Source organism: Stenotrophomonas maltophilia, assembly GCF_013464915.1.
In the GTDB taxonomy this organism is placed as follows: Bacteria; Pseudomonadota; Gammaproteobacteria; order Xanthomonadales; family Xanthomonadaceae; genus Stenotrophomonas; species Stenotrophomonas maltophilia_AT.
This window is the reverse complement of record NZ_RAVT01000030.1, coordinates 1-56305: the sequence shown is the minus strand read 5'-3', so window position 1 is coordinate 56305 and position 56305 is coordinate 1. Positions and strand designations below refer to the sequence as shown.

The following is a 56305-nucleotide window of genomic DNA, read 5'->3' as shown; positions in this document are numbered from 1 at the left end:
GTCGTGGAGCCAAGGGTAGGTCCAGGCCGGCAGGTGATCCTTCAGCGACAACATCATGGGGGCGACAACGGTGGCAATAACGACCTTCGATGTTACCCGGGGCGTGCCGTGGATTCGACCGCCGGAGCCCAGGCCAGGCACACCAGCTCCTGGTGATGCTGCTGCAGGCAGGCGCGTCCATTGTCGGGACGCAGCTGCAGCGACAGGCCCAGGGTCTGCAGCACGACGCAGGCGGCGATCACCAGCAGGGCGGCACAGGTTGGACTGGACATGGCAGGACTCCCGGACGGCATTTTCTCGAAGGACTATCCATGGATGCAGCAGCCATCCAAAAGGTTGCATGGCATCGATCATCGATCGGCTCTAAACCTTTTCCCGGGTCGCCGCATCCAAGCGATATGCTCGACACCACCATGCCCGCGCCGCCTGCCGCCAACGATGCCGTCGACGAACCCGCCCTGGTGCGGGCGGCGGCCGCGGGCGACACCGCTGCCTACGAACTGCTGTACCGGCGTCACGCACCGCGTGTATTCGCTGTCCTGTGGCGGTTGTGTGGCGGCCAGCAGGCACGTGCCGAGGATGCGCTGCAGGAGGCCTTCCTGCAGGCCTGGAAAGCACTGCCGGGGTTCCGTTTCGAGAGCAGCCTGTCCACCTGGCTGCACCGGCTGGGCGTCAACGCCGCGCTGATGGAGTTGCGCGGCCGGGCTGCCGGGCAGGACCACGACAGCCTCGATGATATCGACGGCGGCCTGCAGGAACTGGCGGTGCATGACCGTTGTGCCGGCACCGAGCGCGATCTTGAGCGCGCACTGTCGACACTGCCACCACGAGCGCGTGCGGTACTGGTGCTGCACGACATCGAAGGCTGGAAGCACCAGGAAATCGCCGAACAACTGCAGATGGCTGTCGGCAGTTCGAAGGCACAGCTGCATCGTGCGCGCGGCCTGTTGCGCGCACGGCTGGGAGACATGACATGAGTACACACGACCACGATTCCGACCACGATCTGGCAGCCCGACTGCGCGCACTGCCACCAGAACGCAGCCTGCCCACCGATGGCTGGGCACGGCTGTCGGCCCAGCTGCCGGCGCGTGAACCCCAGGCAGCACCTGCGCCAACGGACAACGTGGTGGCCCTGCCGGCGCGTTCGCGCCGCCGCTGGTGGTTGCCGGTCGGCGCTGCTCTGGCTGCCAGCCTGGCACTGTATGCGGTGGCGCCGTGGCGGCATGCGCAGCCGGATACGCCGGTGCCGTCCGCCCTGCAGCTGCAGGCCGCGGCGATGACCGAGCAGTACCAGCAGGCCGTGGCCGCGCTGCCCGATGGACGGGCGCCGGAATGGCAGCCAGCCCTGCATGAGCTGGATGAAAGCGCGGCGCAGATCCGTGCCGCCCTGGCGCAGGACCCGCGTGCGCCGCACCTGCTTGGCCAGCTCAAGCGTACCTACACGCTGCGGCTGGAACTGACCCGGCAGGCGGCCTATGCCGCCGAGTCCGGCTTGACGACCTGAGGAGACCTCCATGACCCGAACCCTGATTTCCTGCTGTGTCGCGCTGCTGCTGGCCCCTGCCGTGGCGCTGGCCGACACCCGCATCGACGAACGCCATACCCTGGCCGCGGGCGGTCGCATCGAGCTGAGCAACGTCGCCGGCAAGGTGACCGTGCGTGGCTGGGACCGCAATGACGTGCAGCTGACCGGCACGCTCAGCGACGGCCTGCAGCTGCGCCAGGAGAAAAGCGCCAACCGCGTGCGCTGGGAGATCGAATACCCGCGCCGCATCAACAACGGTGGGGCCACGCTGGTGCTGAACGTGCCGCGCTCGGTGGAACTGTTGCTGAGCACAGTCAGCGCCAGCCAGGACATCAGCGGCATCGACGTGCGACGGCTGCAGGCCGACACGGTCAGCGGCAGCCTGAGCGCGGCGGGCCGCAGTGGCGACAGCAAGCTCAACACGGTCAGTGGCAGCGTCAGCGCACGCCTGCAGACGCCGAAGCTGGATGTGAACACCGTCAGTGGCCGGATCGAGGCCGGCGGCGGCGTGTCCGGCGATATCGGCGCGCAGACGGTGTCCGGACGGGTCGAGGTCGACGCTGGCCGCGTGCAGCGGCTGGCGGTGGAGACCGTCTCGGGCAGCATCGACCTGGCAGCAGCCGGATTGGCACCCGGCGGCCGCATCAATGTCGAATCGGTCAGCGCCTCGGTCACGCTGAGCCTGCCGCGCACGGTGTCGGCACAGCTGTCGGTGAACAGCTTCAGCGGCTCGATCAACAGCGATGCCGGTCAGGTGGAGCGGCCGCGCTATGGGCCGGGCAGCCACCTCGATACGCGGCTTGGCGGTGGCGACGGTGACATCCGCATCCAGTCGCATTCGGGCAGTGTGCGGGTGCGGCTGGACCGCTGAGCACGGTCCGGCAGGCCGCGGCGGCAGCGCCGCCGCGGTCGGAGCTGGGTCAGCTGGCTTTTTTCAGCGCCCAGGTGGTGCCGAGGACTTCGATCTTGCCACCGGCCTTGCGGAACGCTGCCAGGTCCGAAGCGATCGAATCGCTGCTGACCACGGTGCTGGCGGCCGCGCCCTTGCGTTCGCTGCGGATGCTGTTGCTGGCCTTCGCGGGGGTCTTTGCCTTGCGGGGCATGGTTGCTCCTGTCAGGTGGAAGGGGAGGAAAGCGCCCAGGCATCGGCCTGGCGCAGGTAATCCTGCCGCTCGCGGCGGCAGTCATCGCCGCCCATCGAAAACTGGCGGCAGATCGCCGGGCGCTGCGAATAGATCGTGCAGCGCAGGTGATAGGGATCGATCGCCGCGCACCAGCCTTCCTCGTTGCGCGCCATCACGGCACGGCCGTGCGCGTCGCGCGAGAGGAACTGGCCGGGCACCTTGTCGCCGGGCTGCAGCAGCACGGGCAGCCGGCAACAGACCGCGTCACAACGGCGGCAGTCGATGGGTGCAGGTGTTGCGTCAGGTTGTAAGGCCTCAGGGGCCTGGCGGGTGCCCAAAGCGGGTCTCGATGGCGGCTCCGGTAGTACGCGGACCATGAACGAGCCAGGAAGGCATGGCCGCTAGGCCCGCAGGGCGGGCCGGGCTGCACGGTGGACACACCGGCGTGGCCGGTGGAAGGTGCAGCTGGGATCTAGCCGACCAAGAGTAACTTAGACCGCGTAACGTTTTGTTAATCCTGGCTGGCTGCCGCCAGCGCCAGGCCCTGGACCACGCCCAGCGAGGGTTCGCCGTGGACCATGCGGGCGCCCGGGAAGGCCTCGGCCACGGCCTGGCGCAGGTAGCCGGCACGGGACATGCCGCCGGTCAGGAACACCGCGTCCGGGTCGCCACCGATGTCGCTGCGGACCTGGGCCAGCAGTTCGCGGATCTGCTCAAGGTAGCCATGGGCGGCGGCGGCCAGGCCGTCGGCGCTGCTGTCGGCATGCAGATCGCGGGCGATGTAGTCCAGCGTGCTGCGGTGCTCGCTGGCAGCGCTCAGGGCGATCTTGGCGCGTTCGACATCGCGGTACAGGCGGGCGGTATTGCCGGTGTCCTGCAGGGCCTGCAGGCGGTCGCCCCAGGGCGCGTCCACATGGTCGTACTTGTGCAGGCGGAAATCGCGCTGGCGGGTCATGTCCTGCACGGTGGCCGCTTCCACGTAGTGGTGGGCAGGCACGCGGGTGATGCCGCGGCCGAACAGCGGCATGTAGCTGGACAGGCTCAGCGCCAGGTCGATGTCGGTACCGCCGCGGGCGATACCCCAGGCACGGTGGATGCGCGGGGCGTCGTCGCCGCCCACTTCGGCATGCGCGATATCGGTGGTGCCGCCGCCGATGTCGACGATCACCGCCTGGTGCCGCTCGCGGCTTTCGGCGTGGTAGTGCATGGCCGCCGCGGCCGGTTCTTCGAGGAAATCGATCTGGTCGAAGCCGGCCTGGGTGGCGGCCTCGCGCAGGATGTCCAGTGCCTGGTCATTGCCGGCCGCGCCGATCGAGCTGCGGAACTGCACCGGGCGCCCGAGCAGGGCCGAGCGCAGCGGTTGGCCGAGCTGGGCGCTGGCGGTCAGGCGGATGTGTTCGAGGATGTGGGCGGCGATGCCGGTGATGGTCTGCTTCGCACGCGGGTGCAGGTTGTAGCCCAGCATCGACTTCGGGCTCTGCACCAGGTTGCCTTCGTGTTCCTCGAAATACGCTTCCAGCGCTTCGTCGCCGTAGACCGCGTTCTGCAGCAGGTCGCTGGCGCTGCGTTCCTTGCCGGCGCGGGCCTCCATCCATTCACGGCGCAGGGCGCGCAGGGCTTCGCGGCGCAGCGCCTGCGGCGTGCGTTCCTGGCCGGCGGCACGCGCTGCCCGCGCGGCGCTGTCGATCATCTGCTGCAGCTGGTGTTCCTGGCCGTCGTCGAGCTGGAAGTCATCCGGGTCGGGCACCACGCCAGGGAAGTACACGCTGGTGCGGAACTGCTCGGCGTCGCCGAAGCGGATCGGCAGCAGTTTCCCCTCATGCACGATGGCGGCGGCGGAGTTGCTGGTACCGAAGTCGATGCCGAGGCGCATGGGGAGTTCCGGGGGCGATCAGGGGCCGCGCACTCTGCTGCAGTTCGCCGCCGACTGCAAGTTCCCGCCGCTTGGCGGTGTGGAACGAGACAAGGAGGTGGCCGGGCCCCGGCCCGGAACAAGGGGAAAAGGGCCGGGCGGTTACAATGGTCGCTGTTGATTCATTTTGAGGTACTTGCCGATGTCGTCTGTTCCCGCCTGCCCGCAGTGCACCCTGGAAAACACCTATGCCGATGGCGCGCTGTGGATCTGCGCCGATTGCGGTTTCGAATGGACCGCCGGGGAAAGCGCCGGTTCGACCCTGGTCGTGCGTGACAGCAACGGCAATACCCTGCAGGCCGGCGACACCGTCACCGTGATCAAGGATCTGAAGGTGAAGGGGTCTTCGATCCCGCTCAAGCAGGGCACCGTGATCCGCAACATCCGCCTGGTCGAAGATGATGCCGAGCACATCGAAGGCAACTCGGACAAGATCAAGGGCCTGGTCCTGAAGACCTGCTTCCTCAAGAAGGCCTGATCGGTCTCAGCGCCTGGCCTGCTGCTGCGCGCGCCAGCGGGCCAGGCTGTCCAGCTTGGCCTGGTAGCGTGCCTGCTCCGGTGCACCGCCCAGCAGCTGCGCGCGGATCAGTTCACGGTCGGCGTGCTCAAGTTGGCCGGACAGGAAATACACGCGCGCCAGCCCGAAGTGGAACTGGTGCGCGGTGTCATACAGGCGCACGGCCTGCCGGTAATAGCGGATGGCTTCGGCCAGCTTTCCGGCCTGCTCTGCCTGCGTGCCCAGCATGTACTGCGCGAACGGGTCCTCACGCTGCACCGACTTCAAGCGTCGCTCCAGGGCCTTGGCCTGTGTATCCAGCCCAAGCTGCCGGTACAACGCGCTGGCATTGGTCAGCGCCGCATCCTGGCGGCCGTCCAGGCGCAGGGCGCGGTCCAGTGCCTGCCGCGCCGCGTCGGTGTTGCCCTCGCGATTGTCGAGCACGCCCAGGTTGTTCCAGACCGAGGGGAACGCGCGGTCCTGCACCACCGAGGCATCGAAGAAGGCGCGGGCGCCGACGAGGTCGCCTTCGGCCATGCGTTCGGCACCACGATTGTTGTAGAAGTGGGCCAGTGCACGCGCGCGGCTGACCGGCTGCGGGCCGTGGCGGTCGTAGAGCACATTGCGATCGAGGTCGACCGTGGCGTAACGCCCCGCGATCTCCACACCCGCGTTGACGTGGCCCACGCTGTAGACCACGCCGGCGTCCTGGTCCTGGTACCAGGACACGACCTGGCCGACTTCCTGCACGCGGGCCTGGATGCCAGCCTCGCGCGCCAGTGCCACGAACATCAGCGTGAAGGCCAGGCAGTTGGCGCGGCGCTGCTGCCAGACTTCGCCCACGGTGTAGGTCGCGTTCGCGTCGTACTGCAGGTCCAGCCCCTGGCGGCCGAAGATCATTTCCACCAGCGCCTGCAGCCGCTGCTCGCGCGATGAACTGCGGTCCATCACCTGCGCCTGCAGCATCGCGCGCATTGCGGGAGGAATCGCGAAGACCTGTTCCGGCGAGGGAATCTCCGCCGGGGCGATGCTTCCGATGGGCGGGACTGCATCGGTGCGCGGGCGGTCCTGTGCGCAGAGCGGCGCGGCCATCAAGGCGGCCAGGGCCACGACGAAGATGCGGGCGGCAGGGCGGTACATGACAGTTCCCGGCAGCGGCGGGCGCTCCCGCCTGCAGCGAGTGTAGACCCGTCGTCGCCGCGCTGCAGTGACCGTTGGTCGGCGCGTGGCCGGTACGCCGTTTCATCCACAACCGATGTGGACCAGCGCTCGACAAAGCTGTGGACAACCGCGTCCAGGCCTCACCGGGCAAGCGTTGTGAGTGCATGGTGAAAAAACCACCAGCTTGCCGCAGGGCAGCGCAGGCGGGATGATCCGGGTATGGATTTCTCTCCGCTGACGCTGGCTCCGGCGCAGTGGCAGGCGCTGCAGGACAGCTACGCAACGCCGCCACGCGCCTACCACCACTTCGGACACGTACGCGCGGTGCTGCAGCACTGCCAGGACGTGGCTGACGGCCCGGGCTGGCAGCACCCCGCCGAGGTGTACCTGGCCGTGCTCTACCATGATGCGATCTATGTGGCGGGGCGCAAGGACAACGAAGCGCGTTCGGCGGCGCTGGCCCTGCAGGCGATCGCAGGGGCGCCGGAACTGGCCGGCGTCGACGCCGCGCGGGTCGAGCAGTTGATCCTGCTGACCGCCCGTCATGGTGATCTGGGCCCGGACGACGTTGATGCCGAGGCCGCGCTGTTCCTGGACTGCGACATGGCGATCCTGGCCGCGCCCGAGCCGGTGTTCGCCGCTTACGATCGTGGCGTGGCCGAAGAGTACAAGGGGGTCGTGCCGGGCTTCCTGTACCGCGCCGGGCGTCGCCGTTTCCTGCAGGGGCTGCTGCAGGCACCGCGCATCTTCCTCAGTGACTTCTTCCATCAGCGCCTGGATGCGGCCGCGCGGGAAAACCTGCGCCGACAGCTGGCCCGCTGAGCCAGCCCGGTACACTGGGGCCTGCTTCCACCGATTGTCGCTTCCGACTGTGTCCGTCCCTGATCCCGATCCCCGCCCGCTGCCCCCCGAAGAGCCCGGTCCCAACGAGTGCTGTGGCAGCGGCTGTCCGCTGTGCGTGCTGGATCTGTATGCCGATGAGCTGCAGCGCTATCGCAAGGCGCTGGCCGAATGGAAGGCGCGGCATCCGGAGGCAACGCCATGAGCCGTGCACGCCCGGCGGCAGTGCTGGCACTGGTGGCGTTGCTGCTGTTCGTCGCCACCGCGCTGTGGACCCAGTTCGCACGCAGCGATCTGGACTGGGTGCGGGCCACGCTCAGCCTCTACCTGCACGGGCCGTGGGGGTTGGCGCTGCGCGCGGCGTACTGCCTGCTGGCGTTGGCCATCGCGGTGCTTGGCATTGCGCTGTATCGCGGCAGCACCGGCCCGCGGCGCAGTGGGGCGGCGCCGCTGTTGTTCACTGTCTCTGCACTGGGGCTGGCGACGGTCGCCATCGGTGACAGCTGGCTGCCTGAAGCGACCCCGCTGCTTGCACCGTTCATCCATGGGCTGGCGGCCAACACCGCATTCCTGTGTGCCAGCGTGGGCATGCTGCTGCAGGCCTGGTACCTGCGCCGTGAACCGGGCTGGCAATCCGCCGCCGGCCTGCTCTGGGGCTGGGCCTGGCTGGCGTTCGTTCTGCTGTGGCTGCATGTGTTGTGGCGCGCCGGCCCACCGCGCGGGCTGGGCCAGAAGGCCGTGATCGTCGTGATCGTGGGCTGGCTGTTGTACCTGGCGCTGGCGCTGTACCAGCGCAGCCGCCGTACCGCGGCCCACTGAATCCCCAATGGCCTGTGCCGGTACGTGCCGTGCACGCGGCGGCGGCGTATCGTGTGCGCATTCCATCGGGGATGCGATATGAAGCGTGCAGGGCTGGGCAGGGCAATGGGTGTGGTTCTGGCGCTGGCAGCGCTGCCGGCAATGGCGGCGGCCAACGTGCAGCAGTTCAGCCACGGGCGGTTCGAGCAGATTCCGGTGCACATGCCGGCCGGTACGCCGCAGCGGGTGGTGATCTGGTTCCATGAACCCACCGCCGGTGGTGATACCAGCCGCCTTCCGATCGAGGCCCTGCGTGCCGATGGCGCGATGGTCGCCGCCGTGGACATCGCGCACCTGCGCAGCGTGCTCAAGCGCGAGGGTGATCCTACCTGTTCGTTCGGTTCCGGCGACGTCGAGAACTTCTCGCGCTGGTTGCAGGCCTCCCTGCATCTGCCTGGCTACCACCTGCCGCTGGTCGGTGGTGATGGCGAAGGCGCCGAGATGGCTTACACGCTGGCCGCGCAGGCCGACACCCAGGTGTTCGCCGGCCTGCTGACCACCGGCTTCTGCCCGGACCACAGCCACGAGCGCATGGTCTGCGGCGACGGTGTGAAGCACAACAAGCTGCAGCCTGCCGAGTTGAATTTCCCGTGGCTGAGCGCCGCCGGCGACCATGGCTGCAAGGTTGGCGAGGCCAGCCGCTTCGTGCAGCAGGTGGCGATGGCGCGCGAGTTCAAGCGCACCGCACGCGGCGATGCTTCACCGGGCCTGGTGGCGACGGCGCGGGTGATGGGCGCGCAGGTGGGCGTCAGCCTGGCACCGCCCCCGGCCGCGCTGAAGGGCCTGCCCGTAGTGGAGGTGCCCGCTGCCGGCAATGGCGACACGTTGGCCGTGTTCGTTTCCGGCGATGGCGGCTGGGCCGGCCTGGACAAGGACGTGGCATCGTCGCTCAACGAGCATGGCGTGGCCGTGGTCGGCATCGACTCGCTGCGCTACTTCTGGAGCGAGCGCACGCCGAAGGGCTTCGCCACTGACCTGCAGAAGATCATCGACCACTACCGCCAGCAGTGGCATCGCGACAAGGTGATGCTGATCGGTTTCTCGCAGGGCGCCGACGTGCTGCCGGCCACCATCAACCAGCTTGATGCCGGCACCCGGGAGGCGCTGGACCGTATCGTGCTGCTGTCGGTGGGCAAGAAGGCTGACTTCGAGTTCCATGTCAGCAACTGGCTGGGTGGCGGCGGCGACGGCCTGCCGATCGCGCCGGAAGTGGCAAAGCTGCCGGCGGCGAAGACCCTCTGCGTGTATGGCGACAAGGATGACGACGCGCTGTGCCCGGACCTGCCGGCCAACGACGGCGTGCAGAAGGTGAAGCTTCCGGGCGACCACCATTTCGGTGGTGACTACGATCGCTTGGCCGAGGTAATCCTCAAGGGCGGGGCGTAAACCGGCCCATGCCCGGCGGCTGATGGTAGATGCCGACCTTGGTCGGCGCTGGGGCTGGGGACGTCGTGGAAGAAGCGTGTCGACCAAGGTCGACACCTGCCGTGCAGCCGTCAGCACCGGCCCATGCCCGGCGGATCGGGGTGTCAGTTCCGCCGCGGGTCCAGCGAGATCAAACGCGTGGCATCCAGCAGCGCGGCCGGCAGGTGCATGCCGCCCGGTGCGGCCAGGTAGCGCGGCCGCCACTGCGGGTCGAACTTCGACTTGAAGCGGCGCAGGCCACTGAAGCCATAGAAGCGTTCGCCATGCCGCGCCAGCAGGCCGGCCAGCCGGTTCCAGCGCCCGGCCAGGCGATGCTGGGCCAGCCCGGACAGCGGGGCCATGCCCAGCGAGAAGCGCGCATAGCCCTGGGCGCGTCCCCACAGGAACAGCTCGATGAACAGGAAGTCCATCGTGCCCTTCGGTGCCTCGTTGACGTGGCGCATGAGGTCCACCGACAGCTCGGCACCGGCCGGGGCCTGCCACAGGTTGGCGAACGCCACGATCTGGCCCTCGGTTTCGACCAGTGCCACCGGGAAGCGCGCCAGGTAATCCGGATCGTAGCTGCCCAGCGAGAAACCCTTCTCGTCGCCGGCCTTGTCTTCCAGCCACGCGTTGGAGATCGCGTGCAGGCGCGGAAGCAGGCTGGGAACCTCTTCCACCGGTGCCACGCGGAACGACAGGCCCCCGCGCTTGCCGCGGTTCCAGGCCTGGCGCAGGTCGGCGCGTTCGCGGCCTTCCAGGCCGAAGTCGTGCAATGGCACGATCGCTTCCTCGCCCAGCTTGACCAGGCCCAGGCCAAGGTCGAGATAGGTCTGCCAGTAGGTCTCGCCGACCTGGTAGAACACGGGGCGCAGGCCGAGCCGGTCGGCTTCCTCGCGGAAGCGCCAGATCAGCGCGCGCGCGACCTCGGGTGGGCCGACCGGATCGCCCATCGCGATCAGGGATCCGCCGTAGCGCTGCATCATCACGAAGCCCAGCTTGGCTTCGTCGCGCAGCACCGCCTTGTCGGCAGTCAGCACCAGGCAGGCCTGGGTGTCGGTGGCACCGGCCAGCACCGGTGCCAATGACTGCAGCGTGGCCTCGTCGGCGGGCTGCAGTGGGCTGCGCGTGCTGTGCAGCAGGCGCGCCAGGCCGAACATCACCAGCGCGATGGCGACCACCAGCAATGCACGCAGTGCACGCGGCGCGTTGCCGGATATCGCGAACTGCCACCACAGTTCGTTCTGGTATTCGACATGGCTGTAGGTGAAGAACAACAGCCAGGTGACCGCCACCAGCACCAGGCCGAGGTTGCGCAGCCATGGCCACGACCATGCTTCGTCCAGCAGCGCGCCCTGGCGATAGAACTCGCGGCGTGCGGCCCACAGCGCCATCGCCACCAGCAGGGCGGAGACCGCGATCAACGGTTGGCCACCGCGCAGCCACAGTGGCAACGGGGTGATCACGCACACGGCCATCGCCAGCATCCATGCGGCATGGCTGCGCCGGGCCAGGCCCTGGCCGATCAGCAACAGGGCGACGCCGCTGAGGCTGCCGATCAGATGGGACGTCTCCAGGATCGGCAGTGATGCGTTGACCAGGTGGCGGCGCGGCGTGGGCAGCGTGCCGTCGATGACCAGTGCAGCGCCGATGCTGAACACCGCCAGCGCGATGATCTGCGGAAGCCACGGCCGCAATGCATTCCAGCCGGCACGGGTCGCCCCGGCACTGGCCTGCAGCGGTTGCCGCATCGCGGGCGCCAGCGCGAGCAGGGTGGCCAGCAGCAGCGGCAGCACGTAGTAGGTGACGCGGTAGATCAACGCCGCAGCCAGCACCGCCGCCGGTGCGACCTGTGGCAGCAGCTTCAACAGGCTCCATTCGAACACGCCGAGGCCGGCGGGCACGGTCGAAACCAGGCCGGCCAGCACCGCGACCAGGTACAGGCCAACGAAGCCGGGCAGGCCGGTCGGCGTCGAGTCCGGCAGCAGCACATAGAACGCGGCGCTGGCCAGCACCAGCTCGATCACGCTGAGCACGGTGACGCCGATCATGGTGCGCCGGTCGGGCAGCCACAGCGCATGGCCGAATACGCTGAACTGACGCCCATCGCGGCCGACCAGCAGCAGGGTGGCCGCATAGGCCAGCAGTGCGACGATACCGACCACGCGCACCGCATCCGGGTCCAGCGGCAGTGCAAGTGCCGCTGCCGCCGGCTCCATGCACAGCGCCACGCTGATCAGCAGCCAGGCACCGAACACGAAGCCGAGCGTGCTCATCAGCACGACCTGGCCGATCTGCGCCAGGTCGAGGCCGGCGGTGCGGTAGCCGCGCAGGCGCACCGCACCGCCGGTGAGCGCGGCAAAGCCCACGGTCTGGCCGAGCGTGTGTGCCAGGAACGCCGTAATGCCGATGCGCGCCGGATGCACGCGGATGCCGCTGCGGCGCAGGCCGATGGCATCAAAACCGATCAGGCAGGCATAGCTGGCCAGGCCCAGCACGACAGTAAGCGCGATCTGCGTGCCACTGAGCTGGTGGAAGGCATGGCGGATGGCGCGGTAGCCGTTCTCATCGAACTCGTTGGCCAGGCCGTGCAGCGCCAGCGCAAGGATCAGCAGCGGGACGACGATGGTGAGGACCCGCTTCCATGCCGGGGTGGAGGGAGTGGTGGCGGGGTCGGTGGTTTCGGTCATCGGCGCAAGCGTGCGTCAGGGAGGGCGAGGGCGGTGTCAATGCAGCCGTGGCGCATCGTGCGCCTGTCGCTGGCATTTGACCAGCGTCGCCGTCGGAAGCCGGTAGTGACCGTGCGTGGACGGCTGCCCTGCACCCATCGTTGACCGGTTTGGGGGACAATGCAGGCCTGATCACCCGCAGGAGCCACGCCCATGATGGAGCGTTACGACGTCGGACCGCGCATGTCCGAAATGACCGTGTACAACAAGGTCGCCTACCTCTCCGGCCAGATTCCGGAAGACACCAGCCAGGACATCACCGGGCAGACCCGGCAGGTGCTGGCCGAGATCGACAAGCTGCTGGCGCTGGTGGCCAGCGATCGCCAGCACGTGCTGCGCGCCGAGGTGTTCCTGGCCGACATCGCCGACTTCGACGGCATGAACAAGGCGTGGGACGAGTGGGTGGTCGAGGGCGCGACCCCGGCCCGTGCAACCTTCGAAGCCAAGCTGGCCCACGCCGAGTGGAAGGTCGAGATCGTGGTGACGGCGGCGGTGCCCTAACGGCAGGCTGGGTCAGGTCTCCACCAGCGGGGAGGGTAGAGTCGACTGTTGGTCGACTATGGCGCGCAGCGCGGGATTTTGCGCCGCCGGAACGAAGAGCAGTCGACTAACAGTCGACTCTACCCCGCCGCTTCAGTGCCGGTTGGTCCGGTGGCTAGGCTGGCATCAGCTCTATGCAGTCCACCGGGCACGGTGGGATGCACAGCTCGCAGCCGGTACACAGGTCGGCGATCACCGTGTGCATGTACCTGGCGCCGCCGACGATGGCGTCCACCGGGCAGGCCTGGATGCACTTGGTGCAGCCGATGCAGTCGGCTTCCACGATCAACGCCACCTGCGGCGCCTTGTGCTCCCCGCGCGAGCGATCAAACGGAATTGCCGGCACGCCCAACACCTGGGCCAGCGCGCGTGCACCGGCATCGCCACCGGGTGGGCAGCGGTCCACGCCTGCCTCGCCACGCGCCATCGCCTGCGCATACGGGCGGCAGCCTTCGTAACCGCATTGCCCGCATTGGGTCTGCGGCAGCAGGCGGTCGAGGCGTTCGGTCAGGGGCGGGATCAGGCTCATGCGTGGCGAAGGCTGCGCGTTGGGTTACTTCAGGGGTTTGCCGCGGAACCAGCGCTCGTGGGCCAGCGCCAGCATCGGCTTGTCTTCGGAACTGTCACCGTAGGCATGGATGCGCACGTAACGCGACAGATCGAACTGGCGACGGATGTGCTCGACCTTGCGCGGGCCACAGTCACCACCGGCGTAACGGCCGGTCAGGCGTCCGTCCTGGCTTTCCAGCCGGTTGCAGATCAACTGCAGGCCCAGCTGCTCGCACCACGGCCGCAGGTAGAGATCCAGCGAGCCGGACACGATCACCACGGTGTGCTGCTGTTCCTTGTGCCAGCGGATCTGCTCCAGCATCTCCGGGCGCACCACGTCGGGCAGGAACTCACGCGAGAAGCCGGCGGCCAGGGTGGCGATGTCGTCACTGTGGCGGTCGCTGAAGGTCAGGCGGGTGACGCGCGCGCGGATGCGTTCGGCCGAGATCAGCTTCAGCTTGTACGCGAGCAGCCACGGGCCAACCTTCCACCACGCCTGCGCCAGTTGTTCAGCGGTGGCCACGCGGCGCAGGAAACGGCCATAGGTATCGCAGGTGGTCACGGTGTGGTCGAAGTCGAACAGCGCCAGTTCCATTCCGTTGCCTCCCATCGCGTTGCTCCGTGGCCGGTGCTGCCGGCGGGCGTGGCCGCAACCACGCCCGCTGCAGGCATCAGCGGACCGGCATGCCCGGCTGCGCGCCGCTGTCGGCGTCCAGCAGCGCCAGCGCGCCGCCGTCGAAACCGGCCGACAGGATCATGCCTTCGCTCAGGCCGAAGCGCATCTTGCGCGGGGCCAGGTTGGCGATGAACACCACGCTGCGGCCGACCAGCTTCTCCGGCTCGCCGTAGCTGGCGCGGATACCGGAGAAGATCTGGCGCTTGCCCAGTTCACCGGCGTCCAGTTCGAAGCGCAGCAGCTTGTCCGAACCGTCCACGAACTCGCAGACCAGCACCTTGCCGATGCGCAGGTCGAGCTTGGCGAAATCGTCGATGCCGATGTAGGCCGGGGCGTCGGCGCTGTTCGCTTCGTCCCTGGCCGGTGCCGGGGCAGCTGGCTTGACCGCTTCGGTCCTGGCGGCGGGGGCGGCAGCGGCGGTCGGCTGCAGGGTGTCCTTGGAGGCGTCGATCATGGCGTCAATCTTCTTCGGGTCGATACGGGTGAACAGCGGGGTGTACTCGGTGATGCGGTGGCCCAGCAGCGGCTGCACCAGCTCGGTCCAGTCGTTCACCGGCGCGGCCAGGAAGGCCTCGGCCTGCGCGGCGGTGGCCGGCAGCACCGGCTTCAGGGCGGTGACCAGCACGCGGAACAGGTTCAGGCCCTGGCTGCACACGGCCTGCAGCTGCGCGTCGGCGCCTTCCTGCTTGGCGATCACCCACGGCTTGACGTCGTCGATGTAGCGGTTGGCTTCGTCGGCCAGGGTCATGGTCAGGCGGATCGCCGCAGCCGGGTCGTTGCGCTCGTAGGCTTCGCGGATCGGCGCCAGGCCATCGACGAAGCGCTGGTACTGCGCCGCATCGGGCAGCTGCGCGGCCAGCTGGCCGTCGAAGCGCTTGCTGATGAAGCCGGCGCAGCGGCTGGCCAGGTTGACGAACTTGCCGACCAGGTCGGCGTTGACGCGGGCGATGAAATCACCCAGGTTCAGGTCGAGATCGTCGACGCCACCGCCGGACTTGGCCGCGTAGTAGTAGCGCAGCGCTTCCGGTTCCAGCCCGGCGTCGAGGAAGGTACGCGCCATCACGAAGGTGCCGCGCGACTTGCTCATCTTGGCGCCGTCCACGGTCAGGTAGCCGTTGACGTGCAGGCGGGTCGGCGCGCGGTGGCCGGTGCCGTGCAGCACGGCCGGCCAGAACAGGCCGTGGAAGTTGACGATGTCCTTGCCGATGAAGTGGTGCAGCTCGGTGGCGGTGCCGGCGCGCAGGTGCGCTTCGAAGTCTTCGCCGAGCTTGCCGCACAGGGTCTGGAAGCTGGACAGGTAGCCGATCGGCGCGTCCAGCCAGACGTAGAAGTACTTGCCCGGCTGGCCGGGAATCTGGAAACCGAAGTACGGTGCATCGCGCGAGATGTCCCACGCGCGCAGGCCACCTTCGGCATTGAGCCACTCACCGAGCTTGGCTTTCACGCCCGGCAGGGCGACGTCGCCAGCCAGCCATTCGCGCAGGAACGCGTCGAAGTGGCCCACCTCGAAGAAGAAGTGCTCCGAATCGCGCATTTCCGGCGTGGCACCGGAGATGACCGAGCGCGGCTCCTTCAGGTCGGTCGGCGCATAGGTGGCGCCGCACACTTCGCAGTTGTCGCCGTACTGGTCGGGGCTGCCGCAGTTCGGGCAGATGCCCTTGACGTAGCGGTCGGGCAGGAACATGCCCTTGGCCGGGTCATAGAACTGTGCCACCGAGCGGCGGCTGATGTGGCCGGCCGCTTCCAGCTTCAGGTAGAACTGCTCGGTCAGCGCCTTGTTGGCCGCCGAATTGGTCGAGTCGTAGTGATCGAAGGCCACGCCGAAGGCGGCGAAGTCACGTTCGTGGCTGGCCTGGATGTTGGCGATGAAGGTTTCCGGGGTGACCCCGGCCTTCTCCGCGGCCAGCATGATCGGCGTGCCGTGGGTGTCGTCGGCGCAGACGAACCAGGCCTTGCCGCCGCTCATTCGCCGCGCACGCACCCAGATGTCGGCCTGGATGTAGCCGACCAGGTGGCCCAGGTGCAGCGGGCCGTTGGCGTAGGGCAGGGCGGTGGTGACGAGCGCGGTACGGGTCATGGTCGCGGGGTGAAGCCGAGGGGAACCGCAGAGTATCGCATGCCCGCAACGAGGTGACCCGGCCAGGGCCGGGTCACGGGGATGAAGCGGGGGCCGGGGCGCTTACTCGCGCTGCCAGGTCTGCGCGCGGCAGATGAAGGCGATGCAGCCGGACACGTCAAGCCTGGTGCCGCCGGGCTGCAGTTCCATCTTCGACTTGTAGGTCTTGCCATTGGCCGGATCGAGGATGGTGCCGCCGGACCACTTGTTGGCGCCGTCGGCCTTCAGGTTCCAGAGGATGGTCATGCCCTTCACCGGCTTGTTCTTGTTGGCGCCTTCACAGCCGTCACAGACCGGGTTCGGGCCCTTGTCCGAGTGCAGGATGTCGACCACCTTGCCGGTCAGGGTGCCGTTGGCGGCCTGGGTGATCTCGACGATCGACTTCACCTTGCCGGTCTTGTCGTCGATGGTCTTCCAGCGGCCGGCGGCGCCATCGGCGGCCTGCGCCGAGAGCGCGGCCAGGCACAGCGGCAATGCCAGCAGCAGGGTCTTGAAGGTCTTGCGCATGGTCCCCTCCCAGGGTTCATTCCGGCACGGTGCCGGTACGGGTCGACTGTATACCCATTCGGCGGGGTATGGGGAAGGGGGGGCTTTGCAGGGCTGCGCCCWGCACCCGCGGTAGTGCCGGCCGCTGGCCGGCAACCTCAACGGCAACGGCAAAAGCGACCATTCCGTGGGATGGCGGGGTGGGGCCGGTTGCGGGGGACGCCGTGAACCCGTCCCTGGGGGCTTGGCCGCGGCATCCATGCCGCGGACACCCCCGCAACCGGACCCACCCCGCCTTCGACAGGTTCCGTGTGCTGTGGGTAGGTGTCGACCTCGGTCGACACGGTAGATCCACGCCATGCGTGGATGACGTTTCCGGTGGCGGCGATGGGGTCAGATCCTTTTCCCGATGGAAAAGGGATCTGACCCCGACGCACAGGGTCAACCGACTTCGTACAGCTCCAGCGGCAGGTCGTCGGGGTCGGCGAAGAAGGTGAAGCGGCGGCCGGTGTATTCGTCCACGCGGATCGGTTCGCACGCGACGCCATGCGTAGCCAGGCGCTGGATGAACGGCTCTAGCGCAGCGACCCGGAACGCGAGGTGGCGCAGGCCCTGGGCTTCGGGGCGGCTGGGCCGAGGGGGCGGCGCGGGGAAGGAGAACAACTCCAGCTGGCCGCCATCGGGCAGCGCGAGGTCCAGCTTCCAGGAGTCGCGCGCGGCGCGGTGGTTCTCGGCCAGTACGCGCAGGCCGAGGATCCGCACGTAGAAATCCTTCGAGCGCGCGTAGTCGCTGCAGATCAGTGCGGCGTGGTGGATGCCCAGCAGGGCGTCGGCATTGCGGGTCATTGCAGGGTGTCCAGCCAGCGCTGGGTGATCTTCAGTGCCAGCGGATAGGGTTCGGGGTCGTTGCGGTTGGTCAGCACGATCACGGTCAGGTGCTTTTCCGGGTGGCGCACGATCACGTTGCGGAAGCCGATGCTCTCGCCGCTGTGCCATTGCACCGGGCCGTTCAGGCGCCAGCCGAAACCGTAATGCGGCACGTCCGGTTCCGATGTGGTCGTGGCCGGGCTGAACATCGCGCGGCGCGAAGCCTTCGACAGCAGGCGGTCGTCATACAGTGCGGCGTCCCAGCGGGCGAGATCGTCCAGCGAGGAATAGATGCCGCCATCGCCGAGCACGGCGCTGGTGGTGCTCTGGTCGGTGCGCTGCCAGCGGCCGTCGATCCAGCTGTAGCCATAGGCACGTGCTGCCACCGTATCGACACCGTCCTGGTGGGCCACGGTGTGGACCATGCCCAGCGGCGCGAAGATGCGCTGCTGCAGGAAGGCGGCGAAGTCCTGGCCGGAAGCGCGGCCGACGATCAGTGCCAGCAGCGCGTAGCCGCTGTTGCTGTAGCGGTACTGCGTGCCGGGCGCGAAGTTCAGGCGGTTCTGGCGCGAGAGCAGGGCCAGCACATCGGCATCGTGTACCTGCCGTGTGTCCGCCGGGTCCATCAGGTCTTCGTAGTCGAGCAGGCCGCTGGTGTGCGACAGCAGCTGGCGGAGGGTAATGGCCGCTGCGGCCTGCGGCAGTTCCGGAAGCCAGCGCCGCGCCGGCTGGTCCAGCCCAAGCCGGCCGTCTTCCACCAGCAGCAGCACCGCCGCAGCGGTGAACTGCTTGCTGACCGAGGCCAGCCGGAAATTGCTGGCTGCGGTGACCGCAGTACCGTCTTCCACCACCGCCAGGCCATAGCCACGACGGAACACCGGTTGCCCGTCGTGCAGCACCAGCATCGCGGCACCCGGAACCTGCCCATCGTAGGCCTGCATCAGGCCGTCGATGCCCGCATCCGGTGGGGTCAGCACCGGTGCGGCGGAGCTCGCCAGTGGCAGCAGGCCCAGCACGGCGGCGAACAGGACGAGGGCAGGGCGCATGGCGGCTCCGGAAGGGTCAGGGGGAAGGCGTGGGCGCAGCGCTGGCCGGCTGCGCCATCCAGCGCTCCATCTTGCGGTCCAGCACGTCCAGCGGCATCGAGCCGTCCTTCAGCAGTTCTGCATGGAACCGGCGCAGATCGAAGGCTGCCCCCTGGCGTGCCTTGGCCTTGTCGCGCAGGGCAACGATGGTGGTCAGGCCGGCGACGTTCGACAGTGCCTGGCCGGGCTGGGCCATGATCCGCTCGACTTCAGCGTTGGCATCATCGCTGCTCATGTCCACCGTCTTCTGCAGGTAGGCCACGGCCTGCTGCTTGCTCCAGCCCTGTGCGTTGACGCCGGTGTCGGCGACGACGCGCGCGGCGCGCAGCAGGCGTGAGTACAGGTAGCCGATACGGTCGTAGGGATCGCTGTAGACGCCCAGGTCTTCACCCAGCGTTTCGGCGTACAGGCCCCAGCCTTCGACGAACGCAAGATCGCCACCGAGGCGACGGAAGCGTGGCAGCTTGGCCAGTTCCTGCTGCAGGCCCAGCTGCACGTGATGGCCGGGAATCGCTTCATGCAGGTACTGCACCGGCACGCTCCAGCGCTTGCGGCTGGGCAGGTCGCGGGTGTTGATGTACAGCACGCCGGGCTGCCCGGCCGGCGACGGCTGGTAGGCGGCAGCGGCGGCGGTCAGCGCACGTTCCGTTTCCACCGCACGCACTTCCAGTGCGGACTTGGGCAGCGTATCGAGCACCTGCGGCAGGCGCGCGTTGACCTGCTGCTGCACCTGCCGGTAGCGGCTGATCAGTGCATTGGCGTCGCTGTACTGGAACTGGCGATCGTTGCGCATGCTGCGCAGCAGCTTGGTCGGCGTGCCGCGCATCTTTGCGTCCTTCATCACCGTGGCGATCTGTGCCTGCAGTTCCTGCACGCGCTGTTCGCCCAGTGCGTGCAGCTGCGCGGCGGTCTGGTCGCTGGCGGTGGTCTGCACGATCAGGTTGGCGTACCAGGCCTGGCCGTCGGGCAGCGCGCCCATGCCACTGCTGGCACGCGTGGCCGGCAGGTACTCGGTGGCGATGAAGCCGCGCAGGGCACGGTAGGCCGGCATGATGCGCAGCTCGATCATGCGCTTGTATTCGGCGCTGATGCGCGCCTTGTCTTCGGCCGCAATGGTGTTCGGCATGGTGCGGATCGGCGACCAGAAGATGCTCTCTTCAGCGGTCGGCTTGATCACTGCATCCAGCTGCGGCAGCACTTTTTCCATCAGGTCGCGCGGTTGCACCACGCCGGCCTTCATGCCCTGGCGCATGTTGTCGATGGCCTGGTCGAACAGTTCGGGAATGCCGAGCGAGCGGCGCGACCAGGTGTCGTAGTCCTGCACCGTGTTGAACGGCTGCGCGCCGGCGCCGGAGCCGAGGATCGCCATGATGCTGCCGATGTTGTAGTACTGGCTGATCGGCATCATCCAGCCTGGGTAGCGCTCGGCAGCCAGCGAGGCGCGCGCGTCACGTACGAAGATCTCGTAGCTGAGCAGGTCCTGGCCCTGCAGGCCGTCGCTGCCGAGTTTTTCGACCTTGCCCAGCCACTGCGTGGTGAAGTCGTGCGACTGCTGGCGCCAGGCGGCGGACAGGATGTTGGGCAGCTGGTCGTTGTAGCGTGGTTCGCCCTGGAAGGTGGCCTGCAGCGGATTCAGCCGCATCGAGGCATCCCAGTACTCGTCGTACAGCCGTTCCAGCTGCACCTGCTTGGGCACCGCGCGTGCGGGTGCGACCGGACGCGGCGCGGCGCGGCGCGCCGAACTGCCACGGGCCGGTGCGGTGGCACGGGCGGGCCTGGTCTTGGGCTTGGCAGCCTGGCGGGTCTGCGCAGCGGCAGGGCGGCTGGCCTTCTTCTTCGCTGCTTCGGCCGGTGGCACGGCACTGAACAGGAACAACGCGGCAATGGCAGCGGCCAGGACGCGGGGGGAATACGGCATCAAGAAGCTTCCGTGGAACACAGACCGTGGAGCTTGCACGATCCGCGCGCGTACGGCCAGCGTGAAGACGCAGTCAGCTTGGTGGCGCTGGGGCTTCAGTCAGCCGCGGCGGCGGCACGCAATGCCGCCGCGCGATCGGCGCCCAGATAGCGGGTGATGGCCCGCCGCATCAGGTACAGCAACGGAATCAGGGCGATCGCAAAGCCCATCTTGTACACGTAGTTGACGCTGGCGACCGCAAGGAACAGCGAGGTCGGCCAGTGCTGCGGGCCCAGCACGAAGGCGATCCAGATCACCACGAAGCTGTCCACCACCTGCGAGACCGCGGTGGAACCGGTCGCGCGCAGCCACACATGGCGTTCGCCGGTGGCCTGGCGGATGCGATGGAACACCGCCACGTCGATCAGCTGGCCCAGCAGGAATGCCACCAGCGAACCGGCGATGGTCCACATGCCCTGGCCGAACACGGCTGCGAATGCGGCCTGGTAATCGGGCACGCCGTGGCCGTCCATCGAGGTGACCCACCAGCTGGCTGGCGCCAGCGAAATGGCGGCGAAAGCGAACAGGAAACCGTAGCCGATCAGCACCACCGCCAGCCACGAGATGAAGCGCACGCCGCGCTTGCCGAAGAACTCGTTGATGGTGTCGGTCATGATGAACACCACCGGCCACAGCAGAGTGCCGGCGGTGAAGCTGAGCGAGCCGGTCTGGCCGAACAGGTTCCAGTTCAGCGGTTCGATGCCGAGGGTATCTTCCAGCGCGAAGATCTTCACGCCGATCAGCTCGGCCAGCACCGCATTGCCGCAGAAGAACGCGGCCAGCACGATGAACAGCAGCACCGCGCGGTCCTGCAGCGGGCGCTCGATCGGCGCTGCGGTCATTCGGTGCGTTCGCCGGCGCGGGTGAAGGGCACGCTGGACGGTGCGACGGCACCGCCGGAAATGATGAAGCTCATCGCCTGGTCGACGGTCCAGTCGGTGGGCGTCAGCAGCTCCACCGGCACGATTTCCAGGTAGCCCGATGTCGGGTTCGGCGTGGTCGGCACATACACCGCGGCCAGCTCGCGGTCGGTGCCGTGTTCCTTGATCACGCGGGTGACCAGGCCGACCGACTTCATGTCGCGGTGCGGGAAGTCGATCAGCACCACGCGCTGGGTGCTGCCCGGTTCGGTCTGCAGCATGTCCAGCAGCTTCTTGGCGCTGTCGTAGATGATGCTGGCCAGCGGGATGCGCTTGATCACCGCGCCGACCCAGCGCAGCAGGCGCTGGCCCAGCACGCGGCGGCTTGCCACGCCCACCGCCAGGATCACCAGCAGGGTGGCCAGCAGGGCGATGGTGTCCTGGATCCACTCGGCGCGGACCCAGCCCAGATAGTGCGGGAAGCTGGTTGCGATCTGTTCGGACAGCGGCACCACCAGCGGGCTGGAGATGCCCGACAGCAGCACGAACACGAACTTGACCACGACCCAGGTCAGCCAGATCGGCAGCAGGGTCAGCAGGCCGGTCAGGAACAGGCGCTGCAGGGAGGGGCGGGGGACCAGGGCGGGGGCTTCGAGCGACATGTGCGCATTGTAGCGGTCACTGCCGGTCGATTACGCTGGGGAATCGACTGCGGCAACGAGCCATGGAAGGGAAGCTGTGTTGAAGATTCTGCGCGGACTGGGATGGACCCTGGCGGGCCTGCTGGTGCTGGCCATCGTGGTGTGGTGTGCCTCACGCATGTGGCCGGTGCCGGAATCGCGGTTGCAGGCGCAGCAACGGCTGGAAGCGCGGCTGCCGGCGAGCGGGCGCAATGGCTATCCGCTGTTGTGGACACTGGCCTTTGACGACCTGGATGCCGGCCAGCGCGAGCAGGCGTTGGCCGAGGATGTGCGGCGCTGGGACGCCGACCCGCACGGTAACAGTGTCACCCGCCCTCATCAGGCCGCCGGCCACGAAGGATTGCGCTCGCGGGCGGCCGCCGGTTGCGGGCCGGCGGCCCGCGATTGCCTTGCCCAGGTGCGCGCCGATCCGCAGCGCTTCGTCGACGCCCATGCGGGCCATCACCAGTTGCATGCGCGGCTGGATGCGCTGGCCGACGCGGACCATTTCGTCTCGCCGTTCCAGCCGAAGCGGGAGGGCATCCTGGTGCCGATGCCGACCTACGGGCTGGTGGTCGATGCCACCAGCGCACGCGCGCTGGCATTCGTACAGGGCGACATCGACGGTGCCCTGCGCGGCAGCTGCCGAGGCGTGCAGCTGGGCCGGCGGCTGGTGCCCGGTGGCAGCTATCTGTTCGACAGCATCATCGGCGCAAGCCTGGTGCAGGCCAATGCGCAGCTGCTGGCCGACATGCTGGTTGAACTGCCTGCCGATCACCCGCTGCCGGCCGAATGCGAACAGGCCATGCAGCCGATGCGGGCCGACGAGCAGAGCCTGTGCCGTGCGATGCAGGGCGAGTATGCGATGAACCAGGTGGCGATCGAGACCTCGGCGCGGGAATTCGGCGGCGTGCTGGTACTGGACCGCAGCAGCACCCTGGCCCGTGCGGCCGGCAATCTCGGTTGGGCCTGTGGCGCGACGGCGACCGCTGCGCTGGAGGCGGACCGTCCGTTGCCGGTACCGGCGCCGCTGCAGCGTGACTTTGGTTGCCTGTCGAACGTCATGGGCTGCCTGTTGACCGACATTGCGGGTCCGGTCTATCCGGCCTATTCGTCGCGCACCCAGGATGCGGCGGCGATGCTGCGCCTGCTGGGCGCACAGCGCTGGCTGCGGCAGCAGCCGGGGGATCCGGTGGATGCGCTGCAGCGGTTGCCGGCGCAGTTCGCCTCGCCGGTGCGGGCGCCACAGCTGTCCGCCGACGGGCGCGCCCTGCAGGTACCGCGTCGCTCGCCCACCCGCAGCAACGACGAAAGCCCATGGCTGTCGGTGCCGCTGGTGGCCACTGGCGCCGCAACCGCCAGCGCCAGCGCCCGCGACTGAGCAGAACCCTAGCCGGCGCCGGCCAGTGGATTGAATGCCCAGCCATCGCCCACGCTTTGCAGCGTCCAGCGCTGGCTGCTGCGCAGTGGCTGCCAGCGCACGCTTTCCTTGTCGTCCTCGATGCTGCCCTCGGTGTGCTTCACCTTGCGCGTGGAAAAATTCACGCTCACCGAGGTGGGCTGTCCTGAATTGCGCATCACCGAGTTCTGGTCGTAGCCGATCAGCGCGAAGGCATCGTCCTGCCAGCGGAAGGTGAAGACGGTGGTACCCATCGACCAGCTTCCCGCGCTGGAGAAGGAGAACAGCGCCACCCTCAACGTGCCGCGCTGGATGCTGACACCGCCATCTTCAAGCGGGTCGCTCATCACCGGGTTGTCCGGGCGCGGGATCAGCTGATGGTCCTGCACCGCCAGCACGTAGCCGGCCGGGCGTGACCACGCCACGGCGAGAATGCGCGGGTTGCTGTCGTAGGGTGACGGGCCGAAGCCATCGTGTTCGATGACATTGCGCGGGTCCTGCTGGCGCAGCACCAGTACCAGGTCCGCGCGGCCATCGCGGTCGAGATCGCCTTCAATGCTGGACTCCAGCGTCCAGCCCTCGGGCACGAAGCCGGCGGCAGTGGCAGCCTGGGCCGGCAGCGCCGGGTACTGCACCGGCGGCAGGTCCAGTGCATGGGCCGCGCACGGCAGGGTGCTCATCAGTGCTGCAAGGGTGCAGGGGCGCATCGGAGCCTCCATGGCAGGGGGCCAGAGGATAGCGCCTGTGCGGTGGATCAACGCGCGTGCGGCTTCAGGCGCAGGTACACCTGCTTGCGGACCTGTGCGACCACCTCGCCGCTTTCATCGACCACGTCGTTGCTGAACCAGCGCAGCACCTTGTCGCCGCTGGCGGCTTCGGCGCGAAGTTCGTCCAGCAGCGCGTCGTCGATGCGGAATGATGTGCGCACGGTGCCGCGGCCGGGCTTGAGGAAGTCGATGGCGCCTGCGCGGTCCCACACGTAGTAGTCGCGGCCGAGGATGTGCAGCAGGCCGAGCATCCAGAACGGATCGGTCATCGCGAACAGGCTGCCACCGAAGTGGGTACCAACATAGTTGCGGTTCCATGGCCGCAGGCGCAGCTCGACATCGATCTGCCGGTAGTCGGGGGTGATGCGGGTGACGTGGATGCCGGTGAACAGGAAGGGCGGCCAGAGGTTGATGCCGAAGCGGAACAGGCGGGCGTTCATGCGGATCCGGGGGGGGCGCTGGGCGAGGTGCCCAGTCTAACCATTCGCATGCGTATGTTGCACCCCGGTGGCGCCGGTCAGGTGCCGCTGTCGATCACATACCCGTCGCGCCCATTGGCTTTGGCCTGGTACAGCGCGGTGTCGGCCCCTTCGACGAAATGATGCGGTTGCAGCTCGCCGTCCGGCACCCGGGTGAACACGCCGATGGTGAGCGTGACCTGGTCGTCGCCGCCATCACCATGTGCCGGCAACGCACGTACGCAGTCGACCAGGTCCTGGATCACAAGCCGCGCGCCTTCGGCCGGGGTATCGGGCAATACAAGCGCGAATTCATCGCCACCGTAGCGCGCGGCCATGTCGCGCGGGCGCCGCGCATGCGCGCCGATCAACCGGGCGACATCCCGCAGCACGCGGTCGCCGACCTGGTGGCCATGGCGGTCGTTGTGGCGCTTGAAGTGGTCGACGTCGATCAGCGCCAGGCTCAGTGGCTTGCCGTTGCGTCGTGCGGCGTCGCATTCCTGCTGCAGCGCCTGTTCGAAGCGCAGGCGATTGCCAAGGCCGGTCAGTGCGTCGCGGTTGGCCTGCCGGTGCCAGGCCGAAATCCGCCAGATCGCCCAGGCCAGCAGTACCAGCAGGACGCCCAGCAGGGCGGTGGCCGGCGCCCACCAGAGGTTGCTGGTGCGCAACAGCAACCAGCTCAGCAGAGGGGCAATCGGCAGCGAACACAGCGCCGCCAGCCACGGCAGGCGCAGGCCGAGCAGGATTACGCACAGCGCCACCAGCACCGCGCTGATGGTGTGCTGCCAGAAGCGGGGCAGCACATCGATCTGCCTGTGCTGCAGCAGCATCGAGGCGATGTTGGCCTGGTACTCGCTGCCGCTCATCCAGAACTCGCGGGTGGTCGGGGTCAGCAGGCGCGGCGCGATGCCGCTGGCGGTCATGCCGACGATGATGCGGCGGCCATGCAGCATCGCCATGTCCACGTGGCCATCGAGTACGTCTGCGTAGGAAACCTGCGGCAGCTGCTCGGGGGGGCCGGCATAGCGCACCCGCACGTAGTCGTTGCGCCGCCATTGATAGGGCGAGCCCACTTCGGGATCAGGGTCGGGCAGGCCGCGCACCGCGCCTGCGGGCAGGCCGGTCAGGGCCAGCCCGAGCGCCGGCCAATGCGCCTTGCCGATGCCTGCATGCAGGTAGATGCCGCGGGCGACGCCGTCACTGTCCACCTCAACATCGGTGTGGCCGATGGCGGCGGCACTGGCCGCAATCTGCGGAACCGGCAGCATTTCCTCGGCCATGCGGTCACCGGCTGCCGGTGCGGCCAGCACCGGCAGCACCACCCGGCCATTGCGCCGGATGGCAGCGGCCAGTGCCTCGTCCTGGCGGCTGTCGCGGCGGTCCGGCTCGGACAGCATCAGGTCCAGCGCGACCCGTTCGGCACCGGCATCGGTCAGGCGGTCCAGCAACCGGGCATGGACCGAGCGCGGCCACGGCCATTGGCCGATGCGCTGCAGGCTGCCTTCGTCGATGGCCACGATCAGCACGCTCGGGTCGGGTCGATAGTCCCAGTTGCCGACCATCGCGTCGTAGGTGGCCTCGTCCTGCCGCCACAGCCATTGGCCCTGGCTGGCGACGATGGTCAGTATCCCGGCCAGCATGGCCAGCAGGATCCGCTTCGGCCACGGCAGCGGCGAGCGCCTCACAACAGCAGCCACAGCAGCAGGGCACCGCCGCCGGCGCCATAGCAGAGGCGACACGGCAGGGCGATCTGCTGGGCCGGCGAGAACTCTCCGGCATGGCCGTCATCGTCGATGTACTGCACGCGCACATGCAGGGTGCCGCGCCACGGCCGCTTGAAGCTGACCTGCGGTTCGGCCACGGTTTCGTCGACCAGGGGTGCCTTGAAGTCGCCGCGGCGGTCGACCTGCACGCGATAGCGCTGGCCTTCGCTGCCGGCCTGCCAGCGCAGGGTCAGTTCACCGTGCGCGGCCTCGGGCGGCTGCAGCGCAGGATCGACCGGTTCGTTGCTGAGCTGCAGCGGCAGGGCCTGGCCATAGCGCCCCTGGTGCCCATTGGCATCGCGGGAGGCGACCCGCCAGAAGTATTGACCTGGCGGCAATGGCTGCGCCAGGCGCAGATCGGTGCCGGTGCTGGTCTGTTCCTGCAGGGGCTGTACGAAGCTGGAATCAGCCGCGATCTGCAGCACGCTGCTGCGCGCACCCGGGGCCTGGCTCCAGCGGAAACGCGGGCGATCGCTGTTGATTGTCTGTCCATGCAGCGGGGCCAGGGTCAGCGGCGGTGGTGGCTGGTCGCTGAGTTCGAAGTCGGCGCTGGCGTCGATGCCTTCGACACCCTGCGCATCGACCGCGCGCAGCAGGACGCGCAGCTGGCCCGGCGGCAGATCGCCGATGGCCAGGCGGGTATCGGGGGTGGTGGCAGCGAACAGCAGGATCTCCGGCGTGGCTGCCTGTACCACTTCAACGCGGTAATGCGCGGCGCCGGTGACCGGAGTCCATGCCAGCAGCGTCGGCAACGGGGCCAGGCGCAGTTCATCGTTGCGCAGATGTGGTGCCGGCAGCAGAGCGGAGACTGCATCCGGTGCGGCGTCGGCGCTGGCGCTGCGGGTGGCCTGTCCCGGCTGGACCATGCGCTGGCCATGGGTGTTGCCGACCTGCACCTTGCCCTGCAGGACCTCGGTAGCCGCGACATCACGACCGTCGCCGGCACTGACCCGGAAGACGGTGCCACGCACGCTGCTGGTGGCGGTGGGCGCATCGATGATGTAGCGCGATGCCGGGCCGCGCGCGGGCGTCACCCGATTGCTGGCGCGGCCCTGCTGCAGGCGCAGGCGGGTGTCGACCATGCCGGTGTGGCCATAGCGGCTGAGCTGGTCCAGGCGCAGGCGCGAGTACTCACGCAGCTGCAGGCGCGACGCATCGGCAAACTCCAGCGTGACGCTGGATTCGCCCTCGGTCTGCACGGTGTCACCGATGTGCAGCTGCTGGCCGGCCTGGATGGCGCGGCTTGCGCTGCCGTCTCCGCCGGACAGTTCGACCTTGCCGCGGACCGAGAGCACCCGCGCCGGCGCCGGTTCGGTACGCAGCCAGCTGATGGGAAAGCGCAGCAGCTGGCCGGGGGGCAGCCGGTAAGGGTTGTCGATGCGGTTGTGCTGCTGGAGCTGTTGCCAGCGCACCGAGGGCTTCAGGTACACGCCACCCAGATCCCACAGGGTGTCGCCGGGACGGACCCGGTAGTTCCAGTCCTGCGCGGCGGCAATGGCCGGCAGCAGAAGGAGGGCACAGAACAGGGCGCCCTGGAAGCGCGTGGCAGACAACAGCGAGCGGACGAAGGTCACAGTTTTGCAATCCCGGCAATGCGGGGGTGCAGCTGCAAGACCCCATGGCCCCGACCTCATCCCCCCGAACGGATCGTGGCGGCCGTACGGCCGCCATCGCGCGCATTATTGCCCGCGTCCAGTGCAGGGATTCTGAACGAACCCGGCTCCCGTTCAGAACAGCAGGGACGCCATCCTGCGGCGGTACTGGCCGACCAGGTCCTCGTCGGAGATCACATTGAAGGCGTCGATCAGCGCCTTGCGCGGCAGGCCTTCCTCGAAACTCCGGTCGATCCGCAGCATTTCCAGGAACTGCGCCAGCGCGGCTTCGTCATGGCCGCCGAGCAGCAACTGCACGCCGCGTAGGTGGCGGGCCTTGAGGTCCTTGCCGTCAGCGGCGATACGCGCGTCCAGCACCTCGGCGGCCGGGGCGTCCTTCAGCGCGGCGGCAAAGGACAGGCGGGCGCGGGCGCGCACGGCGCGGTCGTCGGTGGCCAGGTTGGCGGGCAGGCCGTCGATCAGCGTGCCGGCTTCGTCCACGCCGCCGATCTGCAGCAGGGCCAGGGCCAGGTCGAGCTTCAGCTCGTCCTTGTCCGGCTCGGCGGCGATCTGCGCGCGCAGTACATCCACCTGTGCCTGCGGATCCAACGGCGCTTCGTCCTCGGCGGCGGTGTCACCGACGTCGGCCGGTACGATGCCGTGCTGGGCCAGGAACTCACGCAGCTGGCCTTCCGGGATGGCGCCGGGGAAGCCGTCCACCAGCTGGCCGCCCTTGACCAGGAACACGGTGGGCACCGAGCGGATCTGGAAGGCGGCCGCGATCTGCTGTTCCTTGTCGACATCGACCTTGGCCAGCTCGAAGGCGCCGTTGTATTCGGCGGCCAGCTTTTCCAGCATCGGGCCCAGGGTCTTGCAGGGGCCGCACCACGTGGCCCAGAAGTCGACCAGCACCGGCGTCTGCAGCGACTTCTGCAGGACTTCGGCCTCGAAGGTCGCAGTGGTGGCGTCGAATACGTAGGTCGTCTCGGTCATGGGGGAGGCATCGATTGGCATCTGGAGACCGATTCTATGGTGACGATCGATGCCCGTCTCAACCCGGACTGCGGCAAATGCCCGACAATGCGTCGTTTCCGCCGCCGTTGCTCCCGGAGCCTGCATGACCTCCTCGTCTTCCTTGTTGCGCCTGTCCGGCCTCGCCGCTGCACTGCTGTTCGTGCTGGCGGTGCTGGGCTTCGGCGCCGGCCTGGACGGCTATGCACAGGCCCGCCACCCGGTGGCCCTGCTGGGCGCACACGGCGTGCCGCACGCGCTGGCCTTCAATCTGCTGGGCTTCGTGTTGCCGGGCCTGCTGGCGGGGGTGGTGGCCGAGTGCCTGCGCCGGCGGCTGCCTGTCACGGCCGGCTGGGCACCGCGGGTCGGCAGCCAGATGCTGCTGCTGGCCGGGCTCGCATTCGCTGCGATGGGCCTGCTGCCGCTGGATGTGGACGACCTGCACGGGCCGGCCAGCCAGCTGCATGCCAGCGCCTGGATGATCTGGGTGCTGGGCTTTGTCACTGGCACCCTGCTGCTGGGCATTTTCAACATGCGCCAGGCGCACGGCCGTGTCCAGGGTGGAATGTTGGTGGCCTGCGGGGTGCTTGCGGCAGTGGCCGCCTTCGCCCTGCAGGGCCTGGTGCCGGCACCCCTGGCACAGCGCGTGGCCTTCGCCTGCTGGGCGCTGTGGCTGGTGGTTGCGCTGCCGCTGTCGCGACCGCGCTGAGACAGATCGTGGGCGCCGGCGGCGACAGTCGCGGCCGGTCGGGATTGGAGCCCCATGCCGCACTGCGGTACGCTGTACCGCTTTGCCGCCGCATCCGCGTGTTCCATGACCAGCGCTGAAACCAACGCCTACGACCCGCAGCAGGTTGAATCCGCCGCCCAGCAGTACTGGGACGCCACCCGTGCCTTCGAAGTGGACGAGACTTCGGACAAGCCGAAGTACTACTGCCTGTCGATGCTTCCGTACCCGTCCGGTGCACTGCACATGGGCCACGTGCGCAATTACACGATCGGCGACGTGATCAGCCGCTACAAGCGCATGACCGGCCACAACGTGCTGCAGCCGATGGGCTGGGACGCGTTCGGACTGCCGGCGGAGAACGCGGCGATCAAGAACAAGACCGCACCGGCGGCCTGGACCTACAAGAACATCGAGCACATGCGTGGCCAGTTCAAGGCCATGGGCTATGCGGTCGACTGGTCGCGCGAGTTCGCCACCTGCCGCCCGGACTACTATGTCCACGAGCAGCGCATGTTCACCCGCCTGATGCGCAAGGGCCTGGCCTACCGCCGCAATGCAGTGGTGAACTGGGATCCGGTCGACCAGACCGTGCTGGCCAACGAGCAGGTCATCGACGGCCGTGGCTGGCGTTCCGGCGCGCTGGTCGAGAAGCGCGAGATCCCGCAGTGGTTCCTGCGCATCACCGATTACGCCCAGGAACTGCTGGATGGCCTGGATGAACTGGACGGCTGGCCGGACTCGGTCAAGACCATGCAGCGCAACTGGATCGGCCGCTCCGAGGGACTGGAAATCCAGTTCGACGTGCGTGACATCGACGGCGGCGTGCTGGATCCGCTGCGCGTATTCACCACCCGTCCGGATACCGTGATGGGTGTGACCTTCGTGTCGATCGCCGCCGAACATCCGCTGGCGCTGCACGCAGCGAAGAACAATCCGGAACTGGCTGCGCTGCTGTCGGAAATGAAGCAGGGCGGCGTGTCCGAAGCCGAGCTGGAGACCCAGGAAAAGCGCGGCATGGACACCGGCCTGCGTGCCATCCATCCGGTCACCGGCGAGAAGGTGCCGGTGTGGGTCGCCAACTTCGTGCTGATGGGCTACGGCACCGGTGCGGTGATGGCTGTTCCGGGCCATGACCAGCGCGACAACGAAGTGGCCAACAAGTACGGCCTGCCGATCGTGCAGGTCATCGCCCTGAAGGACCCGCGCAACGACGACGAGCGCACCTGGGACGGTACCCGCTGGCAGGACTGGTACAGCGACAAGAGCCGCCAGACCGAACTGGTCAACTCGGCCGAATTCGATGGGCTGGATTTCCAGGGCGCCTTCGAAGCCCTGGCCGAACGCTTCGAGCGCAAGGCCCAGGGCCAGCGCCGCGTCAACTATCGCCTGCGCGACTGGGGCGTGAGCCGCCAGCGCTACTGGGGCTGCCCGATTCCGGTGATCTACTGCGACAAGTGCGGTGCGGTGCCGGTGCCGGAAGAGCAGCTGCCGGTGGTGCTACCGGAGGACGTGGCGTTCTCGGGGACCGGTTCGCCGATCAAGACCGATCCGGAATGGCGCAAGACCACCTGCCCGGAATGCGGCGGCGCGGCCGAGCGCGAGACCGACACCTTCGACACCTTCATGGAGTCGAGCTGGTACTACGCCCGCTACACCTCGCCGGGCGCCCGTGATGCGGTCGACAAGCGTGGCAACTACTGGCTGCCGGTCGACCAGTACATCGGCGGCATCGAGCACGCGATCCTGCACCTGATGTATTTCCGCTTCTACCACAAGCTGCTGCGCGACGCGCGGATGGTGGACAGCAACGAACCGGCACGCAACCTGCTGTGCCAGGGCATGGTGATCGCCGAGACCTACTACCGCCCGAACCCGGACGGCTCGAAGGACTGGATCAACCCGGCCGATGTGGAAGTGCAGCGCGACGAGCGCGGCCGCATCACCGGCGCCACGCTGATCGCCGACGGCCAGCCGGTGGTGGTCGGTGGCACCGAGAAGATGTCCAAGTCGAAGAACAACGGCGTGGACCCGCAGGCGATGGTCGACAAGTACGGTGCCGACACCGTGCGCCTGTTCTCGATGTTCGCAGCCCCGCCGGAACAGTCGCTGGAGTGGAACGAAGCCGGCGTGGACGGCATGGCCCGCTTCCTGCGCCGCCTGTGGGCCCAGGTGCAGAAACACGCCGCCGACGGTGCCGCCCCGGCGCTGGACGTGGCCGCGCTGGATGCCAACCAGAAGGCGCTGCGCCGCAAGACCCACGAGACCATCGGCAAGGTCGGTGACGACTATGGCCGCCGCCACAGCTTCAACACCGCCATCGCCGCGGTGATGGAACTGATGAACGCGCTGGCCAGGTTCGAGGACGGCAGCGAGCAGGGGCGTGCGGTGCGCCAGGAAGCGCTGCAGGCCATCGTGCTGCTGCTGAACCCGATCACCCCGCATGCCAGCCACGCCCTGTGGCAGGTGCTGGGCCATGGCGAGACGCTGCTGGAAGACCAGCCGTTCCCGCAGGCCGACGCCGGTGCGCTGGTGCGCGACGCGCTGACCCTGGCCGTGCAGGTCAACGGCAAGCTGCGTGGCACCATCGAGGTGGCCGCCGATGCCGCACGCGAGCAGGTCGAAGCACTGGCCCTGGCCGAGCCGAACGCGGCCAAGTTCATGGAAGGCCTGACGGTGCGCAAGATCATCATCGTGCCGGGCAAGATCGTGAACATCGTCGCTGCCTGATGCATCCTGGGCCGGTCACCCTCGCGGTGGCCGGTACCTTCCCGGTGCGGGGCCATGCACTTGATGGCCCTGCATTCACGCGGCTTCGGGCAGGCTGTGTGTTGCCGTGATCGCCCGGCTCCGCCAGACTGTCTCCATGACCCGAATCCTGCTTGCCCTCGTTCTTGTCCTCGGCCTTGCCGGCTGCGGTTTCCATCTGCGCAACAAGCTGATGCTGCCGACCGACACGGCGCCGGTGAAGGTGGTCTCCACCGCGCCTTACAGCGAACTGGTCAAGCTGCTCAATCGCAGCCTGCTGGCATCCGGTGCCAAGCTGGCAGACGAGGACAGCACGGGGCCCAGTACCCAGCTTCAGGTGCTGTCCGAACGCTGGGGTGACCTGCCGATCGCCATCGACTCGCAGGGCCGTGCGCAGGAGTACAGCCTGCGCTATGCGGTGATCTTCATCTTCCGTCGCGAGGATGGCAGCGAGCTGGTGCCGCAGCAGGTGATCGAACTGTCGCGCGACTACGTGTCGCCGCCGACCGACGCCACCGGTACCACCACCGAACGCGAAATCCTGGCCGATGAGCTGCGACGGGAAATGTCCGCGTCGATCATCCGCCGCATCGACAGCGTGGTGCGTGCCGAGATCGAGAAGGGCGGCAGCCTGACGGCGCCGAAGGCCAAGCCGGTTGAAGGCGCGGAGCCGGCCGAGCCGGTTCCCGCAGCCAAGCACTGAGTCGCGACGATGGAACTGCGTCCGGAGCAGCTGGCCAGCCAGGGCGCTGACACCCCGCTGGCGCCGGTCTACCTGATTGCAGGCCCGGAAACCCTGCGCGTGCTTGAAGCGGCCGACGCCATCCGTGCGCGCGCGCGCGCCGCCGGCATCGGCGAGCGGGAAGTATTCGACGCCGATGGCCGTGATTTCGACTGGAACCAGCTCGACGCCAGCTTCAACGCGCCCAGCCTGTTCAGTGCCCGCCGGCTGGTCGAGGTGCGCCTGCCCAGTGGCAAGCCCGGCAAGGACGGGGCCGAGGTGATCAGCCAGTTCTGCGCCAACCCGGCACCGGACGTGGTGCTGATGATTACCGCCAACGAATGGAGCAAGGCCCACCAGGGCAAGTGGGCCGAGGCGGTCAATCGCATCGGCGTGCTGTCGGTGGCCTGGGCGATCAAGCCGCACGAACTGCCGGACTGGATCGAGCGACGCCTGCGTGGCAAGGGCCTGCGTGCCGACCCTGCCGCCGTGCAGCGCCTGGCCGAGCGGGTGGAGGGCAATCTGCTGGCCGCCGCGCAGGAAATCGACAAGCTGGCGCTGCTGGCCGACGGCCAGCCGCTGGACGTGGAACGGATGGAATCGCTGGTGGCCGACGCCGCGCGCTATGACGTCTTCCGGCTGCTGGAAGCCACGTTCTCCGGCCAGCCGCCGGCGGTGCTGCGCATGCTGGCGGGCCTGCGTGGCGAAGGCGAGGCGGTGGCCGCACTGATGCCGATGGTGATCCGCGAGCTGTTGGCTGGTGCCGGCCTGGCCCGGGTACAGGCGCGCGGCGGCAATCTGGCCGCCGAAATGAAATCGCGCGGCATCTGGGAATCACGGCAAGCCCCCTACAAGCGCGCGCTGCAGCGGCACCCCGAGGGCAAGCGCTGGGAGCGTTTCGTGGCCGAGGCCGGACTGGTTGACCGTATCGCCAAGGGGCGCGCCGACGGCGACGCTTGGCTGGCGCTGGAACGCCTGCTGGTAGCCGTGGCCGAACCGCGTGCCGTGCGCCTGCTGGCGCGGGCCTGAGTGATGAGCCTGCGGATCTACTATGGGGGCACCTTCGATCCGGTGCACCTCGGGCACCTCGCCATCGCGCGTGCTGCCCGTGACGAACTGCAGGTCGCTGTACGCATGCTGCCGGCGGCTGATCCGCCGCATCGCGCGGTGCCGGGCGCAACCGCTGACCAGCGCTTCACCATGCTCTCGCTGGCCATCGGCGATGAGCCTGGCCTGCTGCTGGACCATCGTGAACTGGACCGCGCCATACGCTTTCCCGGCCGCCCGTCCTACACCGTCGACACCCTGCGCGAACTGCGCGGCGAGCTGGGCCCCAGCCGGCCATTGGCCTGGCTGGTCGGGGCCGACAGCCTGCTGGGCCTGAGCCGCTGGCATGAATGGGAGGCACTGTTCGGGCTGGCCCATTTCGTGGTGGCCGAGCGCCCGGGCAGTCCCCTGCAGGCCTCGGTGGATGGCGAACTGGGCCGCGCGCTGGAAGGGCGCTGGGCCGACAACGAGCAGGCGCTGTTTGCCAGTCCGGCCGGGCGCATCCTGCGCCTGCATCACCCGCTGCGCGAGGAATCGGCCAGTGCCGTGCGTGCACAGATCGCCGCCGGCGGCCCCTGGCGGGCGTTGCTGCCACCGGCCGTGGCCGACTATGTGGCCGCCCACGGCCTGTACCGCTCCCCTACGCCGTGAATGCCGTCGCCCCGGCTTGCCCGTATAATCGCCCCCACGTTTATCGAGTCGATCCACTTTGAGCAACCAGACCCAGCCCCAGACCATCAAGGTCGATCTGCCCAGCCCGCCGCCGTCCGTGCCGGAACTGCTGGCCAGCGTCCGCCAAGCCACCGAAGACCTGAAGGCCAAGGACCTGGTCGAGATCGATGTGCGCGGCCGGTCCAGCGTTGCCGACTACATGATCGTCGTTTCGGGCACCTCGACCCGCCACGTCAAGTCGATCGCCGACGAAGTCGTGCGCTTCGCCAAGAACATCGACGTGATGCCGCTGGGCGTGGAAGGCGAGCGCGAAGCCGAGTGGGTGCTGGTCGATCTGGGCGACGTGATCGTGCATGTGATGCTGCCGCGCGTGCGTGAGTTCTACGCTCTCGAGCGCCTGTGGACCGTTGGCGACCAGCCGCCGTCCAGCGACGACGAAGTGGCCTGAGCCACGCGTTGATGCATCCCTTCGACGGCGCCGATGGCGCCGTCGACGTTTTGGAGGACCGTTGATGAAAGCCCGCCTGATCGCCACCGGTGAACGCGCCCCCAGCTGGGTGGCGCAGGGCTTCGCCGAGTACCAGAAGCGGCTGTCGCACTGGTTGCCGTTCGAACTGGTGGAAATCGAGCCCGGCCTGCGTGGCAAGGGCCGTGATCCGCGCCGCGCCACTGAAGACGAAGGCAAGCGCGTGATCGCCGCACTGCCGAAGAATGCCTACGTGGTCGCGCTGGATGTGCCGGGCCGCCAGCTCAGTTCCGAGCAGCTGGCACAACGCCTGGAGCATTGGCGCGGGCAGGGCAGGGACCTTGCCTTCCTGATCGGCGGCCCGGAAGGGCATTCGCCGGAAGTCTCCGCGCTGGCCGATGAGAAGTGGTCGATCGGCCCGCTGACGCTGCCGCACATGCTGGTGCGCCTGGTGGTGGCCGAGCAGCTGTATCGGGCTGCCGCAATGATTGCGAATCACCCCTACCATCGCGCGTGAAGAGTGGTTATACTAGCCGTCTGCCCGAATAGCTCAGCCGGTTAGAGCACTTGACTGTTAATCAGGGGGTCGTTGGTTCGAGTCCAACTTCGGGCGCCACATTGAAGAGACCTGCATCGCAAGATGCAGGTCTTTTTTTTGGCTGTGTTGTAGAGCCGAGCCCATGCTCGGCTTCGAGTAAGCAGCCGAGCATCGGCTCGGCTCTACAATCTGCTTCTCCAACCACGGACGTTGATCGTGCGCGCACTCCTGTCCGTCGTCTTTCTGCTGCTTGCACAACCGACGTTCGCTGCAGCGAATGCGGCACCACCGACCTGGCATCCGCCGCAGGGCACCACCGAGCTGCCGTTGTGGCCGCAGGGCACGGTGAAGGCGTCGCCAAAACTGAAAGGCCTCGAGCAGGTTGGCGAAGCAGTTTCCAAGGCCAGCGGAGAACGCTGGACGATGCTGCAGAACGTGGCCGTGCCGACACTCACGGTGTTTCCGCCGAAGGGGCCGGCCAATGGCACCGCAGTGATGGTGGTGCCCGGTGGTGGTTATCGGGTGCTGGCGATGGACCTGGAAGGCAGCGAAATCTGCGATTGGTTGAACGCGCAGGGCATCACCTGCGCGCTGCTGAAATACCGCGTGCCGGCGTCCGGCCCGAACTGGGATCCCGACTGCAACTGTCGCGACAACCCGACGGTGCCGATGGCCTTGCAGGACGCGCAACGTGCAATGGGCCTGCTGCGCGCGCAGGCACAGCGCTGGAACATCGACCCGAAGCGGGTGGGGGTGATCGGTTTTTCGGCGGGTGGTCACGTGGTGGCGGGATTGAGCACGCACGCACGTCGCAGCTACACGGCGGTCGACGAGGCTGACTCACAGCCCAGCCGCCCGGATTTCGCGATGGTGATGTATTCCGGCCATCTGTGGGGCGGGCATGGCAAGGGGCTATCGCTGGTCAGGGGCATCGTCGTGGATGACGCGGTGCCGCCGACGTTCATTGCGCAGGCCACCGATGATCGCACCGATGATGTGCGCGAATCACTCGCCTACTACCACGCGCTGATCGACGCAGGCGTGCCCGTCGAGATGCATCTGTTCGCCCGCGGCGGGCACGCGTTCGGTCTGCGTGTGAAGGATGCACCGGTCACTGCGTGGCCGAGGCTGGCCGAGCGCTGGATGCAGGACATCGGCATGCTGCCGGAACGCCAGCTGTAGAGCCGAGCCATGCTCGGCTTGCCTTGCCTTGCCTTGTAGAGCCTAGCCATGCTCGGCTGCCTGTGCGAAGCCGAGCGTGGGCGCGGCTCTACAGTGCCAGCTCACCTCTGGAGAACGCGACCAGCGTTGCGATGGCCACCGCAAGAATGGCGCCGAACAGCACCCATTCCCATCGTGTAAATACCTGCTCACCGCGTTGGAGCCGGGTCAGTGCGAACACCACCACACCGGGCACATACAGCAGCACCGACAGCAGCAGGTTGTCGAGTCCTCCTGCATACACCAGCCACAACGCGTAGGCACTGGCCAGCAGCGCCACCACGAAATCGCGCCAGCGCACGCCCGGTTCACCCGCATAGGCGTGCCCGCGCCACGCCAGTTGCACGCCGAACGCGGTCGACAGGAAGTAGGGCACCAGGCTCATCGACGCGGCCAGCAGCACCAGGCCGGTGTAGCTGCCGGAATTGACCAGCACCAGCAGCAGGAACAGCTGGATCAGCCCGTTGCTGAGCCAGAGCGCGTTGGCGGGCACGCCTCGCGCGTTCTCGCGGCCCAGGAAGGCCGGCATGGTGCCGTCGCCGGCAGCGGCGTACAGCACTTCGGCACACAGCAGCACCCAGGCCAGCAGCGCGCCGAGTACCGAAATGATCGAGCCGATGATGATCACCGTCGCGCCCCACTCGCCAACGATGGCGCGCAGCACGTAGGCCATCGATGGATTGGGCAACCCGGCCAGTTCGGCCTGCGACAGCACGCCCATCGACAGCAGGCTCACCAGCACCAGCAGCAGCCAGACACCGAGGAAGCCGATCACCGTGGCGCGGCCGACATCGGCGCGACGGGCCGCGCGCCGCGAGTAGATGCTGGCGCCTTCGATGCCGATGAATACCCACACGGTCACCAGCATCATGCCGCGCAGCTGCTGGCCGAGGTCGCCGAGTGCGGGCGTGCCCAGGAAATCGGCACGGAACACATCCATGCGGAACGCACCGGCGGCCAGGATCAGGAACAACGTGATGGGCAGCAGCTTGGCCACCGTCACCAGGCCGTTGACGATGGCGGCGGTGCGCAGGCCGCGCAACACCAGCAGGTGCACGGTCCAGAGGAGCAGCGACGAAGCGGCCACGGCGGCCGGGGTATTGCCTTCACCGAAGACCGGCATGAAGTGGCCGAGGCCGCTGAAGATCAGCACGAAGAAGCTGGCGTTGCCGAGCACCGAGGCGACCCAGTAGCCCCACGCCGCGGAGAAACCAATGTAGTTGCCGAAGCCTTCGCGTGCATACGCGTAGATGCCGGTATCGAGATCCGGCCGGCGGTTGGCCAGGGCCTGGAACACGAAGGCCAGCATCAGCATGCCGGCACCACTGACCGCCCAGCCGAGCAGCGCCGCCGCCGGCCCGGCGCTGCGCGCCACGTTCTGCGGCAATGAAAAGATGCCGGCGCCGACCATCGAGCCGACCACCAGTGCGGTCAGCGCGGGCAGCCCGAGGCGTTGTGAGGTCGCGGCCATGATGTCCCCTGCGGCGGTGATGCCGCCAGCCCACGGTAGCGGCGTGCCCGTGAACATGCACGCAAGGGGGCCGCAACGACGAAGGCCCGGGCAGATGCCCGGGCCTTCGAAGATGGTGCGTTGAACGGTATTACTTGAAGGTGTACTTGGCGCCGACGGTGAAGTAACGGCCGATGGCGCCGCTGAAGTGCAGCGGGTTGTAGTTCACGCCACCGTAGGTGGTCGGGTCGAGCGGAGCAATGCGATCGAACACGTTCTGCACCGAGGCATTCAGTTCGAAGGCTTCGGTGATGTTCCAGCGGCCGGACAGGTCGAAGGTGGTGAACGAGGAGATCTTGGTGACGTCGGTACCGTCGGCGTACGAGAACTGGTACGAGCCCTCCGGACCACGGAAATCCTTGTTCTCCATCTTGGAGATGTAGTTGGCAACGCCGCTCACGCTCCACGGACCCTGCTTCCAGGTGGTGCCGAAGTTGATGCGGTCCCTCGGCGTGCCGATGCAGTTGGTCACGTCGCAGTTGCCGTGGGTGCCGGCGTAGTCGCGGGTGACGTCGGCATCGGTGCGCTCGAACTTGAGCACATGGCTCCACTGCAGGTCCATTTCCAGCTGGCCCGGGCCGATATCGAAGGTCTGGCGGATATCGGTATCGATACCGCGGACGCGGGTCGATGCGGCATTGATGTACGCAGTGTTGACGGCCAGGATGCTGCCGGTGCCCGGGACGCCGTTGAGCAGGTTGTTGTCACGCAGCACATTGCCCGCCGCGATCGCCGCACCCGTATCGCCCTGGGCGATTTCGTTGGTGCGCTTGATCTGCCATGCATCCACGGTCAGCGAGGTGGTGGAGGTCGGCTGCAGCACGATGCCCACCGAGTAGCTCTTCGACTCTTCCGGCTTCAGGTCCTTGTTCGGACGGGTGATGATCGCGACCGGCAGGGCGCCGCAATCGTCGGAGGTCGCGCCTGGTGCAGGGTTGCCGCCCGGGCAGCGCACCGGGTCGGCAGCATTGGAGAAGGCAGCCAGGCCACCATCGCCGTTCTCGGCCGGGTTGGGCGCGCGGAAGCCTTCAGCGTAGCTGGCGCGCAGGGCGATCCAGTCAGCCGGGGTCCACTTGATGCCCAGCTTCGGCGTTGCCTTGCCTTCGCCGCTTTCGTACTTGTCGTAACGCAGCGCGCCGGACAGTTCCAGCTGTTCCAGCACCGGTGCCGACAGTTCCACATAGCCGGCGTAGACGTTCTGGGTACCGTCGTAGGCCGAATAGCCCAGGCCGATGATCTGGCCCTGGTCGGTGAAGGTCTGCGGGGTCAGGCTGTTGCTGGTCTTGCGCCACTCGGTACCGATCGCCAGGCCCAGCGGGCCACCCTTCAGGTCCATCAGGCTGCGCGACACGGTGAAGTCGAACATGTCCAGGGTCGACTTGGCACGTGCACTGATCCGCGGCGAGATGAAGTCGTACAGCGCCTGCGAATTGAGGTTGGCGTTGTCGCCGATGCGCCACACACCACCGGCACAGTTCGGATTGGCCAGAGCGCAACGCACGTTGTCGTAGTTGAGGAAGCCGGTGCGCTTGTTGACCAGGTCGGTGCCGGAGTGCAGGTAGGCGGTATCGTAGCTCCAGTCACCCCAGTTGCCCTTGACGCCGACCAGGAAGCGGGTGAACTCGTTGGAGTTGTCGGTCACGCGCGGGCCGACATCCCAGGCCGAGTAGCGCAGGCGCGAGGCCTGGCCCGGGATCGGGTTGTCCGGATGGTTCGGGCCCAGCACTGTGGCGCCATCGCCACTGTTGGCGTTGATCGGGCCACCGGGGTAGCCCCAGCCACCGGAAACACCGGACGGCGTGTTGCTGAAGGTGGTGTCCTTCTTCGAGTAGCCGATCTCGGTGTAGATCTCGCCGCCTTCGCCGAAGGCGAAGCTGGCACGACCGAACACGTTGACGTACTTCTCTTCCGGGGTCAGGTCACGGTACAGCTGGTTCGGATCCCACAGGCAGCCCTGTGCCTGGGCGGTCGCGTCGTTCTGGCCGGGAATGGTGGTCAGGCCGGCACAGCCCGGCAGGGCGACCAGATGGCCGGTGCTGTCGTACACCGAACCATTCGGACCCACACCGCCGCGGGTACCGCCGCTGAGGAAGGCGCCGCCCAGGAACTGCGCGTTGTTGCCGTAGCCCCACGGGCGGGTGTCGCCGGTGCCGATCCACTTGCGGTTCTTGCGATCGCTGATCTTGATCGCGTCGGTCTTGCCGACGTCCAGGCTGAAGAAGGCATTCCAGCCGTCAGTGGCCAGATCGCCGGTACCGGCGGTCAGGGTGGCCTTCTTTGCGTTGCCGTCGCCGTCGCCGGAGGTGCCGTAGGAAGCACGCAGGATCGCGCCCTGGAAGTCACTGCGCAGGATGATGTTGACCACGCCGGCGATGGCATCGGAGCCATAGATCGCCGAGGCGCCATCCTTCAGCACTTCCACGCGTTCAACCGCGTCGAGCGGGATGGTGCTCAGGTCGGTGAAGACCTTCTGGCCGTCGTCGGCCAGGCCGTAGGTGGCCATGCGGCGGCCGTTCAACAGGACCAGGGTCGAGCCCGCGCCCAGGCCACGCAGCGAAATACCGGCGCCACCGCCGGCGAAGCCGTTGCCGAAGGTCTTCGGAATGGAGCCGGAACCATCAGCAGTCAGGGTCTGCAGGTATTCGGCAACCGTGGTCTTGCCGGTGCGGTCGATTTCCTGGCGGGTCACCACCTGCACCGGGGACGGTGTTTCGGTGTTGGTGCGCGGAATGTTCGAACCGGTAACCGTGATGCGGTCCAGGTTGGTGGCCTTGTCCTGCGCGAACGCGGAGGTGGAAGCCACGGCGCCAACCAGCAGCAGGGTGCCGCCGGTAAGGATGTGGGTGATGGACGATGCCAGGGTGCAGCGGCGGCGGCTGGCGGGCCGTTGGATCAGGTGTTTCACAGCTTCTCTCCTAACTGGAAAACCGTAGCGTTGAGGGCTGTCTCCGGAGTGTCCGGGACGGGCCAATCTAGGTTTCCGACGGGTGACGAAGTCGTGAAATTTTGCTTAATCCGTAACGCTTGAGGTTGAACTTTGCCGAATTTGGCATTTCGATCCCGAAGACCGGTCCGACAGGCGGTCGGACCGGCCCGGAATCGTCAGTCCGGCAGCGAGAACTGCACCGGCACCAGGCCGATGGCCGGTACCGCTACGCCATCACGCTGGGCCGGTTCAAAGCGCCAGCGCTTGAGCACCTGTTGGCGTGCGGCCTGGTCCAGGTGGCGCGAGCCACTGCTGCGCTCGATGCTGACCGCGACCGGCTGACCGCTGCTGTCGACCTCCACCCGCAGCAGCACCGTGCCCTGCTCATGGTTGCGCAGTGCAGCGACCGGATAGGCCGGCGGCGGGGCACTGCGGTACTGCAGCTGGGCGCCGGCCAGCGGCGTGCTGGTGTCGATGCTCGGCGCGAGTTGCGGCGGGGCCTGTTCGGCGGCCGGCAGCGTGATGCCCTGGGTTTCCTCCACGGTCGCAGTAGGCGCCGGCAGTGGCGGTGTTGCCGGCTGTGCCTGCGGTTTCGGCACGACCCGGGCGACTTCCTTCGGTTCCTGCAGCACCGGAGGGGGCGGCGTTGGCGGGATCTTCTCGATCAGCCTGACCGTGGTCTTGTCACGAGATACCTGCACGGCCTGGTAGGTCGCCGGGATCAGCAGCAACAGGAACGCGAGCAGATGCAGGGCGATGGCCGCGCTCCAGGCGGCAACGCGGGCGGGGTCGAAGTGCGGGGATGCAACGGGATACGTACGAACCATGGTCCACCTCCATGCCAGTGACGAAGTCCTCAACGCACCAGGGCCCGTGGCGGGGTTGCCGCACGCGGCTGGCAGCCAATCATTAACGCCAGGCCCAGGCCACTGCCTAGAGGCAGGGCCAGGATCGTTGGGCTGGCCTTCAGCCAGCCGCCCCGGCCCACATGAAAAAGGCGGGCCCCTGCGGGACCCGCCTCTGTCTACCGGAAGGGATGGGATCAGCGACCCAGTTCGAACACCACGTCCAGATTGACCGAAACAGTGGATTCACCCGGGGCGACCGGGGTGGCCTTGTCCATCGCCGCGCCGGCGGCCATGGCACGCATCATCGGCATCGGGCGGTAACCACCACCGGCGTTCTCGGAGATGCTGACGATGCGGCGCACCTGCAGGCCCAGCGACCTGGCATAGGTCTGGGCACGGGCCTGGGCCTTCTTCAGTGCAGCGAGGCGGGCTTCGTCATAGACCGGTTCCGGCTGGTCGATCTCGAAGCTGGGGCCGTTGATCTGGTTGGCGCCCTGGGCGGCCAGCGCGTCCAGCACCTTGCCGAGCTTGGCGATGTCGCGGACCTTCAGGCTGACCGTGTTGCTGGCCTGGTAGCCGGTGATCTTCGGTGCTTCGTTGTCGGCATAGCGGTATTGCGGGTTGAGGCTGACCCCGCTGGTCTGCACGTCACGCTCGGCGATGCCGGCGGCCTTGATCGCGGCCAGCACCTTGTCCATCTGCTGGGCGTTCTGGCGCATCGCGCTGTTGCCATCGGCAGCCTGGGTGACCACGCCGGCCGACAGCGTGGCAACGTCCGGTACGCGGGTGGCTTCGGCGTTGGCCGAGATGTTCAGCAGGGTGCCTTCGGCCGCGGCGGCGATCGACGGCGACGAGGGGGCAGCATGGGCGGTCATCGAGGTTCCAAGGGCGAGGGACAGGGCAAGCAGCAGCGGGGTGGCGGTCAGGCGCATGGGATCTCCTTGTTGTGCGGTGAGGGTGGTGTCGTAGCGATGAACGCGCTGTGAGCCCGTTCGGGGTTGTGTGCGTTCCCCGACAGGTTGCCGACGATTCAGGTGACGGGCTCAGGTTATGCTGTGCCGATGCTCTATCTTGCTTCCCGCTCCCCCCGACGCAACCAGTTGCTGGCCCGACTCGGACGCCCCTTCCAGGCCCTGGACCTGGAGGTCGTCGAGCAGCGCGTCGCGACCGAGAGTGCCGAACAGTATGTGTGCCGGGTCGCCGCCGACAAGGCGCGCGCCGGCCTGGCCCGGGTGCTGGCCGAAGACCCGCAGGCGCAGGTGCTCGGTTCGGACACCGAGGTGGTGCTGGACGGTGACGTGTTCGGCAAGCCGGCCGACGCCGCCGATGCGCGCGCGATGCTGGCGCGGCTGGCCGGGCGCACCCATCAGGTAATGACCGCCGTGGTGGTGGTCGGTGCGGACGGGCTGGACAGCGAACTGGTCATTTCCGAAGTGACCTTCGCGCCGATCGCCGACGCCGACATCGCCGCCTACGTGGCCACCGGTGAGCCGCTGGACAAGGCCGGCGCCTACGCCATCCAGGGCGGCGCCGAACGCTGGATCGAACACCTTTCCGGCAGTTACTCCGGCGTGATGGGGTTGCCGCTGCTTCATACCGATCGTCTGCTGGCGCGCTGCGGCGTGCCGGCCCCCATTGCCGATGCCGCCAGGGAGGCTGCCGATGTCTGAAGAAATCCTGGTCAATGTGACCCCGCGCGAAACCCGGGTCGCGGTGATCGAAAACGGCATGCTGCAGGAACTGCACATCGAGCGCGGCTGGCGCCGTGGCGTGGTCGGCAACATCTACAAGGGCAAGGTGCAACGGGTCATGCCTGGCATGCAGGCGGCCTTCGTCGAAGTGGGGCTGGAGCGCGCCGCGTTCCTGCACGCCAACGACGTGGTGCGCCCGGCGCCGGTGGCCAGTGCCGACACCGAGAACACGACCCTGCCGCCGCCGGCCAGCGTGCCCATCGTCGAGCTGCTGCGTGATGGCCAGGACATCGTGGTGCAGGTGGTGAAGGACCCGATCGGCACCAAGGGGGCACGCCTGACCACGCAGATCAGCATTCCGTCGCGCTACATGGTGCTGCTGCCGCAATCCAAGGTGGTGGGCGTGTCCGCGCGCATCGAGGATGAAACCGAGCGCGCGCGGCTGAAGGCATTGGTGACCGAGCTGTCGGCGCAGCATGGTGGCTACGGCTACATCGTGCGTACCAACGCCGAAGGCCAGCCGGCCGAAGCCATCGCCGAGGACATCGCCTACCTGTCGCGGGTCTGGAACGTGGTCGAGCGACGGGGCCGCGAGGCGGCCTCGTGCAGCAACATCTATGAGGACCTGAGCCTGCCGCTGCGTTCGGTGCGCGACCTGATCCGCAAGGACGTGGACAAGGTGAAGGTGGACTCGAAGGAGACCTTCGGCCAGCTGCAGGCCTTTGTTGCCAAGTACATGCCGGTGCTGGCCGAGAAACTGGAGCTGTACGCCGGCGACCGCCCGATCTTCGACATGTTCGGGGTGGAGGACGAGATCGGCCGTGCGCTGGACAAGCAGGTGCCGCTGAAATCCGGTGGCTACCTGGTGATCGACCAGACCGAGGCGATGACCACCATCGACGTCAACACCGGTTCGTTCCTCGGCCAGCGCAACCTGGAAGAGACGGTGTTCCGCACCAACCTGGAAGCGGCGCAGGCGGTGGCGCGGCAGCTGCGGCTGCGCAACCTGGGCGGCATCATCATCATCGACTTCATCGACATGGACGATGCCGAGCATCGCCGCCAGGTGCTGCGCACGCTGGAAAAGGCGCTGGCCCGCGACCATGCCAAGACCACCGTCTACGACTTCTCGCCGCTCGGCCTGGTCGAAATGACCCGCAAGCGCACGGTGGAAAGCCTGGAACGGCAGCTGTCGGAAACCTGCCCGCAGTGCAGTGGCCGCGGCTCGATCAAGACCACCGAAACGGTGACCTACGAGATCTTCCGCGAGATCACCCGTGCCGTGCGCCAGTTCGATGCCGCGCGCCTGCTGGTGATCGCCTCGACCAAGGTGGTCGCGCGCATCACCGACGAGGAATCCTCGGCGGTGGCCGAGCTGGAGGAATTCCTCGGCAAGAGCATCCGCTTCCAGGCGGACGAGCAGTACCTGCAGGAGCAATTCGATGTCGTTCTGCTCTGATCCTCGCCGGCCGCAGGCCGGCGGTGGCCGATGAGCGCGCCGCCGCGCCTGCGACTGCGAAGGATCCGCCGTCATTTCATTGCCGCTTGCGCGGTGGGCCTGGTCGGGCTGGCACTGCTGGTGGGCACCCTCAGCCAGCTGCTGCCGCTGGCCGAGCGCCATCCCGACAGGATTGCCGCCTGGTTGAGTGAACGCGCCGGCCAGCCGGTGCATTTCGACCAGCTGCAGACGGCCTGGACCCGGCGTGGTCCGCTGCTGCAGCTGAAGGGCCTGCGCATCGGCGCCGGGCAGGGCCTGGCCATCGGCGAAGCCGAGGTGCTGGTGTCGATGTACAGCGGGCTGCTGCCCGGTCGCTCGTTGACCGAACTGCGCCTGCGTGGCCTGGCACTGGACCTGCAGCAGGGCGAGGACGGCCGCTGGTCGGTGCGTGGCCTGCCGCAGTCCAACACCGGCGGCGACCCGCTGGACGCGTTGCGCCGGCTGGGCGAACTGCAGGTGATCGGTGGCCGCCTGGGCGTGCATGCGCCGGGCCTGGGCATCGACACCACGCTGCCGCGCATCGACCTGCGCCTGCGCGTCAACGGCCAACGCCTGCGGGTGGGCGTACGGGCATGGGCACAGGCCGATGCGCTGCCTTTGACCGCGGTCCTGGACGTGGACCGTGCAGGCGGCAACGGCCAGGCCTGGCTTGGCGCAGACCCCGTTGATTTCCACGCCTGGTCGCCGCTGCTGGCGGCCGGGGGCATCCGCCTGCGCGAGGGCAAGGGCGAACTGAACCTGTGGCTGACCCTGCGCGATTTCGCACCGGTGGCCCTGACCACTGATTCGGACCTGCGTGACGTCCGCATCGACGGCGCACCGATGCCCGACGTGGCCGCTCCGCAGCTGCAGCTGCAGCGCGTGCAGGCCCGCCTGCGCTGGCAGCGCCAGGCCGACGGCTGGGCGTTGCAGGTGCCGCGCCTGCGCCTGAAGTCGGAAGACGGCGAACAACAGCTCGATGGCCTGCACCTGCAGGTCGGCAAGCAGCTGCGGGTTGGTTCCGGCGAAGTGCAGGCCGGTACCGCGCTGCGCGCCCTGGCGCTGAGTGATCGCCTCGACCCCGGCCTGCGCCATTGGTTGTTCCTGTCCAAGCCGCAGCTGGATGTGCGTGAGCTGCAGCTGGCCGGCGAACGTGATGGCCCGTTGTGGGTCCAGGGTGAGCTGCAGTCGCTGGGCTTCGCCAGCGTGGGTCACTCGCCGGGCCTGCGCGGCCTGGGGGGGCGCTTCGAGGGCGATGCCAATGGCTTCAGCCTGCAGCTGCAGCCGCAACGTCAGCTGCAGTTCGATTGGCCGACGGGCTTCGGCGTGCGCCACGACCTGCATCTGGCCGGGCAGGTGGTGGGCTGGCGCGACGAGGCCGGTGGCTGGCGCATCGGCACGGCGGCGATGCGGGTGGAAGGTACCGATTACGCCGCCGATGTGCGTGGCGGCGTCTGGTTCCAGGGCGACGGTACGCGGCCGTGGCTGCAGCTGGCGGCCAAGCTGGACGATGTGCCGATGACCGCGGCCAAGCGGTTCTGGATCCATTCCAAGATGAGCAAGGGCGCCACCGACTGGCTGGACATGGCACTGGCCGGTGGGCAGGTGCGCAACGGTGTCGGCCTGGTCAGCGGTGACCTGGATGACTGGCCGTTCGACAACAATGATGGCCGCTTCGAGGCCACCGGACACATCACCAACGGCGAGATCCGCTTCCAGCACGATTGGCCGCTGATGCGCCAGGTCGATGCCGACATCGCCTTCATCGGCCCCGGCTTCGACATGCGCGGGCGCGGCGATCTGGCGGGCGTGGCGGTGCAGGCATTCGAAGCGGGCATTCCGGACTTCGGCCAGCAGCCGCTGTATGTGCGCGCGGATGCGCCCAGCGATGCGGGCAAGCTGCTGGCGATGCTGCGGCAGAGCCCACTGCACAAGGACTATGGCGATACCCTGGACAACCTGGTCGCCAGCGGCCCAGCGCACGTGACCTTCGACCTGCTGCAGCCGCTGCACCACGATGAAGGCGGCGGTCACCTGCAGGGCACGGTCGACCTCAACGGTGTGAAGCTGGTGGACAAGCGCTTCCAGCTGGCCTTCGACAACATGCATGGGCAGGCGCGCTACAGCAATGGCGGCTTCGGTGCCGAGGAACTGGCGGTGCGCCACCTCGGTCAGGATGGCCGCTTGAGCCTGCGCGCCGGCGGCTACGTGCATGACAGCAGGCTGGCGTTCGAGTCGCAGCTGACGGCCAACCTCGATGCCGGCGTGCTGATTGACCGTGCCCCGGAAATGGCGTGGCTCAAGCCCTATATCGCCGGTACCTCGCCATGGACCATCGCGGTCAACCTGCCCAAAGTCGCACCGGGAGCGCCCGCACCGCCCAGCGAGCTGCGCCTGAGTTCGGATCTGGTGGGGACCCGCCTGGACCTGCCGGCGCCCCTGGACAAGCCGGCCACCGAGCCGCTGGCGACCACGGTGGCCGCGCAGCTGCCGATGGGCGCCGGCCGCATCGACGTGGCCTTTGGCCAGCGGCTGGCACTGGCCGCGCGCAGCCACAACAACCGCACCGGCGTGCAGGTCACCCTGGGCAGCGACCATGCCGATCGCGAGCCGCCGCCGAGCGGACTGTCCGTCAATGGCCGCAGCCCGACCCTGGATGCGCTGGAGTGGATCGGCCTGGCCCGTGGTGGCAACGACGATGACGGCATGCCGCTGCGTGCAGTGGACGTGCAGGTCGGCAAGCTGATGCTGATCGGCGGCGTCTTCGAGCAGACCCGGTTGCAGCTGCAGCCGGGACCGCAGGCGCTGGATGTGCGCCTGGATGGACCTTCGCTGGCCGGTCGCCTGACCGTACCCAACGCCGAAGGAGGCACCATCAGTGGCCAACTCGAACGCGTGCACTGGCAGTCGCTGCCGCCGGCACCGGGCGCGGCAGCGCCAGCGCGCATGCAGGCCGGCGCCAATGACATGGACCCGGCCAAGCTGCCGCCGTTCGCGCTGGACATCGCCGACCTGCAGTTCGGCAAGGTCGTGCTCGGCCAGGCGGTGCTGCGCACGCGGCCACTGGCCAACGGATTGAACGTGGACGAGCTGCGCTTCCGGGCGCCGGACCAGGAGATCGACATCAGTGGTCGCTGGCTGGGCCGCACCGGTGGCGCCCGCACCGAACTGACCGCGCAGGTGCGCAGCGAGGACCTGGGCGGCCTGATGCAGAACCTCGACTACGGCGGCCAGCTGCGCGGCGGCTCCGGCCAGGCGCAGCTGCAGGCGTCGTGGAGCGGGGGGCCCTCGGACTTCCAGCTGGCCAACCTGCAGGGCCGCCTGGACCTGCACGCGCGCAATGGCCAGCTGCTGGAGCTGGAGCCGGGCGCCGGCCGTGTGCTGGGCCTGCTCAGCGTGACCCAGCTGCCGCGGCGCCTGATGTTCGACTTCCGCGACTTCTTCTCCAAGGGCTTCGCATTCAACCAGGTCGATGGCAACGTGCAGTTCGGACAGGGCATGGCCCGCACCGACAAAGTCCTGATCGAAGGCCCGGCGGCGAACATCACCATCCGCGGCCAGGCCGACCTGCGCAACCAGCAGTTCGACCAGACCATCGATGTCAACCCGCGCGCCGGCAACCTGCTGACCGTGGTCGGCGCGGTGGCAGGTGGCCCGGTGGGCGCGGCGCTCGGCGCGGCCACCAATGCGGTACTGTCCAAACCGCTCGGCGAGATCGGCGCCCGCACCTACAAGGTGACCGGCCCCTGGAAGGAGCCGAAGGTGGAAGTGATCGAACGCAGCCGCGACAAGAGCCCGCCTGCGCCCATGCCGCGCCCGGCCCCGGCCGTACCGCCGACCGTTACCGACCTGCCACGCTCGCGCTGAGCGTGGACCTCCTGTTCACGGGGCTTGCCTGAGCGCCCCCGCACCCCCAGATCGAGACCATGACTGATATCGCCCTGACGCTTGCCCAAGACCGCCTGCTGCGCCCCGGCGGCCTGGATACCGCTGGCCTGGAGCGCACCTTCGGGCAGCTGCTCGGCCCCGGTGTGGACTTCGGAGACCTTTACTTCCAGCATGCCCGCCGCGAGAGCTGGAGCGTGGAGGATGGCATCGTCAAGGACGGTGCCCACTCCATCGAGCAAGGCGTGGGCGTCCGTGCGATTTCCGGAGAGAAGACCGGTTTCGCCTATTCCGATGACATCCATGCCGACGCGCTGCTGGCCGCGGCGCAGTCGGCGCGTGCGATTTCGCGCGAAGGTGGCGCGCAGTCCGGGCGTTCGCTGCTGCGGGGCAATGCACGCGCGCTGTATCCGGCGCTGGATCCCATCGATGGCGTCGGCAACGAGGCCAAGGTCGAGGTGCTCAAGCGCCTGGACGGCTTCCTGCGTGCCGCCGACCCGCGCGTGAAGCAGGTGATGGTCAGCCTGTCCGGCGGCGTGGACACGGTGCTGATCGCCCGCAGCGACGGCGTGCTGGGCGCTGACGTGCGCCCGCTGGTGCGCCTGAACGTACAGGTGATCGTCGAACACAATGGCCGCCGCGAGTCCGGCTATGCAGGCGGCGGTGGTCGCTATGGCTATGAGGAGCTGTTCGCGGATGGCCGCCCGGAAGCGTTCGCGCGCGAGGCCCTGCGCCAGGCGCTGGTGAACCTGGACGCCGTTCCGGCGCCGGCCGGCGTGATGCCGGTGGTACTGGGCCCGGGCTGGCCCGGCGTGCTGCTGCACGAGGCGGTCGGCCATGGCCTGGAAGGCGATTTCAACCGCAAGGGCACCAGCGTCTATGCCGGCCGCATCGGCGAGCGCGTGGCGTCACCGGGCGTGACCATCGTCGACGATGGCACCATCGACGGGCGTCGCGGTTCGCTCAACATCGACGACGAAGGCCACCCGAGCCAGTGCACCACGCTGATCGAGGACGGCATCCTGGTCGGCTACATGCAGGACAGCCTCAATGCACGCCTGATGGGCATGGCACCGACCGGCAACGGGCGTCGCGAATCGTTCGCGCATCTGACCATGCCGCGCATGACCAATACCTACATGCGTGCCGGCCAGCATGACCCTCAGGAAATGATCCGCTCGGTGAAGAAGGGCCTGTATGCGGTGAACTTCGGCGGCGGCCAGGTCGACATCACCAGCGGCAAGTACGTGTTCTCGGCCACCGAGGCCTACCTGATCGAGGATGGCCGCATCACCGCGCCGGTGAAGGGTGCGACCCTGATCGGCAACGGTCCGGAAACCATGCAGAAGGTGCGCATGGTCGGCAACGACCTGGCCCTGGATGAGGGCGTGGGTATCTGTGGCAAGGACGGGCAGAGCGTGCCGGTGGGTGTCGGCCAGCCGTCGCTGTTGATCGAGGGCATCACCGTCGGCGGTACCCAGGCCTGAGCCGGGCGATGGCCAGCGCCACCGCCCATGCCGGCGGGAACTCAGTCCTCGTCGGCCTCGTCGGTCTCGACGTGGCCGGCGTCTTCGGCGCTGGCCTTCAGGCCGAGCGCCGCCGGCAGCATCAGTGCGCGCAGCACCTGGTAGATCTCGCGGTAGGCACGCGGCGGCTTGTTCTTCGCCTTCTCGGCCTGCGCGTTGCGCACCAGCGTGCGCAGCTGCTGGCGGTCGGCCTGCGGGTAGTCGTCCAGCAGGGCGGCCAGCGCCTTGTCACCTTCGGCCAGCAGGCGCTCGCGCCAGTCTTCCACGCGGTGCATCATCGCCACCTCGCGGCGGCCGGTTTCGCTGTTGGCATCCAGCGCATCGCGGATCGCATCCAGCGTGGCGTCTTCTTCGCGGCGCATGTGCTTGGCCAGGAACGCCAGCTGGCGCTTGTGGGCGATGTGGGCGGTGATGCGCTTGCACTCGGCGATGTGCGGCAGCAGGTCTTCCGGGATCGGCAGGCGCGCCAGCTGGGCCGGTGTCAGCGACACCAGTTTTTCGCCCAGGGCCAGGACGTCGAGCGCGTCGCGCCGGTTCTGGCTGCGGCTCTTGTCGTGGAATTCACCGGTTTCTTCGTCGCGTCCGCGCATCGTCCCTACCTGATCTCAAAAAAAGTCGCCCGGCGTGATGCCGGGCCCAACCCGTACAGGATAAAGCATTGAACGTGATCGCCCCTGAAGCCGCCGTCGGCGACGACAGCCCGGCCCGGCTGGAACGGCTGGCCGACCTCTCCCAGCAGCTGCTCGACCGCGCCCGCGCGCTGGGCGCCAGCCAGGCCGAAGTCAGCTGCAGCGAAGACCGTGGCCTGGAGGTGAATGTCCGCCTCGGCGAGGTCGAAACGGTGCAGTCCACCCGCGACCGCGGCATCGCCGTCACCGTGTATTTCGGCCAACGCAAGGGCAGCGCCAGCACCGGCGACCTGAACGAAGCCAGCCTGGCGGCCACGGTCGAGCAGGCCTGTGCCATCGCCCGGCATACCGAAGACGACCCGGCCGCCGGCCTGGCCGAGGCGGACCTGATGGCCACCCACTTCCCGGACCTGGACGGCTGGCATCCGTGGGCGCTGCAGGCCGACGAGGCGGTGGACCTGGCCCTGGCCTGCGAAGCCGCAGGCCGCGAGGCCGATGCGCAGATCCGCAATTCCGACGGCGCCTCGGTGTCGAGCATGCAGAGCCTGTCGGTCTATGCCAATTCGCATGGCTTCATCGGCCGTGAGCGCGGCACCCACCATTCGGTCGGTTGTGCGCTGATCGCCGGGCAGGGCGATGGCATGCAGCGTGACGGCTGGTATACCAGTGCGCTGGCTCGCGAGGACCTGGAGGACGTCGGCCTGGTCGGGCGCCGTGCCGCCGAGCGCACTGTCGCCCGCTTGCAGCCGCGATCGCTGGCCACCGGCAGCATGCCGGTGCTGTTCGCCCCGGAAGTTGCGCGCAGCCTGGTCGGGCACCTGCTGTCGGCGGTGTCCGGCGGGGCCCTGTATCGCCAGGCCAGCTTCCTGCTGGACAGCGTTGGCCAGCGCCTGTTCCCGGAATGGATGCAGATCGAGGAGCTGCCACACCTGCGCCGTGGCCTGCGCTCGGCGGCCTTCGACGGCGACGGCGTGGCCACCCGCGCCTCGGCCCTGGTCCGCGACGGCGTGCTGCAGCGCTATGTGCTGGGCAGCTACTCGGCACGCAAGCTGGGCCTGCAGACCACCGCCAACGCCGGTGGCGTGCACAACCTGCAGCTGTCGGCCAATGCCGGCTCCCTGCAGGACATCGCGCGGCAGATGGGCGATGGCCTGCTGGTCACCGAGCTGATGGGGCAGGGCGTGAACGGCGTGACCGGCGACTATTCGCGTGGCGCGGGTGGCTTCCGGGTCGAGAATGGCGAGATCCAGTACCCGGTGGATGGCATCACCATCGCCGGCAACCTGCGCGAGATGTTCAGCAGCATCGAGGCGGTCGGCAGCGACGTCGATCCCCGCTCGCACATCCGGACCGGTTCGATCCTGTTGGGGCGGATGACCATCGCAGGTAATGATTGATGCCGTCGATGGCGTAAGCTATGCCCGCCTGACGCAATCAGCCTGGTGCTGGTGGGTCAAGACCACCCAATGAAAAGGAGTTTTGTCGTGAGTGAATTCGATAACGTCCCGCCGCCGCCGCCGGCCACCACCGACGTCCCGGCCGACCAGCGCACCATGGCCCTGGCCGCACACCTGCTGGGCATCTTCACCGGCTTCATCGGCGCGCTGATCATCTGGCTGATCAACAAGGATGACGCGGGCAAGGCCTTCGTGACCGACCAGGCCAAGGAAGCCCTGAACTTCCAGATCACCGTGACCATCGCCATGGTCATCAGCATGATCCTGATGATCGTGATCATCGGCGGCATCCTGGCGCCGATCGTCGGCATCATCAGCCTGGTGTTCAGCATCATCGCTGCTGTCAAGGCCAACAACGGTGAAGCCTACCGCTACCCGTTCGCGCTGCGCCTGATCAAGTAAGACCGTCCGCACGCGGAACTGAAAACGCCCGGCACTGCCGGGCGTTTTCGTGTGCGGGAAATGCCGGGCCGCGTGCAGCGATCAGTGATCGCGTTCCACCGCCAGCGTGGCCAGTGCGCGCAGCGCATCGGCCTCGTCGCCATACCCGGCCAGCAGGGCCTGCATGCGTGCCGCCAGTTCCTGCAGCTGCGCCTTCGCACCCTCCATGCCGAGCAGGGCGGGGAAGGTGCTCTTGTCCTGTGCCTGGTCCTTGCCGGCGGTCTTGCCCAGCTGTTCGGAACTGGCTTCGACATCGAGGATGTCATCGCGCACCTGGAACGCCAGGCCGAGCGCGTCGGCGAAGCTGTCCAGCTGGGCCAGCTGCGGTTCGTGGGCCTGGCCGCACAGCGCGCCCATGCGTACTGCCGCGCGGATCAGGGCGCCGGTCTTCAGGGCATGCATGCGGGTCAATGCTGCCAGCGTCTGCTGCTGGCCGGTGGCATCGATGTCCAGCGCCTGGCCGCCGCACATGCCTGAAGCACCCGAGGCATGGGCCAGGGTCTGCAGGCAGGCCACGCGCAAGGTGGCTGGCAGCGGTGCATCGGCCAGCAGGCCGAAGGCACGGGTCTGCAGCGCGTCACCGGCAAGGATCGCGGTGGCTTCGTCGAAGGCGATGTGGGTGGTCGGCTTGCCGCGACGCAGGGCGTCGTCATCCATTGCCGGAAGGTCGTCGTGCACCAGCGAATAGGCATGGACCAGCTCGACGGCCATCGCGGCCGCGTCCAGGCTTTCCGGTTGCGCGCCGAACAGGTGACCACTGGCGTACACCAGCAGCGGCCGCATGCGCTTGCCGCCACCGAGCACCGAATAGCGCATGGCCTGGTGCAGGAGCTGCGGCGCCTCGGCAGGCGAGGGCAGGGCGGCATCGAGCTGGCTTTCGATACGGTCGCGCCAACGCGCGAAGAGCACCTCAGCCGTCATGGCTGGGCGGGTCGAAGGGCTCGGAGGCGTCCGGCTGCGCCGGATCGCTGAGCAGGCGCACGCGCAGTTCGGCCTGCTCCAGCGCCTGCTGGCACTGGCGGTACAGACCGACACCTCGCTCGTAAGCACTGAGCGAAGCTTCCAGGCTCAGCTCGCCGGTTTCCATCTGCTCCACCAGCTGCTCCAGCGATTCGAGCGACTGCTCGAACTGGGCGACCGGGGAGGCGTTCTCGGGGGACTTCTTGACCATGCGGCAAGTGTGGACGGGCCGCGCGCGGGGGTCAATTCACCAGCCGCCGGGACGCCACTGCAGCTGTGCCTCGTTGGCCTGCAACCAGGCCTGCAAGGGCGCGGCGATGACCACGTCGGCGGCGGCCAGCAACTGCGGGCCATCGAAGATCAACGGCAGCTGCGCGCGCCGCCATGGTGCAAGATGCTCACGTTGCAGGCAGTCCTTCAGCGCGTGCGAATGCTGGCGACCGGGCAGCAGGATGCGCTCACCGCCCACGCGTGCACGGACCTGCAGTGGTTGTTCGAAAGCGCTGGCCCCCAGCAGGCTCAGCTGGCCGCCGTCGGGCAATGGCAGCGGTGCGCGGCCATCCCAGGCGGCCTGCCAACCGAGGGGCAGCGAGGGCAGCCGGGCCGGCAGCAGGTAGGCGTGGTCACGCCATTGCTGGATCACGTGATCCTGCCAGCGCACCCTCGCCTGGCGGTCGATGTCAGCCGGCAACAGCTCCTCCAGCGCCTGCTGCAGCACCGTGGCCGGCAACGGTGCTGCAGCATGGCCCAGCACCCACGCGCGCAGCACGCGTGCGGCGCGGCCCGGCGACACCTGGCGCAGCAGTTCCAGTGACAGCACGCGCGGTGCGACTTCCAGATGCGCGATCAGCTCGGCGTCTTCCTCCTCCAGCAGTTCGCGGGTCTGCCGGCAATGTGTCGCGCTGCCGGCCAATGCCGACGCAGCGTGCGGCCAGCGCTGGCGCAGCAACGGCAGCACCTGCAGGCGCAGGAAGTTGCGATCGGCGTGGTCTTCCGCGTTGCTGGGGTCTTCGATCCATTGAAGCGCGTGCTGTCGCGCGTAGTCGAGCAGCGCGGTGCGCGGCGTCGACAGCAGCGGTCGCCACAGGTGATGTCCGCCAAGATGGCTGTGTGCGGACATCGCTGCAAGGCCGTCGACGCCCGAACCGCGCAGCGCGCGCAGCAGGAAGGTCTCGGCCTGGTCGTCCTGGTGCTGCGCCAGTGCCAGCGTTTCGCCTTCGCGCAGCTCGGCCGCGAATGCGGCACGTCGTGCCTGCCGTGCCGCGCCTTCAAGCCCCAGGCCTGTGGTGTCGTCGATCTGCACGTGGTGCACGACCAGTTCGATACCGAGGGCCGCGCACTGCTGCAGGCAATGCTGTACCCAGTCGTCGGCTGCTGGCTGCAGACCGTGGTGTACGTGCATCGCACGCAGCGGAGTGCCGGAGGCCTGGGCACAGCGCCACAGCCAGTGCAGCAGCACGGTGGAGTCGACACCACCGCTGTAGCCCACCAGCAGCGGCGCATCCAGCGGAACAAGGGCAGGGAAGGCAGTCACGGCGGCAAGTATAGGGTGGGGTTTACTTGGCAGGGCTGCGCCCTGCACCCGCTACGAGCCAGAGCAACAGCAACAGCTGGTCAGCTGAGGGATGGCGGGGTGGGTCCGGTTGCGGGAGACGCCGTAAACCCATCCTTGGGGGCTTGGCCGCGGCATCCATGCCGCGGACACTCCCGCAACCGGACCCACCCCGCCTTCGACAGTTTCCTGCGAGCTGTCGGGCATGTTGATGGGGTCAGATCCGTTTTMCTGCGKAAAACGGATCTGACCCCGGATTCAATTCGATATCTGACAGATTTCATCCACGCATGGCGTGGATCTTATCTCTTGCCGATCTGGCACTTTGGGTGCCGAGAGCCCGGCGTGGGCGACCGTGTGGATCTAGGTCTTTCGACCGTGAAGTAGCTTGGGTCCCCACGCCGG

At 68.0% G+C, this 56305-nt stretch carries 53 protein-coding genes and 1 tRNA gene (1 of these 54 cut by a window edge); 25 read left to right on the top strand and 29 right to left on the bottom strand.

From position 1 onward, the window contains the following. Together D7T59_RS11450 and D7T59_RS11445 are read right to left on the bottom strand one after the other, a co-directional pair. Window positions 1–57 carry the 5' portion of a mechanosensitive ion channel domain-containing protein gene (locus tag D7T59_RS11450; RefSeq protein WP_164139057.1) on the bottom strand. Its footprint begins 537 nt before the window's first position, so only the first 57 of its 594 coding nucleotides appear in the window; it begins with the start codon at window positions 55–57; its stop codon lies off the left edge, out of view. Window positions 58–92: 35 nt separating this feature from the next. Further along, complete coding sequence (locus D7T59_RS11445; RefSeq protein ID WP_180850904.1) at window positions 93–272, bottom strand: hypothetical protein; 180 nt, start codon at window positions 270–272, stop codon at window positions 93–95. 126 nt (window positions 273–398) lie between these two features. On the opposite strand from D7T59_RS11445, the gene D7T59_RS11440 reads away from it, so the two are divergent. From D7T59_RS11440 to D7T59_RS11430, 3 genes are read left to right on the top strand one after another with little or no spacing between them, the layout of a single operon-like run. Further along, a complete protein-coding gene (locus D7T59_RS11440; RefSeq protein ID WP_057500355.1) occupies window positions 399–977 on the top strand; it encodes an RNA polymerase sigma factor in 579 nt (192 codons plus the stop codon). Continuing rightward, window positions 974–1507 (top strand): hypothetical protein, encoded by a 534-nt coding sequence (locus tag D7T59_RS11435; protein WP_180850905.1) that lies wholly within the window; start codon window positions 974–976, stop codon window positions 1505–1507. The genes D7T59_RS11440 and D7T59_RS11435 overlap by 4 nt, the downstream gene beginning before the upstream one ends. A 10-nt stretch (window positions 1508–1517) precedes the next feature. Next, window positions 1518–2399 carry a DUF4097 family beta strand repeat-containing protein gene (locus tag D7T59_RS11430; RefSeq protein ID WP_180850906.1) on the top strand — a complete coding sequence of 294 codons (882 nt, stop codon included), beginning with the start codon at window positions 1518–1520 and terminating at the stop codon, window positions 2397–2399. Window positions 2400–2448: 49 nt separating this feature from the next. Here D7T59_RS11430 and D7T59_RS11425 read toward each other — a convergent pair whose 3' ends face one another. The 3 genes from D7T59_RS11425 to D7T59_RS11415 form a co-directional block, all read right to left on the bottom strand. After that, a complete protein-coding gene (locus tag D7T59_RS11425) occupies window positions 2449–2631 on the bottom strand; it encodes a hypothetical protein (RefSeq protein ID WP_005410566.1) in 183 nt (60 codons plus the stop codon). Window positions 2632–2642: 11 nt separating this feature from the next. Further along, the gene (locus tag D7T59_RS11420; protein WP_164139074.1) at window positions 2643–2936 is read right to left on the bottom strand and encodes a YkgJ family cysteine cluster protein; all 294 of its coding nucleotides are present in this window, start codon (window positions 2934–2936) and stop codon (window positions 2643–2645) included. 227 nt (window positions 2937–3163) lie between these two features. Continuing rightward, on the bottom strand, window positions 3164–4525 hold the full coding sequence (locus tag D7T59_RS11415) for an Hsp70 family protein (RefSeq protein WP_164139061.1): 1362 nt from the start codon (window positions 4523–4525) through the stop codon (window positions 3164–3166). Window positions 4526–4706: 181 nt separating this feature from the next. Here D7T59_RS11415 and D7T59_RS11410 point away from each other — a divergent pair, with 181 nt between their 5' ends. Further along, complete coding sequence (locus D7T59_RS11410; RefSeq protein ID WP_180850907.1) at window positions 4707–5042, top strand: zinc ribbon domain-containing protein YjdM; 336 nt, start codon at window positions 4707–4709, stop codon at window positions 5040–5042. A 6-nt stretch (window positions 5043–5048) separates the two neighbouring features. Here the strand turns inward: D7T59_RS11410 and D7T59_RS11405 are convergent, their stop codons facing one another. Further along, window positions 5049–6200 (bottom strand): transglutaminase-like domain-containing protein, encoded by a 1152-nt coding sequence (locus D7T59_RS11405; RefSeq protein WP_180850908.1) that lies wholly within the window; start codon window positions 6198–6200, stop codon window positions 5049–5051. A 240-nt stretch (window positions 6201–6440) separates the two neighbouring features. On the opposite strand from D7T59_RS11405, the gene D7T59_RS11400 reads away from it, so the two are divergent. The 4 genes from D7T59_RS11400 (at window position 6441) to D7T59_RS11385 (ending at window position 9305) form a co-directional block, all read left to right on the top strand. Continuing rightward, complete coding sequence (locus tag D7T59_RS11400; RefSeq protein ID WP_164139065.1) at window positions 6441–7043, top strand: HD domain-containing protein; 603 nt, start codon at window positions 6441–6443, stop codon at window positions 7041–7043. A 49-nt stretch (window positions 7044–7092) separates the two neighbouring features. Beyond that, window positions 7093–7266 carry an oxidoreductase-like domain-containing protein gene (locus D7T59_RS11395; RefSeq protein WP_049402330.1) on the top strand — a complete coding sequence of 58 codons (174 nt, stop codon included), beginning with the start codon at window positions 7093–7095 and terminating at the stop codon, window positions 7264–7266. Next, complete coding sequence (locus D7T59_RS11390) at window positions 7263–7880, top strand: DUF998 domain-containing protein (RefSeq protein ID WP_164139067.1); 618 nt, start codon at window positions 7263–7265, stop codon at window positions 7878–7880. Before D7T59_RS11395 ends, D7T59_RS11390 begins: the two co-directional genes overlap by 4 nt. Window positions 7881–7958: 78 nt before the next feature. Then, window positions 7959–9305 (top strand): virulence factor family protein, encoded by a 1347-nt coding sequence (locus D7T59_RS11385; protein ID WP_275942995.1) that lies wholly within the window; start codon window positions 7959–7961, stop codon window positions 9303–9305. Window positions 9306–9448: 143 nt separating this feature from the next. Here D7T59_RS11385 and mprF read toward each other — a convergent pair whose 3' ends face one another. Continuing rightward, window positions 9449–12013 carry a bifunctional lysylphosphatidylglycerol flippase/synthetase MprF gene (mprF, locus tag D7T59_RS11380; RefSeq protein ID WP_180850909.1) on the bottom strand — a complete coding sequence of 855 codons (2565 nt, stop codon included), beginning with the start codon at window positions 12011–12013 and terminating at the stop codon, window positions 9449–9451. Window positions 12014–12205: 192 nt separating this feature from the next. Here mprF and D7T59_RS11375 point away from each other — a divergent pair, with 192 nt between their 5' ends. Then, window positions 12206–12553 carry a RidA family protein gene (locus tag D7T59_RS11375; protein WP_005418155.1) on the top strand — a complete coding sequence of 116 codons (348 nt, stop codon included), beginning with the start codon at window positions 12206–12208 and terminating at the stop codon, window positions 12551–12553. Window positions 12554–12707: 154 nt separating this feature from the next. Here D7T59_RS11375 and rnfB read toward each other — a convergent pair whose 3' ends face one another. From rnfB to D7T59_RS11330, 9 genes are all read right to left on the bottom strand, one after another. Then, window positions 12708–13121, bottom strand: coding sequence for an Rnf electron transport complex subunit RnfB (gene rnfB / locus D7T59_RS11370; protein WP_180850910.1), 414 nt, complete (start codon window positions 13119–13121; stop codon window positions 12708–12710). A gap of 24 nt (window positions 13122–13145) precedes the next feature. Next, window positions 13146–13736 carry an HAD family hydrolase gene (locus D7T59_RS11365; protein ID WP_049426797.1) on the bottom strand — a complete coding sequence of 197 codons (591 nt, stop codon included), beginning with the start codon at window positions 13734–13736 and terminating at the stop codon, window positions 13146–13148. A gap of 76 nt (window positions 13737–13812) precedes the next feature. Further along, the gene (gene metG / locus D7T59_RS11360) at window positions 13813–15894 is read right to left on the bottom strand and encodes a methionine--tRNA ligase (RefSeq protein ID WP_164139072.1); all 2082 of its coding nucleotides are present in this window, start codon (window positions 15892–15894) and stop codon (window positions 13813–13815) included. 102 nt (window positions 15895–15996) lie between these two features. Next, complete coding sequence (locus D7T59_RS11355; RefSeq protein WP_049426799.1) at window positions 15997–16440, bottom strand: DUF2147 domain-containing protein; 444 nt, start codon at window positions 16438–16440, stop codon at window positions 15997–15999. Between the two features lie 420 nt (window positions 16441–16860). Next, complete coding sequence (gene gloA2 / locus D7T59_RS11350) at window positions 16861–17265, bottom strand: SMU1112c/YaeR family gloxylase I-like metalloprotein (RefSeq protein ID WP_180850911.1); 405 nt, start codon at window positions 17263–17265, stop codon at window positions 16861–16863. After that, entirely contained in the window at window positions 17262–18332 is a 1071-nt protein-coding gene (locus D7T59_RS11345; protein WP_180850912.1) for a serine hydrolase domain-containing protein, read from the bottom strand. The genes gloA2 and D7T59_RS11345 overlap by 4 nt, the downstream gene beginning before the upstream one ends. A 16-nt stretch (window positions 18333–18348) precedes the next feature. Then, window positions 18349–20289: a DUF885 domain-containing protein gene (locus D7T59_RS11340; protein WP_180850913.1), complete on the bottom strand. Its 1941-nt coding sequence runs from the start codon at window positions 20287–20289 to the stop codon at window positions 18349–18351. 95 nt (window positions 20290–20384) lie between these two features. Continuing rightward, entirely contained in the window at window positions 20385–21170 is a 786-nt protein-coding gene (locus tag D7T59_RS11335; RefSeq protein WP_164137135.1) for a queuosine precursor transporter, read from the bottom strand. Next, window positions 21167–21850, bottom strand: a complete 684-nt coding sequence (locus D7T59_RS11330) for a DUF502 domain-containing protein (protein WP_054172268.1) — start codon at window positions 21848–21850, stop codon at window positions 21167–21169. Before D7T59_RS11330 ends, D7T59_RS11335 begins: the two co-directional genes overlap by 4 nt. Window positions 21851–21926: 76 nt before the next feature. Between D7T59_RS11330 and D7T59_RS11325 the strand changes: the two genes are divergently transcribed. Next, window positions 21927–23249, top strand: coding sequence for a hypothetical protein (locus D7T59_RS11325; protein WP_180850914.1), 1323 nt, complete (start codon window positions 21927–21929; stop codon window positions 23247–23249). 8 nt (window positions 23250–23257) lie between these two features. On the opposite strand, the gene D7T59_RS11320 is transcribed toward D7T59_RS11325, so the two are convergent. From D7T59_RS11320 to trxA, 5 genes are all read right to left on the bottom strand, one after another. Continuing rightward, window positions 23258–23974 carry a hypothetical protein gene (locus tag D7T59_RS11320; RefSeq protein ID WP_180850915.1) on the bottom strand — a complete coding sequence of 239 codons (717 nt, stop codon included), beginning with the start codon at window positions 23972–23974 and terminating at the stop codon, window positions 23258–23260. A gap of 47 nt (window positions 23975–24021) precedes the next feature. Further along, window positions 24022–24474 (bottom strand): DUF4442 domain-containing protein, encoded by a 453-nt coding sequence (locus D7T59_RS11315; RefSeq protein ID WP_049427725.1) that lies wholly within the window; start codon window positions 24472–24474, stop codon window positions 24022–24024. 77 nt (window positions 24475–24551) lie between these two features. Further along, window positions 24552–26177: a CHASE2 domain-containing protein gene (locus D7T59_RS11310; protein WP_180850946.1), complete on the bottom strand. Its 1626-nt coding sequence runs from the start codon at window positions 26175–26177 to the stop codon at window positions 24552–24554. Continuing rightward, a complete protein-coding gene (locus tag D7T59_RS11305; RefSeq protein ID WP_180850916.1) occupies window positions 26174–27829 on the bottom strand; it encodes a FecR domain-containing protein in 1656 nt (551 codons plus the stop codon). The genes D7T59_RS11310 and D7T59_RS11305 overlap by 4 nt, the downstream gene beginning before the upstream one ends. Window positions 27830–27982: 153 nt before the next feature. Then, window positions 27983–28840, bottom strand: coding sequence for a thioredoxin (gene trxA, locus D7T59_RS11300; protein WP_164137129.1), 858 nt, complete (start codon window positions 28838–28840; stop codon window positions 27983–27985). 124 nt (window positions 28841–28964) lie between these two features. Here trxA and D7T59_RS11295 point away from each other — a divergent pair, with 124 nt between their 5' ends. The 9 genes from D7T59_RS11295 to D7T59_RS11255 all read left to right on the top strand — a co-directional run bounded on the left by D7T59_RS11295 (window position 28965) and on the right by D7T59_RS11255 (window position 36959). Next, entirely contained in the window at window positions 28965–29567 is a 603-nt protein-coding gene (locus D7T59_RS11295) for a DUF998 domain-containing protein (RefSeq protein ID WP_180850917.1), read from the top strand. A 105-nt stretch (window positions 29568–29672) separates the two neighbouring features. Further along, complete coding sequence (gene leuS, locus D7T59_RS11290) at window positions 29673–32315, top strand: leucine--tRNA ligase (RefSeq protein WP_180850918.1); 2643 nt, start codon at window positions 29673–29675, stop codon at window positions 32313–32315. Window positions 32316–32451: 136 nt separating this feature from the next. Next, on the top strand, window positions 32452–33036 hold the full coding sequence (locus tag D7T59_RS11285) for an LPS-assembly lipoprotein LptE (protein ID WP_164137126.1): 585 nt from the start codon (window positions 32452–32454) through the stop codon (window positions 33034–33036). Window positions 33037–33045: 9 nt separating this feature from the next. Further along, on the top strand, window positions 33046–34083 hold the full coding sequence (gene holA, locus D7T59_RS11280) for a DNA polymerase III subunit delta (RefSeq protein ID WP_111112142.1): 1038 nt from the start codon (window positions 33046–33048) through the stop codon (window positions 34081–34083). Beyond that, window positions 34084–34752: a nicotinate-nucleotide adenylyltransferase gene (nadD, locus tag D7T59_RS11275; RefSeq protein ID WP_180850919.1), complete on the top strand. Its 669-nt coding sequence runs from the start codon at window positions 34084–34086 to the stop codon at window positions 34750–34752. A gap of 58 nt (window positions 34753–34810) precedes the next feature. Beyond that, window positions 34811–35221, top strand: coding sequence for a ribosome silencing factor (gene rsfS, locus D7T59_RS11270; protein WP_005418109.1), 411 nt, complete (start codon window positions 34811–34813; stop codon window positions 35219–35221). 64 nt (window positions 35222–35285) lie between these two features. Beyond that, the gene (gene rlmH / locus D7T59_RS11265) at window positions 35286–35756 is read left to right on the top strand and encodes a 23S rRNA (pseudouridine(1915)-N(3))-methyltransferase RlmH (protein ID WP_005418108.1); all 471 of its coding nucleotides are present in this window, start codon (window positions 35286–35288) and stop codon (window positions 35754–35756) included. Window positions 35757–35778: 22 nt separating this feature from the next. Continuing rightward, window positions 35779–35855 (top strand) — tRNA-Asn (locus D7T59_RS11260). Window positions 35856–36005: 150 nt separating this feature from the next. After that, complete coding sequence (locus D7T59_RS11255; protein WP_407070869.1) at window positions 36006–36959, top strand: alpha/beta hydrolase; 954 nt, start codon at window positions 36006–36008, stop codon at window positions 36957–36959. An 88-nt stretch (window positions 36960–37047) separates the two neighbouring features. On the opposite strand, the gene D7T59_RS11250 is transcribed toward D7T59_RS11255, so the two are convergent. The 4 genes from D7T59_RS11250 to D7T59_RS11235 all read right to left on the bottom strand — a co-directional run bounded on the left by D7T59_RS11250 (window position 37048) and on the right by D7T59_RS11235 (window position 43214). Further along, window positions 37048–38469 (bottom strand): basic amino acid/polyamine antiporter, encoded by a 1422-nt coding sequence (locus tag D7T59_RS11250; RefSeq protein WP_164137123.1) that lies wholly within the window; start codon window positions 38467–38469, stop codon window positions 37048–37050. Window positions 38470–38599: 130 nt separating this feature from the next. Continuing rightward, window positions 38600–41413 (bottom strand): TonB-dependent receptor, encoded by a 2814-nt coding sequence (locus tag D7T59_RS11245; protein WP_164137122.1) that lies wholly within the window; start codon window positions 41411–41413, stop codon window positions 38600–38602. Window positions 41414–41610: 197 nt separating this feature from the next. Beyond that, on the bottom strand, window positions 41611–42261 hold the full coding sequence (locus D7T59_RS11240) for an energy transducer TonB (RefSeq protein ID WP_180850921.1): 651 nt from the start codon (window positions 42259–42261) through the stop codon (window positions 41611–41613). 215 nt (window positions 42262–42476) lie between these two features. Beyond that, window positions 42477–43214: an SIMPL domain-containing protein gene (locus D7T59_RS11235; RefSeq protein WP_164137120.1), complete on the bottom strand. Its 738-nt coding sequence runs from the start codon at window positions 43212–43214 to the stop codon at window positions 42477–42479. 129 nt (window positions 43215–43343) lie between these two features. Here D7T59_RS11235 and D7T59_RS11230 point away from each other — a divergent pair, with 129 nt between their 5' ends. Genes D7T59_RS11230 through tldD form a run of 4 tightly spaced genes read left to right on the top strand, consistent with a single transcriptional unit; the run spans window position 43344 to window position 50822 of the window. Continuing rightward, window positions 43344–43952: a Maf family nucleotide pyrophosphatase gene (locus tag D7T59_RS11230; protein ID WP_164137119.1), complete on the top strand. Its 609-nt coding sequence runs from the start codon at window positions 43344–43346 to the stop codon at window positions 43950–43952. Then, the gene (gene rng / locus D7T59_RS11225) at window positions 43945–45432 is read left to right on the top strand and encodes a ribonuclease G (RefSeq protein WP_099555021.1); all 1488 of its coding nucleotides are present in this window, start codon (window positions 43945–43947) and stop codon (window positions 45430–45432) included. The genes D7T59_RS11230 and rng overlap by 8 nt, the downstream gene beginning before the upstream one ends. A gap of 30 nt (window positions 45433–45462) precedes the next feature. Further along, complete coding sequence (locus D7T59_RS11220; protein ID WP_180850922.1) at window positions 45463–49317, top strand: YhdP family protein; 3855 nt, start codon at window positions 45463–45465, stop codon at window positions 49315–49317. Window positions 49318–49376: 59 nt separating this feature from the next. After that, window positions 49377–50822 (top strand): metalloprotease TldD, encoded by a 1446-nt coding sequence (gene tldD, locus D7T59_RS11215; protein ID WP_180850923.1) that lies wholly within the window; start codon window positions 49377–49379, stop codon window positions 50820–50822. A gap of 41 nt (window positions 50823–50863) precedes the next feature. Here tldD and yjgA read toward each other — a convergent pair whose 3' ends face one another. Beyond that, entirely contained in the window at window positions 50864–51451 is a 588-nt protein-coding gene (gene yjgA, locus D7T59_RS11210) for a ribosome biogenesis factor YjgA (protein WP_106550600.1), read from the bottom strand. 68 nt (window positions 51452–51519) lie between these two features. Between yjgA and pmbA the strand changes: the two genes are divergently transcribed. Both pmbA and D7T59_RS11200 read left to right on the top strand, forming a co-directional pair. Further along, window positions 51520–52887 (top strand): metalloprotease PmbA, encoded by a 1368-nt coding sequence (gene pmbA / locus D7T59_RS11205; protein ID WP_164137115.1) that lies wholly within the window; start codon window positions 51520–51522, stop codon window positions 52885–52887. An 87-nt stretch (window positions 52888–52974) separates the two neighbouring features. After that, window positions 52975–53349 carry a DUF4870 domain-containing protein gene (locus D7T59_RS11200; protein WP_106550602.1) on the top strand — a complete coding sequence of 125 codons (375 nt, stop codon included), beginning with the start codon at window positions 52975–52977 and terminating at the stop codon, window positions 53347–53349. 81 nt (window positions 53350–53430) lie between these two features. Here the strand turns inward: D7T59_RS11200 and D7T59_RS11195 are convergent, their stop codons facing one another. The 3 genes from D7T59_RS11195 to tilS are packed head-to-tail and all read right to left on the bottom strand — an operon-like array spanning window position 53431 to window position 55882. Next, window positions 53431–54309, bottom strand: coding sequence for a polyprenyl synthetase family protein (locus tag D7T59_RS11195; protein WP_164137114.1), 879 nt, complete (start codon window positions 54307–54309; stop codon window positions 53431–53433). After that, window positions 54299–54559: an exodeoxyribonuclease VII small subunit gene (locus D7T59_RS11190; RefSeq protein WP_180850924.1), complete on the bottom strand. Its 261-nt coding sequence runs from the start codon at window positions 54557–54559 to the stop codon at window positions 54299–54301. The genes D7T59_RS11195 and D7T59_RS11190 overlap by 11 nt, the downstream gene beginning before the upstream one ends. Before the next feature lie 36 nt (window positions 54560–54595). Next, the gene (gene tilS / locus D7T59_RS11185; RefSeq protein WP_343203078.1) at window positions 54596–55882 is read right to left on the bottom strand and encodes a tRNA lysidine(34) synthetase TilS; all 1287 of its coding nucleotides are present in this window, start codon (window positions 55880–55882) and stop codon (window positions 54596–54598) included. Between the last annotated feature and the right edge of the window lie 423 nt (window positions 55883–56305).

Bases quoted from the DNA above. Each gene is read 5' to 3' on its own strand.
- D7T59_RS11445 (WP_180850904.1), bottom strand. From the start codon at position 272: ATGTCCAGTCCAACCTGTGCCGCCCTGCTGGTGATCGCCGCCTGCGTC.
- D7T59_RS11415 (WP_164139061.1), bottom strand. From the start codon at position 4,525: ATGCGCCTCGGCATCGACTTCGGTACCAGCAACTCCGCCGCCGCCATC.
- metG (WP_164139072.1), bottom strand. From the start codon at position 15,894: ATGACCCGTACCGCGCTCGTCACCACCGCCCTGCCCTACGCCAACGGC.
- yjgA (WP_106550600.1), bottom strand. From the start codon at position 51,451: ATGCGCGGACGCGACGAAGAAACCGGTGAATTCCACGACAAGAGCCGC.
- D7T59_RS11330 (WP_054172268.1), bottom strand. From the start codon at position 21,850: ATGTCGCTCGAAGCCCCCGCCCTGGTCCCCCGCCCCTCCCTGCAGCGC.
- D7T59_RS11390 (WP_164139067.1), top strand. From the start codon at position 7,263: ATGAGCCGTGCACGCCCGGCGGCAGTGCTGGCACTGGTGGCGTTGCTG.
- D7T59_RS11235 (WP_164137120.1), bottom strand. From the start codon at position 43,214: ATGCGCCTGACCGCCACCCCGCTGCTGCTTGCCCTGTCCCTCGCCCTT.
- D7T59_RS11240 (WP_180850921.1), bottom strand. From the start codon at position 42,261: ATGGTTCGTACGTATCCCGTTGCATCCCCGCACTTCGACCCCGCCCGC.
- D7T59_RS11345 (WP_180850912.1), bottom strand. From the start codon at position 18,332: ATGCGCCCTGCCCTCGTCCTGTTCGCCGCCGTGCTGGGCCTGCTGCCA.
- D7T59_RS11195 (WP_164137114.1), bottom strand. From the start codon at position 54,309: ATGACGGCTGAGGTGCTCTTCGCGCGTTGGCGCGACCGTATCGAAAGC.
- rng (WP_099555021.1), top strand. From the start codon at position 43,945: ATGTCTGAAGAAATCCTGGTCAATGTGACCCCGCGCGAAACCCGGGTC.
- D7T59_RS11340 (WP_180850913.1), bottom strand. From the start codon at position 20,289: ATGCCGTATTCCCCCCGCGTCCTGGCCGCTGCCATTGCCGCGTTGTTC.
- tldD (WP_180850923.1), top strand. From the start codon at position 49,377: ATGACTGATATCGCCCTGACGCTTGCCCAAGACCGCCTGCTGCGCCCC.
- D7T59_RS11385 (WP_275942995.1), top strand. From the start codon at position 7,959: ATGAAGCGTGCAGGGCTGGGCAGGGCAATGGGTGTGGTTCTGGCGCTG.
- D7T59_RS11425 (WP_005410566.1), bottom strand. From the start codon at position 2,631: ATGCCCCGCAAGGCAAAGACCCCCGCGAAGGCCAGCAACAGCATCCGC.
- rlmH (WP_005418108.1), top strand. From the start codon at position 35,286: ATGAAAGCCCGCCTGATCGCCACCGGTGAACGCGCCCCCAGCTGGGTG.
- D7T59_RS11315 (WP_049427725.1), bottom strand. From the start codon at position 24,474: ATGAACGCCCGCCTGTTCCGCTTCGGCATCAACCTCTGGCCGCCCTTC.
- D7T59_RS11250 (WP_164137123.1), bottom strand. From the start codon at position 38,469: ATGGCCGCGACCTCACAACGCCTCGGGCTGCCCGCGCTGACCGCACTG.
- holA (WP_111112142.1), top strand. From the start codon at position 33,046: ATGGAACTGCGTCCGGAGCAGCTGGCCAGCCAGGGCGCTGACACCCCG.
- D7T59_RS11365 (WP_049426797.1), bottom strand. From the start codon at position 13,736: ATGGAACTGGCGCTGTTCGACTTCGACCACACCGTGACCACCTGCGAT.
- D7T59_RS11435 (WP_180850905.1), top strand. From the start codon at position 974: ATGAGTACACACGACCACGATTCCGACCACGATCTGGCAGCCCGACTG.
- D7T59_RS11400 (WP_164139065.1), top strand. From the start codon at position 6,441: ATGGATTTCTCTCCGCTGACGCTGGCTCCGGCGCAGTGGCAGGCGCTG.
- D7T59_RS11430 (WP_180850906.1), top strand. From the start codon at position 1,518: ATGACCCGAACCCTGATTTCCTGCTGTGTCGCGCTGCTGCTGGCCCCT.
- D7T59_RS11230 (WP_164137119.1), top strand. From the start codon at position 43,344: ATGCTCTATCTTGCTTCCCGCTCCCCCCGACGCAACCAGTTGCTGGCC.
- D7T59_RS11440 (WP_057500355.1), top strand. From the start codon at position 399: ATGCTCGACACCACCATGCCCGCGCCGCCTGCCGCCAACGATGCCGTC.
- D7T59_RS11410 (WP_180850907.1), top strand. From the start codon at position 4,707: ATGTCGTCTGTTCCCGCCTGCCCGCAGTGCACCCTGGAAAACACCTAT.
- D7T59_RS11355 (WP_049426799.1), bottom strand. From the start codon at position 16,440: ATGCGCAAGACCTTCAAGACCCTGCTGCTGGCATTGCCGCTGTGCCTG.
- D7T59_RS11220 (WP_180850922.1), top strand. From the start codon at position 45,463: ATGAGCGCGCCGCCGCGCCTGCGACTGCGAAGGATCCGCCGTCATTTC.
- leuS (WP_180850918.1), top strand. From the start codon at position 29,673: ATGACCAGCGCTGAAACCAACGCCTACGACCCGCAGCAGGTTGAATCC.
- D7T59_RS11375 (WP_005418155.1), top strand. From the start codon at position 12,206: ATGATGGAGCGTTACGACGTCGGACCGCGCATGTCCGAAATGACCGTG.
- trxA (WP_164137129.1), bottom strand. From the start codon at position 28,840: ATGACCGAGACGACCTACGTATTCGACGCCACCACTGCGACCTTCGAG.
- D7T59_RS11320 (WP_180850915.1), bottom strand. From the start codon at position 23,974: ATGCGCCCCTGCACCCTTGCAGCACTGATGAGCACCCTGCCGTGCGCG.
- mprF (WP_180850909.1), bottom strand. From the start codon at position 12,013: ATGACCGAAACCACCGACCCCGCCACCACTCCCTCCACCCCGGCATGG.
- D7T59_RS11335 (WP_164137135.1), bottom strand. From the start codon at position 21,170: ATGACCGCAGCGCCGATCGAGCGCCCGCTGCAGGACCGCGCGGTGCTG.
- D7T59_RS11405 (WP_180850908.1), bottom strand. From the start codon at position 6,200: ATGTACCGCCCTGCCGCCCGCATCTTCGTCGTGGCCCTGGCCGCCTTG.
- D7T59_RS11295 (WP_180850917.1), top strand. From the start codon at position 28,965: ATGACCTCCTCGTCTTCCTTGTTGCGCCTGTCCGGCCTCGCCGCTGCA.
- D7T59_RS11190 (WP_180850924.1), bottom strand. From the start codon at position 54,559: ATGGTCAAGAAGTCCCCCGAGAACGCCTCCCCGGTCGCCCAGTTCGAG.
- D7T59_RS11285 (WP_164137126.1), top strand. From the start codon at position 32,452: ATGACCCGAATCCTGCTTGCCCTCGTTCTTGTCCTCGGCCTTGCCGGC.
- rnfB (WP_180850910.1), bottom strand. From the start codon at position 13,121: ATGAGCCTGATCCCGCCCCTGACCGAACGCCTCGACCGCCTGCTGCCG.
- gloA2 (WP_180850911.1), bottom strand. From the start codon at position 17,265: ATGACCCGCAATGCCGACGCCCTGCTGGGCATCCACCACGCCGCACTG.